This is a genomic window from Rhodopseudomonas palustris (assembly GCF_003226555.1).
GTDB lineage: Bacteria > Pseudomonadota > Alphaproteobacteria > Rhizobiales > Xanthobacteraceae > Rhodopseudomonas > Rhodopseudomonas palustris_I.
Window position 1 is genome coordinate 832436 of record NZ_QKQS01000023.1, and the last position, 56122, is coordinate 888557.

55 protein-coding genes (1 of these 55 only partly in view) are annotated in these 56122 nt (G+C 65.3%); 25 read left to right on the forward strand and 30 right to left on the reverse strand.

Annotated features, from left to right (window positions below; translation table 11 throughout):
* Window positions 1-250: 250 nt before the first annotated feature.
* From DNX69_RS16380 to hemJ, 7 genes are all read right to left on the reverse strand, one after another.
* On the reverse strand, window positions 251-1141 hold the full coding sequence (locus tag DNX69_RS16380) for a ParB/RepB/Spo0J family partition protein (RefSeq protein WP_110787011.1): 891 nt from the start codon (window positions 1139-1141) through the stop codon (window positions 251-253).
* 179 nt (window positions 1142-1320) lie between these two features.
* Complete coding sequence (locus DNX69_RS16385; RefSeq protein ID WP_110787012.1) at window positions 1321-2175, reverse strand: ParA family protein; 855 nt, start codon at window positions 2173-2175, stop codon at window positions 1321-1323.
* 21 nt (window positions 2176-2196) lie between these two features.
* Window positions 2197-2868 (reverse strand): 16S rRNA (guanine(527)-N(7))-methyltransferase RsmG, encoded by a 672-nt coding sequence (gene rsmG, locus DNX69_RS16390; RefSeq protein ID WP_110787013.1) that lies wholly within the window; start codon window positions 2866-2868, stop codon window positions 2197-2199.
* A 177-nt stretch (window positions 2869-3045) separates the two neighbouring features.
* A complete protein-coding gene (gene mnmG, locus DNX69_RS16395; protein ID WP_110787014.1) occupies window positions 3046-4914 on the reverse strand; it encodes a tRNA uridine-5-carboxymethylaminomethyl(34) synthesis enzyme MnmG in 1869 nt (622 codons plus the stop codon).
* A 156-nt stretch (window positions 4915-5070) separates the two neighbouring features.
* Window positions 5071-6399 (reverse strand): tRNA uridine-5-carboxymethylaminomethyl(34) synthesis GTPase MnmE, encoded by a 1329-nt coding sequence (gene mnmE, locus DNX69_RS16400; protein WP_110787656.1) that lies wholly within the window; start codon window positions 6397-6399, stop codon window positions 5071-5073.
* Window positions 6400-6488: 89 nt separating this feature from the next.
* Window positions 6489-7754, reverse strand: coding sequence for a transcription termination factor Rho (gene rho / locus DNX69_RS16405; protein WP_110787015.1), 1266 nt, complete (start codon window positions 7752-7754; stop codon window positions 6489-6491).
* Between the two features lie 261 nt (window positions 7755-8015).
* Window positions 8016-8456 (reverse strand): protoporphyrinogen oxidase HemJ, encoded by a 441-nt coding sequence (gene hemJ / locus DNX69_RS16410; RefSeq protein WP_110787657.1) that lies wholly within the window; start codon window positions 8454-8456, stop codon window positions 8016-8018.
* 454 nt (window positions 8457-8910) lie between these two features.
* Here hemJ and DNX69_RS16415 point away from each other — a divergent pair, with 454 nt between their 5' ends.
* The 4 genes from DNX69_RS16415 (at window position 8911) to dnaQ (ending at window position 11836) form a co-directional block, all read left to right on the forward strand.
* Window positions 8911-9750, forward strand: a complete 840-nt coding sequence (locus DNX69_RS16415) for a pyruvate, water dikinase regulatory protein (RefSeq protein WP_110787016.1) — start codon at window positions 8911-8913, stop codon at window positions 9748-9750.
* Window positions 9747-10355, forward strand: coding sequence for a Maf family protein (locus DNX69_RS16420; protein ID WP_110787017.1), 609 nt, complete (start codon window positions 9747-9749; stop codon window positions 10353-10355). Before DNX69_RS16415 ends, DNX69_RS16420 begins: the two co-directional genes overlap by 4 nt.
* A 97-nt stretch (window positions 10356-10452) precedes the next feature.
* Window positions 10453-11052 carry a dephospho-CoA kinase gene (gene coaE / locus DNX69_RS16425; RefSeq protein WP_110787018.1) on the forward strand — a complete coding sequence of 200 codons (600 nt, stop codon included), beginning with the start codon at window positions 10453-10455 and terminating at the stop codon, window positions 11050-11052.
* 37 nt (window positions 11053-11089) lie between these two features.
* Complete coding sequence (dnaQ, locus tag DNX69_RS16430) at window positions 11090-11836, forward strand: DNA polymerase III subunit epsilon (protein ID WP_110787019.1); 747 nt, start codon at window positions 11090-11092, stop codon at window positions 11834-11836.
* 29 nt (window positions 11837-11865) lie between these two features.
* Here dnaQ and secB read toward each other — a convergent pair whose 3' ends face one another.
* The gene (gene secB, locus DNX69_RS16435) at window positions 11866-12345 is read right to left on the reverse strand and encodes a protein-export chaperone SecB (protein ID WP_110787020.1); all 480 of its coding nucleotides are present in this window, start codon (window positions 12343-12345) and stop codon (window positions 11866-11868) included.
* A gap of 466 nt (window positions 12346-12811) precedes the next feature.
* Here secB and DNX69_RS16440 point away from each other — a divergent pair, with 466 nt between their 5' ends.
* Genes DNX69_RS16440 through DNX69_RS16450 form a run of 3 tightly spaced genes read left to right on the forward strand, consistent with a single transcriptional unit; the run spans window position 12812 to window position 15583 of the window.
* Window positions 12812-13519, forward strand: a complete 708-nt coding sequence (locus DNX69_RS16440) for a Tim44/TimA family putative adaptor protein (protein WP_110787021.1) — start codon at window positions 12812-12814, stop codon at window positions 13517-13519.
* 37 nt (window positions 13520-13556) lie between these two features.
* Window positions 13557-14993, forward strand: coding sequence for a murein transglycosylase A (gene mltA, locus DNX69_RS16445; RefSeq protein ID WP_110787022.1), 1437 nt, complete (start codon window positions 13557-13559; stop codon window positions 14991-14993).
* Window positions 14994-14998: 5 nt separating this feature from the next.
* Entirely contained in the window at window positions 14999-15583 is a 585-nt protein-coding gene (locus tag DNX69_RS16450; RefSeq protein ID WP_110787023.1) for a Smr/MutS family protein, read from the forward strand.
* 658 nt (window positions 15584-16241) lie between these two features.
* On the opposite strand, the gene hslU is transcribed toward DNX69_RS16450, so the two are convergent.
* Both hslU and hslV read right to left on the reverse strand, forming a co-directional pair.
* On the reverse strand, window positions 16242-17543 hold the full coding sequence (gene hslU / locus DNX69_RS16455; RefSeq protein WP_110787658.1) for an ATP-dependent protease ATPase subunit HslU: 1302 nt from the start codon (window positions 17541-17543) through the stop codon (window positions 16242-16244).
* Window positions 17544-17658: 115 nt separating this feature from the next.
* Window positions 17659-18222, reverse strand: coding sequence for an ATP-dependent protease subunit HslV (hslV, locus tag DNX69_RS16460; protein ID WP_110787024.1), 564 nt, complete (start codon window positions 18220-18222; stop codon window positions 17659-17661).
* 187 nt (window positions 18223-18409) lie between these two features.
* On the opposite strand from hslV, the gene hisB reads away from it, so the two are divergent.
* The 7 genes from hisB to coaA all read left to right on the forward strand — a co-directional run bounded on the left by hisB (window position 18410) and on the right by coaA (window position 23116).
* Window positions 18410-19003, forward strand: a complete 594-nt coding sequence (hisB, locus tag DNX69_RS16465) for an imidazoleglycerol-phosphate dehydratase HisB (protein WP_110787025.1) — start codon at window positions 18410-18412, stop codon at window positions 19001-19003.
* Between the two features lie 27 nt (window positions 19004-19030).
* Window positions 19031-19549, forward strand: coding sequence for a DUF2628 domain-containing protein (locus tag DNX69_RS16470; RefSeq protein ID WP_110787026.1), 519 nt, complete (start codon window positions 19031-19033; stop codon window positions 19547-19549).
* Window positions 19546-20196, forward strand: a complete 651-nt coding sequence (gene hisH / locus DNX69_RS16475) for an imidazole glycerol phosphate synthase subunit HisH (protein ID WP_110787027.1) — start codon at window positions 19546-19548, stop codon at window positions 20194-20196. Before DNX69_RS16470 ends, hisH begins: the two co-directional genes overlap by 4 nt.
* Window positions 20193-20930 carry a 1-(5-phosphoribosyl)-5-[(5-phosphoribosylamino)methylideneamino]imidazole-4-carboxamide isomerase gene (hisA, locus tag DNX69_RS16480; RefSeq protein WP_110787659.1) on the forward strand — a complete coding sequence of 246 codons (738 nt, stop codon included), beginning with the start codon at window positions 20193-20195 and terminating at the stop codon, window positions 20928-20930. The genes hisH and hisA overlap by 4 nt, the downstream gene beginning before the upstream one ends.
* Window positions 20931-20940: 10 nt before the next feature.
* On the forward strand, window positions 20941-21708 hold the full coding sequence (gene hisF / locus DNX69_RS16485; RefSeq protein ID WP_110787028.1) for an imidazole glycerol phosphate synthase subunit HisF: 768 nt from the start codon (window positions 20941-20943) through the stop codon (window positions 21706-21708).
* A gap of 53 nt (window positions 21709-21761) precedes the next feature.
* Window positions 21762-22085 carry a phosphoribosyl-ATP diphosphatase gene (locus tag DNX69_RS16490; RefSeq protein WP_110787029.1) on the forward strand — a complete coding sequence of 108 codons (324 nt, stop codon included), beginning with the start codon at window positions 21762-21764 and terminating at the stop codon, window positions 22083-22085.
* 74 nt (window positions 22086-22159) lie between these two features.
* Window positions 22160-23116 (forward strand): type I pantothenate kinase, encoded by a 957-nt coding sequence (coaA, locus tag DNX69_RS16495; protein ID WP_110787030.1) that lies wholly within the window; start codon window positions 22160-22162, stop codon window positions 23114-23116.
* Between the two features lie 188 nt (window positions 23117-23304).
* On the opposite strand, the gene DNX69_RS16500 is transcribed toward coaA, so the two are convergent.
* The 9 genes from DNX69_RS16500 to rsmI form a co-directional block, all read right to left on the reverse strand.
* Window positions 23305-24255, reverse strand: coding sequence for a GNAT family N-acetyltransferase (locus DNX69_RS16500; protein WP_110787660.1), 951 nt, complete (start codon window positions 24253-24255; stop codon window positions 23305-23307).
* Between the two features lie 160 nt (window positions 24256-24415).
* Complete coding sequence (locus DNX69_RS16505; protein ID WP_110787031.1) at window positions 24416-26329, reverse strand: ATP-binding protein; 1914 nt, start codon at window positions 26327-26329, stop codon at window positions 24416-24418.
* 150 nt (window positions 26330-26479) lie between these two features.
* The gene (locus tag DNX69_RS16510; protein ID WP_110787032.1) at window positions 26480-28018 is read right to left on the reverse strand and encodes a YifB family Mg chelatase-like AAA ATPase; all 1539 of its coding nucleotides are present in this window, start codon (window positions 28016-28018) and stop codon (window positions 26480-26482) included.
* Window positions 28019-28111: 93 nt separating this feature from the next.
* Complete coding sequence (locus DNX69_RS16515) at window positions 28112-28345, reverse strand: hypothetical protein (RefSeq protein WP_110787033.1); 234 nt, start codon at window positions 28343-28345, stop codon at window positions 28112-28114.
* On the reverse strand, window positions 28342-28998 hold the full coding sequence (locus tag DNX69_RS16520; protein ID WP_110787034.1) for an acyl-homoserine-lactone synthase: 657 nt from the start codon (window positions 28996-28998) through the stop codon (window positions 28342-28344). Before DNX69_RS16520 ends, DNX69_RS16515 begins: the two co-directional genes overlap by 4 nt.
* An 83-nt stretch (window positions 28999-29081) precedes the next feature.
* On the reverse strand, window positions 29082-29813 hold the full coding sequence (locus DNX69_RS16525) for a LuxR family transcriptional regulator (RefSeq protein ID WP_110787035.1): 732 nt from the start codon (window positions 29811-29813) through the stop codon (window positions 29082-29084).
* Window positions 29814-30059: 246 nt separating this feature from the next.
* Window positions 30060-31001 carry a glutathione synthase gene (gene gshB / locus DNX69_RS16530; protein WP_110787036.1) on the reverse strand — a complete coding sequence of 314 codons (942 nt, stop codon included), beginning with the start codon at window positions 30999-31001 and terminating at the stop codon, window positions 30060-30062.
* A gap of 69 nt (window positions 31002-31070) precedes the next feature.
* On the reverse strand, window positions 31071-31463 hold the full coding sequence (locus tag DNX69_RS16535) for a YraN family protein (protein ID WP_110787037.1): 393 nt from the start codon (window positions 31461-31463) through the stop codon (window positions 31071-31073).
* Window positions 31450-32406, reverse strand: coding sequence for a 16S rRNA (cytidine(1402)-2'-O)-methyltransferase (gene rsmI, locus DNX69_RS16540; protein WP_110787038.1), 957 nt, complete (start codon window positions 32404-32406; stop codon window positions 31450-31452). The genes DNX69_RS16535 and rsmI overlap by 14 nt, the downstream gene beginning before the upstream one ends.
* A gap of 220 nt (window positions 32407-32626) precedes the next feature.
* Between rsmI and DNX69_RS16545 the strand changes: the two genes are divergently transcribed.
* Window positions 32627-33826, forward strand: a complete 1200-nt coding sequence (locus DNX69_RS16545; protein WP_110787039.1) for a penicillin-binding protein activator — start codon at window positions 32627-32629, stop codon at window positions 33824-33826.
* A 67-nt stretch (window positions 33827-33893) separates the two neighbouring features.
* Here DNX69_RS16545 and hemW read toward each other — a convergent pair whose 3' ends face one another.
* Genes hemW through rph form a run of 3 tightly spaced genes read right to left on the reverse strand, consistent with a single transcriptional unit; the run spans window position 33894 to window position 36438 of the window.
* Window positions 33894-35051 (reverse strand): radical SAM family heme chaperone HemW, encoded by a 1158-nt coding sequence (gene hemW, locus DNX69_RS16550; protein ID WP_110787040.1) that lies wholly within the window; start codon window positions 35049-35051, stop codon window positions 33894-33896.
* Complete coding sequence (gene rdgB, locus DNX69_RS16555; protein ID WP_110787041.1) at window positions 35041-35673, reverse strand: RdgB/HAM1 family non-canonical purine NTP pyrophosphatase; 633 nt, start codon at window positions 35671-35673, stop codon at window positions 35041-35043. Before rdgB ends, hemW begins: the two co-directional genes overlap by 11 nt.
* A gap of 51 nt (window positions 35674-35724) precedes the next feature.
* Window positions 35725-36438 (reverse strand): ribonuclease PH, encoded by a 714-nt coding sequence (gene rph, locus DNX69_RS16560; RefSeq protein WP_110787042.1) that lies wholly within the window; start codon window positions 36436-36438, stop codon window positions 35725-35727.
* Window positions 36439-36589: 151 nt separating this feature from the next.
* On the opposite strand from rph, the gene hrcA reads away from it, so the two are divergent.
* Window positions 36590-37678 carry a heat-inducible transcriptional repressor HrcA gene (gene hrcA, locus DNX69_RS16565; RefSeq protein ID WP_110787043.1) on the forward strand — a complete coding sequence of 363 codons (1089 nt, stop codon included), beginning with the start codon at window positions 36590-36592 and terminating at the stop codon, window positions 37676-37678.
* A 90-nt stretch (window positions 37679-37768) separates the two neighbouring features.
* On the forward strand, window positions 37769-38392 hold the full coding sequence (gene grpE, locus DNX69_RS16570) for a nucleotide exchange factor GrpE (RefSeq protein ID WP_110787044.1): 624 nt from the start codon (window positions 37769-37771) through the stop codon (window positions 38390-38392).
* Window positions 38393-38490: 98 nt separating this feature from the next.
* Here the strand turns inward: grpE and DNX69_RS16575 are convergent, their stop codons facing one another.
* Window positions 38491-39435 carry a hypothetical protein gene (locus DNX69_RS16575; protein ID WP_110787045.1) on the reverse strand — a complete coding sequence of 315 codons (945 nt, stop codon included), beginning with the start codon at window positions 39433-39435 and terminating at the stop codon, window positions 38491-38493.
* A 332-nt stretch (window positions 39436-39767) separates the two neighbouring features.
* Here DNX69_RS16575 and dnaK point away from each other — a divergent pair, with 332 nt between their 5' ends.
* The 7 genes from dnaK to dapB all read left to right on the forward strand — a co-directional run bounded on the left by dnaK (window position 39768) and on the right by dapB (window position 46284).
* A complete protein-coding gene (dnaK, locus tag DNX69_RS16580) occupies window positions 39768-41663 on the forward strand; it encodes a molecular chaperone DnaK (RefSeq protein ID WP_110787046.1) in 1896 nt (631 codons plus the stop codon).
* Window positions 41664-41791: 128 nt separating this feature from the next.
* The gene (gene dnaJ / locus DNX69_RS16585; protein ID WP_110787047.1) at window positions 41792-42931 is read left to right on the forward strand and encodes a molecular chaperone DnaJ; all 1140 of its coding nucleotides are present in this window, start codon (window positions 41792-41794) and stop codon (window positions 42929-42931) included.
* A 94-nt stretch (window positions 42932-43025) separates the two neighbouring features.
* The gene (locus tag DNX69_RS16590; protein WP_110787048.1) at window positions 43026-43631 is read left to right on the forward strand and encodes a class I SAM-dependent methyltransferase; all 606 of its coding nucleotides are present in this window, start codon (window positions 43026-43028) and stop codon (window positions 43629-43631) included.
* A gap of 106 nt (window positions 43632-43737) precedes the next feature.
* The gene (locus tag DNX69_RS16595) at window positions 43738-44319 is read left to right on the forward strand and encodes an NADPH-dependent FMN reductase (protein ID WP_110787049.1); all 582 of its coding nucleotides are present in this window, start codon (window positions 43738-43740) and stop codon (window positions 44317-44319) included.
* 7 nt (window positions 44320-44326) lie between these two features.
* Window positions 44327-45040 carry an orotidine-5'-phosphate decarboxylase gene (gene pyrF, locus DNX69_RS16600; protein WP_110787050.1) on the forward strand — a complete coding sequence of 238 codons (714 nt, stop codon included), beginning with the start codon at window positions 44327-44329 and terminating at the stop codon, window positions 45038-45040.
* A gap of 25 nt (window positions 45041-45065) precedes the next feature.
* Entirely contained in the window at window positions 45066-45374 is a 309-nt protein-coding gene (locus tag DNX69_RS16605; RefSeq protein WP_110787051.1) for a DUF1330 domain-containing protein, read from the forward strand.
* A gap of 94 nt (window positions 45375-45468) precedes the next feature.
* On the forward strand, window positions 45469-46284 hold the full coding sequence (gene dapB / locus DNX69_RS16610) for a 4-hydroxy-tetrahydrodipicolinate reductase (protein WP_110787052.1): 816 nt from the start codon (window positions 45469-45471) through the stop codon (window positions 46282-46284).
* A gap of 72 nt (window positions 46285-46356) precedes the next feature.
* Here the strand turns inward: dapB and gpmI are convergent, their stop codons facing one another.
* The 3 genes from gpmI to DNX69_RS16625 form a co-directional block, all read right to left on the reverse strand.
* The gene (gene gpmI / locus DNX69_RS16615; RefSeq protein WP_110787053.1) at window positions 46357-47871 is read right to left on the reverse strand and encodes a 2,3-bisphosphoglycerate-independent phosphoglycerate mutase; all 1515 of its coding nucleotides are present in this window, start codon (window positions 47869-47871) and stop codon (window positions 46357-46359) included.
* A gap of 90 nt (window positions 47872-47961) precedes the next feature.
* Window positions 47962-48858 carry a methylated-DNA--[protein]-cysteine S-methyltransferase gene (locus tag DNX69_RS16620; RefSeq protein ID WP_110787661.1) on the reverse strand — a complete coding sequence of 299 codons (897 nt, stop codon included), beginning with the start codon at window positions 48856-48858 and terminating at the stop codon, window positions 47962-47964.
* A gap of 51 nt (window positions 48859-48909) precedes the next feature.
* On the reverse strand, window positions 48910-49425 hold the full coding sequence (locus tag DNX69_RS16625; protein WP_110787054.1) for a DUF2244 domain-containing protein: 516 nt from the start codon (window positions 49423-49425) through the stop codon (window positions 48910-48912).
* 22 nt (window positions 49426-49447) lie between these two features.
* On the opposite strand from DNX69_RS16625, the gene nth reads away from it, so the two are divergent.
* Entirely contained in the window at window positions 49448-50245 is a 798-nt protein-coding gene (gene nth / locus DNX69_RS16630; protein ID WP_110787055.1) for an endonuclease III, read from the forward strand.
* A 126-nt stretch (window positions 50246-50371) separates the two neighbouring features.
* Here the strand turns inward: nth and DNX69_RS16635 are convergent, their stop codons facing one another.
* From DNX69_RS16635 to aceK, 4 genes are all read right to left on the reverse strand, one after another.
* Window positions 50372-51937 (reverse strand): S10 family peptidase, encoded by a 1566-nt coding sequence (locus DNX69_RS16635; RefSeq protein WP_110787662.1) that lies wholly within the window; start codon window positions 51935-51937, stop codon window positions 50372-50374.
* 128 nt (window positions 51938-52065) lie between these two features.
* The gene (gene bchO / locus DNX69_RS16640; protein ID WP_110787056.1) at window positions 52066-53037 is read right to left on the reverse strand and encodes an alpha/beta fold hydrolase BchO; all 972 of its coding nucleotides are present in this window, start codon (window positions 53035-53037) and stop codon (window positions 52066-52068) included.
* A gap of 568 nt (window positions 53038-53605) precedes the next feature.
* Window positions 53606-54349, reverse strand: coding sequence for a sulfate transporter family protein (locus tag DNX69_RS16645; RefSeq protein WP_110787057.1), 744 nt, complete (start codon window positions 54347-54349; stop codon window positions 53606-53608).
* A 90-nt stretch (window positions 54350-54439) separates the two neighbouring features.
* Window positions 54440-56122, reverse strand: partial view of a bifunctional isocitrate dehydrogenase kinase/phosphatase gene (gene aceK, locus DNX69_RS16650; protein ID WP_110787058.1) — the 3' portion only. The gene runs 150 nt beyond the window's last position; 1683 of the gene's 1833 nt are visible here — the last part of the coding sequence; its start codon lies off the right edge, out of view — the gene reads right to left on this strand; it ends in the stop codon at window positions 54440-54442.

The window sequence follows — 56122 nt, forward strand, 5'->3', positions numbered from 1 at the left end:
CCACAGTGCTGAGCGCAGCGGAGGCCACCCGTCTCGCCAAACGAGACCCCTCTCGTTCGTCATTCCGGGGCGCGCGTAACGCGAGCCCGGAATCCATAATCACTGCCCCCTCAGCTCGGTCACAAAACCAGACTCACCGTGTCTTCACGAGAAGTTTGTGAGTATGGATTCGGGGCTCGCGCAGCTACGCTGCGCGCTCCGGAATGACGAACGAGAGATCGTCGCCTCAAGCCTCAACCCACAACGCGAACTAACCGCCCGCCTCGAGCCGGCGGATGATGTCGTCGAGCTGATCGAGATCGGCATAGCGGATCTGGAGGGCGCCGGCGCCTTCGTGGTCGTCGATCGTCACCTTCATGCCGAGCACGTCGCTGAGGCGCTTCTCGAGCGCCAGCGTATCGGCGTCCTTCACCGGCTTGGCGCCGGCAGCGGCACGCGGCTTCTGCGGCTTGCGCTCCGGCACACCCTCTTCGTGTGCGAGCGCTTCGGTCTGCCGGACGTTGAGACCTTCGGCGACGATCCGCTTGGCGATCGCCGACGGATCGGGCAGACCGATCAGCGCGCGGGCGTGACCGGCGGTGAGCTCGCCCGAGGCGATCAGCGCCTTGACGTCGTCGGGCAGCTTGATCAGCCGCATCATGTTGGCGACGTGGCTGCGGCTCTTGCCGACGATCTTGGCGATCTCTTCCTGGCTACGGTTGAACTCGGCGGCGAGCGCCTGATAGCCCAGCGCCTCTTCGAGCGGATTGAGATCTTCGCGCTGCACGTTCTCGACGATGGCGATTTCGAGCGCCAGCGCGTCCGACACGTCGACCGGCACGATCGGCACTTCGTGCAGACCGGCGCGCTGCGCCGCGCGCCAACGCCGCTCGCCGGCGATGATCTCGTAGCGATCGGCGGTGCCCTTCACCGGACGAACCACGATCGGCTGGATCACGCCGTGCTGCTTGATCGAGTCGGACAATTCGCCGAGCTCGGCATCGGTGAAGGAACGGCGCGGGTTGCGCGGATTGGCCTTGATGAATTCGATCGGCACCTTGCGCTGCGCCCGCGGCCGTTCGGCCTGCGTCGCCTCGCCGCCGACATCGCCGATCAGACTCGCCAGGCCGCGTCCCAGTCGCGAACGGTGCTCATCGGCCATCGCCGGCTCCCTTGGATTCACGTCGCTACTCCGCACTGATAGAATCGAAATTGTTAGCTGTCGTCGTCATTGCGAGGAGGCGAAGCCGACGAAGCAATCCAGTCTTCGTCGCGTATCGCTGGATTGCTTCGCTGCGCTCGTCATGACGGGCTGCAGCGCCGTAGCACGCTGCCCGCCCCTCAATGCGGGGCGCGGAGTTCGCGCTCGCGCTGAATCACTTCGGTGGCAAGCTTCAGATAGGCTTCGCTGCCGACGCATTTCAGATCATAGACCAGCACCGGCTTGCCGTAGCTCGGCGCTTCCGAGATCCGCACGTTGCGCGGGATCATGGTGTCGTAGACTTTCTTGCCCATGAACTGACGAACGTCGGCGACGACCTGGCTCGACAGATTGTTGCGGCTGTCGAACATCGTCAGCACGATGCCGTGGATCGTCAGGCTCGGATTGAGATTGGCGCGAACCTGTTCGACCGTCTGCAGCAATTGCGACAGACCTTCGAGGGCAAAGAACTCGCACTGCAGCGGCACCAGAATCGCATCCGCCGCGGCCATCGCATTCACGGTCAGCAAGTTCAGCGACGGCGGGCAATCGATCAGCACGTAGGTGTAGTCGAGCGGCGGATCGATGTCCTTGTTGAGTACGCCGATCGCGTCGCGCAGCCGAAACGCACGGTCGCCGCGATGGCCGAGCTCCAGCTCGAGGCCGGACAAATCCATGGTCGAAGCGGCGATGTGGAGCCGCGGCACCGCGGTCGCGACGACCGCGTCACGCAGCGGCGCTTCGCCGGCCAGCACATCGTAGGTCGAGGTGTTGCGATCACGACGGTCGATGCCGAGCCCAGTCGAAGCGTTGCCCTGCGGATCGAGATCCACGATGAGCACGCGCTCACCGATCGCAGCCAGCGCCGTCCCGAGATTGATCGCGGTGGTGGTCTTGCCGACGCCGCCCTTCTGGTTGGCAAGCGCGATGATGCGCGGCCGCCCGGGCTCGGTATTCACCCTATCCTCTTGATAAATCTCATCAATCACGGTCATGACAGGTTCTTCGGCTTGCGGTTATGTGCGTCGTTCGATGGATTCGATCTCGACAATCCAGCCTTGGCCACCGGTCACGCTGGCATGCAGCTTGGGCTGAAACTTCCAATATTTAGTAGCTTCCGTCAATTCCGCTTCTACATCTTGACCCTTCAGGAACAAAGCCTTGGTTGTTCCAGGGGTCATCAGAGGTTCCGCGAAACCGATGAGCTGGTGTAGCGGAGCGACCGCGCGTGCGGTGATGCAATCGATCGCCTGTGGGAATCTATCCACGTTATCCCCGATGTCCGCCAGCATCACTGTGCCCGGCGCGCCCGCAACGCGCAGCGCCTCGCGCAAAAATGCCGCCTTCTTGGCGATCCTCTCAACCAACGTGACATGACCGCCGACGTCCGCCATCGCGCAGGCCAGCACCACGCCCGGAAACCCGCCGCCCGATCCGAAGTCGAGCCATCGCCGCGCATTCGGCACCAGACTGACGAGCTGCAGCGAATCGGCAACGTGCCGGGTCCAAAGCTGAGGCAAGGTCGAGGGCGCAACCAGATTGGTCTTAGCCTGCCATTGCTGCAACAGCGCGACATACGCATCGAGCCGCGCTTCGAGCGCCGGCGAAATCTGCACGAGCTTCATCGCCGCCGCTTTGTCGGCGTCGAGGTCTGAAACTGCGGAAAGGCTTTTGGCGGCGCGCTGCATGGAACTGCACTGCAAAGAGAGCGGCCCGAGGGCTTGTTTGATTATATTCTTGCCAACCGATTCCGGCCACTCCTTGCAGCAATGAATCTGCGCTGCCGATGACTTTGGTCACGTTTCACGTGAAACAGCCTGGAACCCAGCCGAAGTGTTTCACGTGAAACGCTGCCCGCGGCGGGTCTAACCTGCCGAAGGACGGCGACGCTGCTCGCGCCTCAAATACGCTGCCAGAATCCCAAGCGCCGCCGGGGTAATGCCGTCAAGCCGACCCGCCTGCCCCACGGTGTGCGGACGATGTCGTTCCAGCCGGGTGCGGGCCTCGTTCGACAGGCCCGGTACCGCGGCATAATCCACCTCCGTCAGGCGCAAACTTTCGTCTCGGCGGAAGGCTTCGACGTCGGCGGTCTGGCGCTCCAGGTAGACATAATATTTCGCATCGATCTCGACATGCACGGCGATCGCCGGGTCGACCTTGCCAAGCTCCGGCCAGATCGCGCGAACTTGAGCCCAGTCGATCTCCGGATAGGACAGCAGGTCGAATACCGATCGACGCTGGCCGTCGCGGTTCAGCGACAGCCCATGCTTGGCGGCTTCATTGGGGGTGATCGACAGCGACTGGGCGAGAGTCTTCGCGTCGGCGAGCGCCGCCATCTTACGCCGATGGAACGCCATCCGTTCGGGGCCGACGCAGCCGAGAGCCGCCCCCTTGTCGGTGAGACGCTGGTCCGCATTGTCGGCCCGCAGCGTCAGGCGATATTCGGCCCGCGAGGTGAACATCCGGTACGGTTCGGTGATGCCGCGGGTCACCAGATCGTCGATCATGACCCCGAGATAGCCGTCGGCGCGATCAAACACCGCGAGGTCCCCGCCCGCAGCGGCCAGCGCCGCGTTGAGGCCAGCGACCAGACCCTGAGCCGCCGCCTCTTCATAACCGGTCGTGCCGTTGATCTGCCCGGCCAAAAATAGCCCGCGCAGCCGCTTGGTCTGCAGCGTCGGCTCCAATTCCCGCGGATCGACGTGATCGTATTCGATCGCATAACCCGGACGGAGCATTTCGGTCCGCTCCAGCCCTGGGATGGTCTTCAGGATGGCGCGCTGCACTTCTTCGGGCAGCGAGGTCGAGATTCCGTTGGGATAAACCGTCGGATCATCGAGCCCTTCCGGCTCCAGAAAGATCTGGTGGCCGTCACGGTCGCCGAATTTAACGATCTTGTCCTCGATCGAGGGGCAATAGCGCGGTCCGGTCGACTGGATCTGCCCAGAATACATCGGCGAGCGATGCACATTGGCGCGGATCACCTCATGAGTGGCGGGCATCGTCCGGGTAATGCCGCATTCGATCTGCGGCGTGGTGATTTCAGGCGTCAGAACGGAAAACGGCTCCGGCGGATCGTCGCCGGGCTGCATTTCGACCGCGCCCCAATCGATGGTCCGACCATCCAGCCGTGGCGGCGTCCCGGTCTTGAGCCGTCCAAGCGTCAGCCCGAGCGCTTCGAACGAGGCCGATAGCCCCAACGCCGGCGCTTCGTCGATCCGGCCAGCCGGCCAGCTTCGCTCGCCGAGGTGGATCAGGCCGCGAAGGAAGGTTCCTGTGGTGATGACGACTGCGCCGGCCGAACATTCGCGGCCGTCGCCGAGGCGAATGCCGGTGACGCGACCATCGCGCCACAACAGAGCATCAGCCTCCCCTTCGATCACCGAGAGGTTCGAAACGGCGCCGATCGCGGTCTGCATCGCGGCCGCATACAGCTTGCGGTCGGCCTGCGTCCTCGGGCCGCGGACTGCCGGCCCCTTTCGGCGATTCAACATCCGGAACTGAATGCCGCCGGCATCGGCGACACGCCCCATCAGCCCGTCCAATGCATCGATTTCACGGACCAGATGGCCTTTTCCCAGGCCCCCAATCGCCGGATTGCAGGACATTGCGCCGACGGTGGCAAAACGATGGGTGACGAGCGCGGTAGTCGCGCCGATCCGGGCCGCGGCCGCAGCCGCTTCGCAGCCGGCATGGCCGCCGCCGATGACAATGACGTCGAAAAAAGTGCGCATGACGGGGTTCTAGCTCAGCTCCGGGGAGCTTTGAAGGCAATCGCTCTGACGATCTCGATACCGGCAAAAGGTCGCCGCATTGTTTCACGTGAAACAGCGAGAAGGACATCGGCCGATCGTGGTTAATCAGACCTTACCGGTCAGGGTTCCGACCCGCTATTTCCCGATGCAGAACCGGCCGAAGATCTCACCGAGGACATCCTCGACGTCGACCCGCCCGAGCAGCCGACCCAGACTGTGCGCAGCCATTCGAAGCTCTTCGGCCACGATCTCTTCGGCGAGCCCCGGCGTCAGACTACGGTTCAGCGCCTCCGCCGCATCGGCGAGCAATACCCGATGACGGTCTCGGGTGATCAGCCCGGCTTCCGCGGAGCCAAAATATTGCGCCGCAAAGCGCGTCATCTCGCGCAGCAAGTCCGAAAACCCCTCCCCCGTGGCCGCTGAAATCCGAAAACCGGGCGCCGGCGAGCCGAAAGTCGAGGATTCCTCCTCTGCCGCGAGGTCGATCTTGTTGCGGACCCGCCAGACTTCCGTCCCGGTGACATCCGGATCGGCTGCGTCGGCGGCCGTACTCAGCCACAGCACCAGATCCGCTGCCGCAGCGCGCGAGCGGGCGCGTTTCATCCCCTCCTGTTCGACCGGATCGTCGCTATCGCGCAATCCCGCGGTGTCGATCACCGTCACCGGATAACCGTCGAGGTCGAGCTGAACCTCAATCACATCCCGGGTCGTGCCGGCATAAGGCGACACGATCGCCACTTCCCGCCGCGCCAGACGATTGATCAGCGTGGACTTGCCGACATTCGGCCGGCCGGCGATGGCCACGACCATTCCGTCGCGGAGTCGTTCGGCGCGGCCCTGCTCGGCCAAAACCTCGGCGATCTCGGACGCCAGCTCGGCGATCTTGGCTCGCGCCGGCGCCATCAGCTCGTCGGCGACGTCACCCTCGTCGGAAAAATCGATCCCAGCTTCGACCAACGCCAGCGCTTCGATAATCTGGTCGCGCCAGTGCCGGGCCCGATCGCCGAGCACACCGCCGAGCTGGCGAAGTGCCTGACGCCGCTGCGCATCGGTATCAGCATGAATCAGATCGTCGAGCCCCTCGGCTTCGGTCAGGTCGAGCTTGCCGTTCTCGAACGCGCGGCGGGTGAACTCGCCTGGTTCAGCCGGCCGGACGCCCTCCAAGGCCGATAATGTCCTGATGAGCGCTGCCGCAACCGCCCGGCTGCCGTGGATGTGCAGCTCGGCGACATCTTCGCCGGTTGCCGACCCCGGTCCAGGAAACCACAGCGCCACCCCGTCATCGATCATCTCGCCGGCGGCGTCCCGGAGATCACAACGTACAGCACGTCGCGGCGCAGGTAGTTTGCCCGCCAGCGCCGTCAGCACGTCGCCAGCCCGCGATCCGGAGACACGTACGATCGCAATCGCGGACGGCAGCGGCCCGGTCGCAAGGGCAAAGATAGTCTGGTCGCTCGGATGCATGGCCGCTGTCTTGCCGAGGCGCCGATGCGAATGCAAACAAAAAGGGCGCCCCGATCGGGACGCCCTCGCTAGCTCTGTCTCCAACTCGCTCAGGTATTCATCGAGTCGAAGAATTCCGAGTTGTTCTTGGTGTTGCGCAGCTTGTCGAGCAGGAACTCGATCGCATCCATGGTGCCCATCGGGTTGAGGATGCGGCGCAGCACGTACATCTTCTTGAGGAGCTGTGGATCGGTGATCAGCTCTTCCTTGCGGGTGCCGGACCGCGAGATGTCGATCGCCGGGAAGGTCCGCTTGTCCGCGACCTTGCGGTCGAGGATCAGCTCCGAGTTGCCGGTGCCCTTGAACTCTTCGAAGATCACTTCGTCCATACGCGAGCCGGTATCGACCAGCGCAGTGGCGATGATGGTGAGCGAGCCGCCCTCTTCGATATTACGCGCGGCGCCGAAGAACCGCTTCGGCCGCTGCAGCGCATTGGCGTCGACACCGCCGGTCAGCACCTTGCCCGACGACGGCACCACGGTGTTGTAGGCGCGGCCGAGGCGGGTGATCGAGTCGAGCAGGATGACGACATCGCGGCCGTGTTCGACCAGGCGCTTGGCCTTTTCGATCACCATCTCGGCGACCTGAACGTGGCGAACCGCCGGCTCGTCGAAGGTCGAGGAGATCACCTCGCCCTTCACCGAGCGCTGCATGTCGGTGACTTCTTCGGGCCGCTCGTCGATCAGCAGCACGATCAGATAGCACTCGGGATGATTCGCTGTGATCGAGTGCGCGATGTTCTGCATCAGCACCGTTTTACCGGTGCGCGGCGGCGCGACGATCAGGGCGCGCTGGCCCTTGCCGATTGGGGCGACGATGTCGATCACCCGTGCCGACAGATCCTTGCGGGTCGGATCGTCAATCTCGAGCCGGAAGCGCTCGTCCGGAAACAGCGGCGTCAGGTTGTCGAAATTGACCTTGTGCCGGGATTTTTCCGGATCTTCGAAATTGAGCGTGTTGACCTTCAGCAGCGCGAAATAGCGTTCGCCTTCCTTCGGGCTGCGGATGTGGCCCTCGATGGTGTCGCCGGTGCGCAAGCCGAAGCGGCGGATCTGCGACGGCGAGACGTAGATATCGTCCGGACCTGGCAGGTAGTTCGCATCGGGCGATCGCAAGAAGCCGAAGCCGTCGGACAGGACCTCGACGACGCCCTCGCCGATGATGTCGGTTTCTTTTGCCGATAGCTGCTTCAGGCAGGCGAACATCAGCTCCTGCTTGCGCATCGTGCTGGCGTTCTCGACCCCGAGTTCTTCCGAAAACGAAACGAGTTCGGCCGGCGTCTTGGCCTTCAAGTCTTGAAGTTTGATTTCCCGCATGGGGGTGGTCCTGTGGAAACGAGACTGGGGGAATCGTCAGCGGAAGAAAGAGCGGAAGGAAATAACCGGAGGTCCGCAGGTCTTCAGGTCGACGGTGTCTTGAGCAAGGAAGGTGCGGGAGGCTTCAGACCCGGTGCGGCGGCCGGTCCAAAAGGAACCAGATCGCAACCACATTCGCCTGCTTTAGGTGGGACGACGCAACTATAGAAAATCCGTTGCATCGACGCAAGACGATCGACGCAACACCGTCGTTTGGTGGTCTCAGAACGGCTTGACGATCACGAAGATCACCGCGGCGACCATCAGAACCGTCGGTATCTCATTGATTACACGATAGAATTTGTGAGATCGCGTGTTGCGGTCGGCGGCGAAGTCGCGGACGTAGCGGCCCAGCATCAGGTGGATCACGGTCATCAGCACGACCGCACCGAGCTTGGCGTGAAACCAGCCGGAGGTGAAATAGCCCTGCTCCCAGGCGATCGCGAGGCCGGCAACCCAGGCCACCATCATGGCCGGATTCATGATCGCCCGGTACAGCCGGCGTTCCATGATCTTGAAAGTCTCGGACTGCTTCGATCCGATCTCGGCGGTGCAGTGGTAGACGAACAGCCGCGGCATATACAGCATGCCGGCCATCCATGAGATCACTGCCACGACGTGCAGGGTCTTCACCCACGGATAGACATAGACCCAATCGATCATCCGATCTTCCATTCGGCTGTGCCGCGAAGCTGCGGTCGGATCCGGAACGCAGGAGCCGCATCGCGCGTTGATCGAATGCTCGAATGCAGAGATTTCCGCAAGCGGCACCCTTCTAATCAATATTTATAGATTCTTAAGGTTTGAGTCTAAGTGGCCGTGGATTTGACTCACCCAACGGCATTCCAGAGTTGTTGTGTCGCCACCCACATCTCAACACTCGTCCCCAGCCGATCGCGTCTTCATCGGGCGCCTGTAAGATCAGGGTGTTGCGCCGGATCGCCGCCGCATTACCAAGAGACAAATCCACATTCACCCGCTAACCTCACTGCGATCCCGACATGCTCTTCTCACCCGACCCCTGTGAAGAAAAAGCCGGGTTATCCCGGCTGCGAGAGCGGACGGTCTGCATTGGTGCGATTCTCGCCCCGTTGTTCACAGGTTACACAGGGCCACGATGCTGACCGACGGCAGCTATTTTCACCTTCATCTGGTGTCCGACTCGACCGGCGAAACTCTGATCACGGTATCGCGTGCGGTGACGGCGCAGTACGCCAACGTTACTCCGGTCGAACATGTCTATCCCTTGGTGCGCAGCCAGAAGCAGCTCGACCGCGTGCTGCAGGAGATCGAGGAAGCGCCCGGCATCGTGCTGTTCACGCTGCTGGAGACCGAACTGGTCAACCGGCTCGAAGCGAAGTGCCAGGAGATCAACAGTCCGAGCCTGTCGATCATCGGCCCGGTGATGCAGCTGTTCGAAGCCTATCTCGGCGCCTCGACGATGGGCCGCGTCGGCGCGCAGCACACGCTGAATGCCGAATATTTCCAGCGCATCGACGCGCTGAATTATTCGATGATGCACGACGACGGCCAGCACGTCGAAGGGCTGGAGGAAGCCGACGTGGTGCTGGTCGGGGTGTCGCGCACTTCGAAGACGCCGACCTCGATTTATCTCGCCAATCGCGGCATCCGCACCGCGAACGTGCCGCTGGTCGCCGGCATTCCGATTCCGCATCAGCTCGAGACGCTGAAGAAGCCGTTGGTCGTCAGCCTGCACGCATCGCCCGAGCGTCTGATTCAGGTCCGGCAGAACCGGCTTCTCAGTCTCGGCGCCGGTACCGGCAACGACTCTTATATCGATCGCCAGGCGGTGACCGACGAGGTGCTGCTGGCGCGCAAGCTCAGCGCCAAATACGGCTGGTCGCTGCTCGACGTCACCCGCCGGTCGATCGAGGAAACCGCGGCGGCGATCATGAAACTGCTCGCCGATCGGCAGCGCCAAAGGGTGCCGGAATGACGCTGTGGCTCGGGCCGCAGCCGCTGGTGCTGGCTTCGCAGAGCACCGCCCGGCGAACCGTGCTGGCCAATGCCGGAATTCCGTTCGATGCGATTCCGGCCGATATCGACGAACGCGGCATCGCGGAGGCGTCGGGCCTCAGTGCACCGGGCGAAATCGCCGCGTTGCTGGCTCAGCAGAAGGCGGCGTTCGTCAGCAATCATCATCCCGGCCGCCTGGTGCTCGGCGCCGATCAGACGCTGGCGCTCGGTGCGCGGGGGTTCAACAAGCCGGCCGATCGCACCGCTGCCGCCAAGCAGCTCCGCGAACTCGCCGGCCGCCGGCATGAATTGCACTCGGCGATCGCCGTGGTGCGTAATGGCATCACGCTGTTCGCCGATGTCGCGATCGCCCGGATGACGATGCGGCCGCTGACCGATGCCGAGATCGACGCCTATCTCGATGTCGTCGGCGACAAAGCCACCTCCAGCGTCGGCGCCTATCAGATCGAGGGTCTGGGGGTGCATCTGTTCGACGGCATCCACGGCGATCATTTCACGATCCTCGGCCTGCCGCTGTTGCCGTTGCTCGGTTTTCTGCGTAGCCAGAACCTGCTGGCGGTCTAGAAAGCCGCCGGCCGCATCGACAACACAAGCGAGCTCGGGGCCGATCATTCTCGGCTCCGAAACGTCTCGCGCCGAAGATGAAGACGGGGGCGACGGAATGCTGGTGCTCGGATTGACCGGTTCGATCGGGATGGGCAAATCGACCACCGCCAAGCTGTTCGCCGAAGCCGGCGTGCCGGTCTACGACGCCGACGCCACCGTGCATAAGATCTACGAGAACGAAGCGGTGCCGGCGATCGAAGCGGCATTTCCCGGCACCACGGTCGGCGGCAAGGTCGATCGCGCGCTGCTGTCGGCGAAGGTCGTGCACGATTCCGCGGCGATGAAGCAGCTCGAACAGATCGTTCATCCGATGCTGCGCGCGCATCATCAGCAGTTTCTCGACGATGCCGAATCGTCCGGCGCCGCGGTCGCGGTGGTCGATGTGCCGCTGCTGTTCGAAACCGGCGGCGAAAAGCGCGTCGATGCGGTGGTGGTGGTGACGACCTCGCCGGAGGTGCAGCGCGAACGGATCCTGGCTCGGGACAACATGACGCCGGAGAAGCTCGACGCGATTCTGGCCCGGCAGCTACCGGATGCCGAGAAGCGCAAGCGCGCGGATTTCGTCGTGGATACCTCGAACGGACTCGACCCGGTGCGGGCCCAGATCCGCGAAATTCTCGAAGCCGCTGCTAAAATGCCGCGTCGGCGCGACTGATTCGCGCGGACGAAGCGAGATGGCCTGATCAGAAGCGATGCGTGAGATCGTCCTCGATACCGAAACCACCGGCCTCGATCCGCTGCGCGGCGACCGGCTGGTCGAGATCGGCTGTGTCGAGATCTTCAACCGGATGCCGACCGGTCGCACCTATCATCGCTATCTCAATCCCGAACGGGACATGCCGGCTGAAGCCTTCGCGGTGCACGGTCTGTCGAGTGAATTTCTCGCCGACAAGCCGCTGTTCGCCGAGGTCGCCGACGAATTCCTCGAATTCATCGGCGACGATCCGCTGGTGATTCACAACGCTTCGTTCGATATCGGCTTCATCAACGCCGAATTGTCACGGCTGTCGCGGGCGCCGGTTCCACGTGAGCGCCTGGTCGACACCCTGCTGCTCGCGCGCCGCAAGCATCCGGGCGTGTCGAACCGGCTCGACGATCTGTGCTCGCGCTACGCGATCGACAATTCGCGCCGCACCAAGCACGGCGCGTTGCTCGATGCCGAGCTGCTGGCCGAGGTCTATATCGATCTGATCGGCGCGCGGCAGTCGCAGCTCATCCTCGCCGATGTGCCGGTCGAGGTGATCGGCGTGGCGAGCGAGTCCCATAGGCGGCAGCGGCCGTCGCCGCTTCCGAGCCGGCTCAGCGACACTGATCTTGAGGAGCATCGCGCCTTCATTGCCAAAATGGGCGACAAGGCGATCTGGGCGGAATACCTCCCGCCGGTGCCCGATTCGTCCGCCCCGGAAACGACAATGCCCGGCGTTGCCGCCGGGCATTGAATCGTTCGTTCTGAAAGACGCTGAGGGGCTCAGCTCGGACGGACCTGCGGCTGCTCGGACTGACGCTCCAGGTTCTGGCGATACAGACCGACGAAATCGACCGGATCGAGCATCAGCGGCGGGAAACCACCGTCGCGCACCGCGCTGGCGATGATCTCGCGGGCGAACGGGAACAGCAGCCGCGGGCATTCGATCATGATCAGCGGATGCAGATTCTCCTGCGGCACGTTGAGCACGCGGAACACGCCCGCATAGGCCAGCTCGAAGCTGAACAGCACGCTGCTGCCGGATTCGGCCTTGCCGTCGATCGACAGCGTCACTTCATATTCGTTCTCGGCGACGTTGTTGGCGCCGACATTGATCTGAATGTTGATCGCCGGCTGCTGCTGCTGCGGGGCGAGCGATGCCGGGGCGTTCGGGTTCTCGAACGACAGATCCTTGGTGTACTGCGCCAGCACATTGAGTTGCGGAGGAGCACCCTCGGGAGGCGTGCCGTTACCGTTGGTCATCGATGGTTCTCCTGGAAGCGGATTTGGACGGCGGCCGCCGGCTTACGGCGGGCGTCGACACAATGGGCAGGTGCTCTGGCGAGTGGCTATCATAGGCCCGCGGCGTTCCACAAGGTAGACGGACGCATCGACCGCGATGACCCAAACGGGTCCTCGATACCGTTCGATCGCTGTCCACACCTGTCCAATCGGCCCGCAACCGTCCGTTAACCCCCGGATGGCCAGGTTCCTCGTTGTCTCCCGGTTTCCGGCGGGGCTCGAAACGCGTAGACTTGCCATAACAAAAGGCTCCAGGCCGGGGGTAGGCCTTGCCAACCCCGGCGACTGTGCCAAAACGCGCCATTGGCGCGGCGCGGTTGATGCTTACATGGTGAAAACCGGCTTCGCCGTCCCGCGTGGGTGCTGCAACGCCGGAAGACGCAAGCCGCGCCGGCACGCCCCGGCCCGATCAGAAAGTGAATGCGACGTGGATATTTACACCATCATCTTCCTGGCGCTCGCGGTGTTCATCTTCCTGCGTCTGCGCAACGTGCTCGGCCAACGCACTGGCAGCGAGCGGCCGCCGTTCGATCGTGCCGCGGCACGCGACATGGTCCCGGGCAAGCAGGACACCAATGTGATCTCGATGCCCGGCACCGTGATCGATCAGGCGCCGATGGGGCCGAATGCCGATGTGGCGCCGCCGTCCGATCGTTGGAAGGGCATCGCCGAGCCGGACTCCGAGCTCGAGCACGGCCTCAATGCGGTCGCCCGAAACGATTCCTCGTTCGATGCGCAGCACTTCATCACGGGTGCCAAGAGCGCCTATGAGATGATCGTAATGGCCTTCGCCAACGGCGATCGTCGCGCGCTGCGCGATCTGCTGTCGAGCGAGGTCTATGACAGCTTCGATGCGGCCATCAAGGACCGCGAGAAGAACGACCTGAAGGTCGAGACCCGCTTCGTCTCAATCGACAAGGCCGAGCTGATCAGCGCCGAGGTGCGGGATCGCACAGCGATGCTGACACTGAAATTCGTGTCGCAAATGATCTCCGCGACCCGCGATAAAACCGGTGCGGTGGTCGACGGCTCACCCGACAAGGTCACCGACATCACCGACGTCTGGACCTTCGCGCGCGACACGAGCTCTCGCGATCCGAACTGGAAGTTGGTTGGGACCGGCAGCGCGACCTGACCGGCGCGGCGCTCGCCGCGCTGCTTTCGCCGGCTGCATGCTCGCAGCCGCGTTGTTGTCTGCGCCGGGCGATGCGGATGCACGTAGCCGGCATCACCAGTCCGGCGCCCGGCCCGTCTCGAAATTTGCCGAGCATCACGCGCGTTACCGGCATCCGCTGTGGCCGCTGGAAGTTCCGAACGGTCAGTATCTGCCGGTCGCTTGGGCGGAGATTTCCGGCTGGGACTCCGACGATCAACTTGCGGCCCTGAAAACCTTCCGCGCCAGTTGTCGTCCGATCCTGGCGGCGGGCCGAGCACCGTCGACCGACAAACCGCTCGGCGGCTCGTTACGGGAGCCGTGTCATGCCGCCCGCTCCGCCCATGTGACGACGGCGGCCGAAGCGCGCGCATTCTTCGAACGCCATTTTGTGCCGCTGCAGATCTCGCGGCTCGGCGAGCCGCAGGGCTTCGTCACAGGATACTATGAGCCGGTAATCGAGGGCTCGCCGGTCAAGACCGACGACTACACGGTGCCGGTGTATCGCCGGCCGTCGAATCTGTTTGTCCGCGGCTACAAACAGGATGCGGCCCTGCCGAATGGCGGACCGGTGTATCGCAAGATCGGCAGGCGCAAGCTGGTGCCGTATTACGATCGCGCCCAGATCGAAGACGGCGCGATCGACGGCCGGGGCCTGGAGATTTGCTGGCTGAAGAGCCAGACCGACCTGCTGTTCGCGCAGATCCAGGGCTCGGCGCGGATCAAGCTGCCGGACGGCCGGGTGGTTCGCATCAATTACGATGCTCACAACGGCTTTCCCTATACGCCGGTGGGGCGCATCCTGATCGAGCGCGGCATCATCCCGCGCGAAGAGATGTCGATGCACCGCATCCGCGAGTGGATGGATGCCAATCCCGACGGCGCCAAGGAGCTGCGGCGGGCCAACCGCTCCTACGTGTTCTTCCGCAAGGTCGAGCTGAAGGACGACGACGAAGCAATCGGCGCCCAAGGCGTGCCGCTGACGCCCGGCCGCTCGATCGCGGTCGACAAGGCGCTGCATGTGTATGGCACGCCGTTCTTCATCACCGGCGAGCTGCCGATCGAGTCGCCGACTGCCAAGACGCCGTTTCGGCGGCTGATGATCGGCCAGGACACCGGATCGGCGATCGTCGGCCCGGCGCGCGCGGACCTCTATTTCGGAGCCGGTGCCGAGGCCGGCGCGATCGCCGGACGGATCCGCCATCCGATCGCGTTCGCCATGCTGGTGCCGAACAGCATCGATCCAGTGGCGCGCGCCCGCAGTCTGCCGCTGCCCGAGCCGCGGCCTCCGGTCAAAACCAACAAACCCTCGGCGACGGCCGCGAAGTCAGGTGGTAAAGACGGAGCCTCCAGCGTCGTCCCGACGCCGGATGCCCGGCCAGCCGCGGCGTCGTCCCGGCCTCCAGGTCAACGGCACCGTGCCCATCGCCACCGGCATCATCGCCACTCGCGCTGACTTCGATGAAACGCATCATCCCGCCGCTCGACCCGCCGATGTCGCGCCGCAAGCGCAGCTTGACCGAAGACGAGCGGGCGCTGTGGGATGGCGTGGCGCGTCAGATCAAGCCGCTGCGTGGCCGCGCGCGGCCGATCAAGGTCGAGATCGCCGATCCGCAGAATGCCGCGCCGGTGATCAAACCGGCGCCTCCGGCTCCGCCGCAACCGCTCAAGCGCGTCGCAAAACTGTCGGTCGCGACTGCACCGCCTCCGCTCGCCACGCTCGGCCGTCGCGAACGGGCGCATCTGTCGCGTGGCCGCAAGGACATCGACGCGCGGATCGATCTACACGGCATGACCCAGGCTCGCGCCCACCACGCGCTATTGTATTTTCTGCAGCGTGCCAGCCATGACGGTCTCGGCTTCGTGCTGGTGATCACCGGCAAGGGCAAGAGCGGCGACACCGAGCGCGGCGTGCTCCGTCGCCAAGTGCCGCAATGGCTCGCCCTCCCCGAATTCCGCGCCTACGTGGTCGGCTTCGACGAAGCTCACATCGGCCACGGCGGCGAAGGCGCGCTGTATGTGCGAGTGCGACGAGCGCGCGGTTAGTTAGCAAAGCACAGGGTGTTCATCGGCCGACGCGCCCCCGTTTCCAAACGTCGTCGCCCGCGCATGCGGGTGACCCAGTATCCCAGAGAGGTTGTTAGTTAGACGCAGACGCTCTGCGATACTGGGTCGCCCGGACAAGCCGGGCGATGACGGGAGTGCGTCGTTGATGAAATTTGGCCCGAATTGATTCCCGAGTCATCGCCGGGCTCGACCCGGCAATCCATCATCTCGCGAAGAACTCGGCCACGGCGGCGAAGGCGCGCTGTATGTGCGGGTGAGACGGGGGCGCGGTTAGTTAGCAAAGCACGGGGTGTTCACCGGCCGACGCGCCCCGTTTCCAAACGTCGTCACCCGCGCATGCGGGTGACCCGGTATCCCAGAGAGGTTGTTAGTTAGACGCAGACGCTCTGCGATACTGGGTCGCCCGGACAAGCCGGGCGATGACGTGGTCGGGTGGGGCGAGGACAGTTGTTACTTGCAGCGTATCGCAACTATATAACCGTCATCGCCGGGCATGACCCGGCGATCCATCATCTCACGAAGAACGATGGATGCGCGGGTCAAGCCCGCGCATCACGTCTGTGTGTGAGAATACGTTCCGTCCTCGGAGGACTTGTCCTTGCGGACGGCTATCAACAGCCACTAACTAAACGGCCGCCTACAAAATGAACCGGCTCAAATCCGTGTTCTTGGCCAGATCCCCGACATTGACCTTCACGTAGTCCGCATCGACCCGGAAGGTCTCGCCGTGGCGGTCCGGGGCGACGAAGGAGATCTCGTCGAGCACGCGCTCCATCACGGTCTGCAGCCGGCGCGCCCCGATGTTCTCGACGGTGGAGTTCACCGCCACCGCGACGTCGGCGAGCGCGTCGATCGCATCGTCTGAGAATTCCAGCGTCACGCCTTCAGTCTTCAGCAGCGCGACGTATTGCTTGATCAGCGACGCTTCCGGCTCGGTCAGGATCCGGCGCATGTCGTCGCGGCTCAGCGCGTTCAGTTCGACGCGGATCGGCAGCCGGCCCTGCAGCTCGGGCAGCAGGTCGGACGGCTTGGCGATGTGGAACGCGCCCGAGGCGATGAACAGGATATGCTCGGTCTTCACCGCGCCGTGCTTGGTGGTGACCGTGGTGCCTTCGATCAGCGGCAGCAGGTCGCGCTGCACGCCTTCGCGCGAGACTTCGCCGCCGCTGCGCCCGTCGCGCACGCAGATCTTGTCGATCTCGTCGAGAAACACGATGCCGTTGTTCTCGACGACGGCGATCGCCTCCTGCACCAGTTGATCATTGTCGAGCAGCTTGTCGGCTTCCTCGTTGACCAGAATCTCGTGCGAGTCGGCGACGCTGAGCCGGCGCGTCTTGGTGCGGCCACCCATCTTGCCGAAGATGTCGCCGAGCGAGACCGCACCGATCTGAGCGCCCGGCATGCCGGGAATCTCGAACATCGGCGTGCCCGAGCCGGCCTGGGTCTCGATCTCGATTTCCTTGTCGTTGAGCTCGCCGGCCCGCAGCTTCTTGCGGAACGAGTCTCGCGTCGCCGGGCCCGAACCGGGGCCAACCAGGGCATCGAGCACGCGCTCTTCGGCGGCGATCTGGGCACGCGCCTGGACGTCCTTGCGCTTCTTCTCGCGGACCTGCGCGATCGCGACCTCGACCAGGTCGCGGATGATCTGTTCGACGTCGCGGCCGACATAGCCGACCTCGGTGAACTTGGTGGCCTCGACCTTGAGGAACGGCGCGCCGGCGAGTTTGGCCAGCCGCCGCGCGATCTCGGTTTTGCCGACGCCGGTGGGGCCGATCATCAGGATGTTCTTCGGCAGCACTTCTTCGCGCAACGCGCCTTCGAGCTGCAATCGCCGCCAGCGGTTGCGCAGCGCGATCGCGACCGCGCGCTTGGCGTCGGCCTGGCCGACGATGAAGCGGTCGAGTTCGGAGACGATTTCACGGGGGGAGAAGTCGGTCATGGTTCTCTTTTCGGCGTTGGCTGCCGTCATTGCGAGGCGTGAAGCGATAAAGCAGTCCGGACTTGGGTAGGCGGTGTGCCCGGATCGTCTCGCTTCGCTCGCGACGACGAGCCGTTCACAGCGTTTCGATCGTCAGATTGCCGTTGGTGTAGACACAGATCTCGGCGGCAATGCCGAGCGATTTGCGGACGATCGCTTCGGCGTCCTGGTCGGTGTCGATCAGCGCGCGGGCGGCGGCCAGCGCGTAATTGCCGCCGGAGCCGATCGCCATCACGCCGGCTTCCGGTTCGAGCACGTCGCCGGTGCCGGTCAGCACCAGCGACACGTCCTTGTCGGCGACGATCATCATGGCTTCGAGCCGGCGCAGATAGCGGTCGGTGCGCCAATCCTTGGCGAGTTCAACGGCGGCGCGGGTGAGCTGGCCGGGATACTGCTCGAGCTTCGCCTCCAGCCGCTCGAACAGCGTGAAGGCGTCGGCGGTGGCGCCGGCGAAGCCGCCGATCACGTCGCCCTTGCCGAGTTTGCGGACCTTCTTGGCGTTGGCCTTGATCACGGTCTGGCCGATCGAGACCTGGCCGTCGCCGCCGATCACGACCTTGCCGCCCTTGCGCACGGTCAGAATGGTGGTGCCGTGCCAGACTGGGGGGCCGGCGTCTGCCGAAGAGCTATGAAGTGCCATGGAGTTCCTTTCGCGAGCGCTGATCTAGGCACGCCCGGGCGGTGATGCAATCGCCCCGCGGATCGCCGCCTGAGCGGCCAATCCGCTCACCATAGGACGAAGATCGGCCCCGCTCCGCAGCTGGCGCAGTAGCGAAGGTGTCACCAGCCTGTTAAAAGACCGGCGTTTTTACCGGAGAGCCCGCTTCATGCGCACGGCGACGATCAAGCGCAAGACCAAGGAGACCGACGTCGAGGTGACGGTCGACCTCGACGGCACCGGCGTGGCCAAGGCCGCGACCGGGATCGGCTTCTTCGACCATATGCTCGATCTGCTCGCCAAGCATTCGCGCATCGACATCACCGCCAAAGCGGTGGGCGACCTCCATGTCGACTTCCATCACACGACGGAGGACGTCGGCATCGCGCTCGGCCAGGCGGTGAAGCAGGCGCTCGGCAACATGGCGGGCATCACCCGCTATGCCAGCGTGCTGATGCCGATGGACGAGACCCTGACCCGGGTGGTGATCGACGTCTCCGGCCGGCCGTTCCTGGTGTTCAAGGCGGATTTCCCGCGCGACAAGATCGGCGAGTTCGACACCGAGCTGGTGCGGGAGTGGTTTCAGGCCTTCGCCATCAATGCGGGCGTGACTCTGCACGTCGAAACCCTATATGGCGAGAACAGCCACCACATCGCCGAATCCTGCTTCAAGGGATTGGCCCGGGCGCTGCGTGCGGCGGTCGCGATCGATCCGAAGACGGCCGGCGAAATGCCCTCGACCAAGGGTCAGCTCGGCGGCTAACGGCCGGCGGGCGGCGGAGACAAGTCCATGCCGGTGTTCACTGTTCATGCCCCGCGGGCGGACGACGACGAGCTGCAGCAGGCTGCGCCCGACCAGTTCCGCTTCGTCCGCGACGGATTTTATGTCTGGGCGTTCGTATTCGGCCCGTTCTGGCTGCTGTACCGCCGGCTGTGGCTGGCGTTGCTCGGCTATCTGGTGGTGATCGCCGCCTCCGCGGTGGCGCTGACTGCGCTGCATGCCGGCAGTGGCACCCGGTTCGTGGTGGCGTTGCTGCTGGCGAGCCTGCTCGGGCTCGAAGCCGGCAGCTTGTGGCGCTGGACTCTGGCGCGGCGCGGCTGGCAGTCGGTCGGCGTCGCGATCGGCGAGGACCGTGAGATCGCCGAACAACGGTTCTTCGATCGCTGGGTCGCCGGCCAGCCGCAGCCGATCGGCTTTACCCTGCCGATCGATCGCGGCGCGCCACCGGCGCGCAGCATTCCGCTGCCGGCGTCGTCGATCCACGGCGACATCTTCGGCTCGTTCCCGAACCCCGGAGGTTCGCGATGAGCGTTGCGATCATCGACTACGGCTCCGGCAATCTGCATTCGGCGGCGAAAGCATTCGAGCGCGCCGCGCGGAGCATGGAAAATCCCGAACCGATCCTGGTCACCCGCGATCCGGATCAGGTGTTTCGGGCCGACCGGGTGGTGCTGCCCGGCGTCGGCGCCTTTGCGGACTGCCGCAAGGGACTGGATTCGATCGACGGCATGGTCGAGGCCCTGAACGAAACCGTGCGGGTCAAGGCGCGGCCGTTCTTCGGCATCTGCGTCGGCATGCAGTTGATGGCGACCCGCGGCAAGGAGCACGTCACCAGCGACGGGCTGAACTGGATCGCCGGCGACGTCGTCAAGATCGCGCCCGATCGCGAGGATCTGAAGATCCCGCATATGGGCTGGAATACGCTCGATCAGATCCGCGAGCACCCGGTGCTCGACCGGTTGCCACTCGGGGCGAAGGGTCTGCACGCCTACTTCGTGCACTCCTTCCACCTCGCCGCCGAACATGAAGGCGATGTGCTGGCGCGCGCCGATTACGGCGGGCCGGTTACCGCCGTGGTCGGCAAGGACACCGCGATCGGGACTCAGTTTCACCCCGAGAAAAGCCAGCGCTTCGGCCTGGCGCTGATCTCGAACTTTTTGAAGTGGAAGCCGTGATTCTCTTCCCCGCGATCGATCTCAAGAACGGCCAGTGCGTGCGGCTCGAACAGGGCGACATGGCGCGCGCCACGGTGTTCAACCTCGATCCCGCCGCGCAGGCGCAGAGCTTTGCGGCGCAGGGCTTTCAGTACCTGCATGTGGTCGACCTCGACGGCGCCTTCGCCGGCAAGCCGATGAACGCGCAGGCGGTCGAGGCGATGCTGAAGGTGGTCAAGATGCCGGTGCAGCTCGGCGGCGGCATCCGCGACCTCAAGACGATTGAAGCCTGGCTGTCCAAGGGCATCGCCCGGGTCATCATCGGCACCGCCGCGGTGCGCGACCCGGCGCTGGTGAAGGAAGCCGCCAAGGCCTTTCCGGGCCGTGTCGCCGTCGGCCTCGACGCCCGCGACGGTAACGTCGCGGTCGAGGGCTGGGCCGAGAGCTCGCAGGTCACCGCGCTCGACATCGCGCGGCGCTTCGAGGACGCCGGTGTCGCCGCGATCATCTTCACCGACATCGCCCGCGACGGCCTGCTCAAGGGTATCAACTGGGACGCGACCATCGCGCTCGCCGATGCGATTTCGATTCCGGTGATCGCCTCCGGCGGCCTCGCCTCAATCGAGGACGTCAAGACGCTGCTTAGCCCCCGCGCCAGGAAGCTCGAAGGCGCGATTGCCGGGCGGGCGCTGTACGACGGCCGGCTCGATCCGGCGGAAGCGCTGGCGCTGATCGGCGCCGCCAAGGCCGCGTAAGGACGCCCCGATGTTCAAGGTCCGCGTCATTCCCTGCCTCGACGTCAAGGACGGCCGTGTCGTCAAGGGCGTCAACTTCGTCGATCTGCGCGACGCCGGCGATCCGGTCGAGGCGGCGATCGCCTATGACGCCGCCGGCGCGGACGAACTGTGCTTCCTCGACATCACCGCCACCCACGAGAACCGCGGCATCATGCTCGACGTGGTGCGGCGGACGGCGGAGGCCTGCTTCATGCCGGTCACCGTCGGCGGCGGGGTGCGCACCGTCGACGACATCAAGACGCTGCTGCGCTCCGGCGCCGACAAGGTCTCGATCAATTCCGCCGCGGTGGCGCGGCGCGAATTCGTCAAGGAAGCCGCCGAGAAATTCGGCGACCAGTGCATCGTGGTGGCGATCGACGCCAAGCGGGTGCCGGGCCGCGACCGCTGGGAGATCTTCACCCATGGCGGCCGCAAGGGCACCGGCATCGACGCCATCGAGTTCGCCCAGGAAGTGGTGGCGCTCGGCGCCGGCGAGATCCTGCTGACCTCGATGGACCGCGACGGCACCAAATCCGGCTTCGATATCCCGCTGACCCGGGCGATCGCCGACAGCGTCGGCGTCCCGGTGATCGCCTCGGGCGGCGTCGGTCATCTGGACCATCTGGTCGACGGCATCCGCGAGGGTCATGCCACCGCGGTGCTGGCGGCCTCGATCTTCCATTTCGGCGAGTACACCATTCGTCAGGCCAAGGATCATATGGTCCAGGCCGGGCTACCGATGCGGCTCGATCCCTAGCGTCACGCGGCGAGGGGCGGTACTCTCGCACCACAGACTGGCAGAGTTAGCGTATGGCCCGTTTCACCCTCCACGATCTTGCCGCGACGGTCGATACCCGCGCGGCCTCCGGCGGCGACAGCTCCTACACCCGGAAGCTGCTCGACAAGGGCGCCGAGCACTGCGCCAAGAAATTCGGCGAAGAGGCGGTCGAACTGGTGATCGCCACGGTCGAGAACGATCGCACGCATCTGATCGCCGAGGCCGCCGACGTGCTGTTTCACATGCTGGTGCTGCTGAAGTCGCGCGGCGTGAAGCTCGAGGAGGTCGAGGCCGCGCTGGGGCAGCGCACCTCGATGTCGGGCTTGGAGGAAAAGGCGTCGCGCAAGCACAACTGACGGCATCGGCCGCATCGAGCGGCCGCAACAACAATAAATCCCGCCATTCAAAACCAAGGCGAAGGACCCGCGAGATGGACGCAAGGTCGGATCTGCACCCCTACAACCCGTACCGGGTGTTCTCGCGGTCGGAATGGGCGAGCATGCGTGAAGACACGCCGATGACGCTCGATGCCGCCGAAGTCGCGGCGCTCCGTTCGATGCACGACCGGCTCGATCTCACCGAAGTCGAAGAAATCTATCTGCCGATGTCGCGGCTGTTGTCGATCCACGTCGCGGCGATGCAGCAGCTGTATTACGCGCAGCGTCGCTTCCTCGGCGTGGTCGAGCGCAAGATGCCGTTCATCATCGGCGTCGCCGGCTCGGTCGCGGTCGGCAAGTCGACCACCGCCCGCGTGCTGCAGGCGCTGCTGGCGCGCTGGTCGCCGCGCCCGTCGGTCGATCTCGTCACCACCGACGGCTTCCTGCATCCGAACGCGGTGCTGGAGCGCGCCGGCATCCTGCAGAAGAAGGGCTTTCCGGAGAGCTACGACCTGCCGGCGCTGCTCGGCTTTCTGTCCGACATCAAGTCGGGCCGCCGCAAGGTCAAGGCGCCGATCTACTCGCACCTCACCTACGACATCGTGCCGAACAAGTTCACGGTGATCGATCGGCCCGACATCCTGATCGTCGAGGGCGTCAACGTGCTGCAGACCGGCCGGCTGCCGCGCGACGGCAAGGCGGTGCCGGTGGTGTCGGACTTCTTCGATTTCTCGGTGTATCTCGACGCCGACGAGCCGGTGCTGCGCGACTGGTACGTCCGGCGCTTTCTGGCGCTGCGCGACACCGCGTTCCACGATCCGCGGTCGTATTTCCATCGCTACGCGGTGCTGTCCGACGAAGAGGCGACCGCGACCGCGATCGCGATCTGGGAACGCACCAACCTCGCCAACCTCGAAGACAACATCCTGCCGACCCGCCCGCGCGCGACGCTGATCCTGAAGAAGGGCGCCGATCACGTGGTGGAAACCGTCGCGCTGCGAAGGTTGTAAGCGTCAGACACGCCCTCGGCGTTGTTGGTCAGCGCATCACGATAAAAAGACGTCAGCGTCCGGCTTGACCGGGCGACCCAGTATCCAAGTACGATCGTTGTTAGCATTCAGCATGAGAGCAAACGCACTGGAATACTGGGTCACCCGCATTCGCGGGTGATGACGGTGAGTTGGGTGGAAGTGCCCGACTACGCCGCGTGCCGCGACGCATCCGCGCCGAAATGTTCGATGTAGCGGGCGCTGATCGCCGACACCGGCAGGATGATCAGCACGTCGGTGGTGCCGAACTGATAGTCGATCACCGCGCCCTCGCCGATCGTCGCGCCGAGCCGCAGATAGCCTTTGATCAGCGGCGGCAATTCGCGCAGCGCGGCCTTCTGGTCGACCTGCTCCTTCGGCAGCCGGTTCATCTCGACATAGCGCGACGGATGCGCGCGCGCCCGCCAGGCTTCCGGCGCCGGCGCGTAGTGATGCAGGAACGACAGCGGCAGCGCGAGGCGATCCGGATCGGTGCCGTCGAAGCTGGCGCAGCCGAGCATCACGTCGACGCCGTGCTGGCGGACGTAGGTCCAGATGCCGTGCCACAGCAACTCGACTGTGCGCTTGTTCCGATATGGCGGCAGCACGCAGGAGCGTCCGAGTTCGAGAAAGCGCAGCTCCGGATGCTGAGCGATCAGTCCGCCGATATTGAACTCGCTCTCGGTGTAGAAGCCGCCGTTGCGATTGGCGACGTCCTGACGGAGCAGCCGATAGGTGCCGACCACAGGCTGCTTGCCGCTCAGCGACGGTTTGGCGGCGTGATCGACCACCAACAGATGATCGCAGATCGGATCGAACGCGTCCTTGTCGCGCCGCGCCAGCATCGTCGGCGCGTCGGCGATCGCGGTGCCGTCCTTGTAAAACACCCGATAGCGCAGCTTCTGGGCGCGCTTGACGTCCTGCTTGGTCTGCGCGAGCCGCACTTCGAGCGGACCGAGGCGGCCCAGCGTCGTCGGTGAAGCGCCGATCGGCTTGCCGGTCTCGGCCAGTTTCGCCGCGGGCTTGAACCAAGTAATTGCGGTTTGCGCGGCGGCTCCGGCGGTCTCCGGGCGCAGCAGCTTAATGAACTTCTTTGAACGGGCGAGATGATCGGTGTGCATGGCGTCCTCGCGACCGCACCCGTCCCGAAACGGAATCGCCGCGGCCTGATCGCACCAACAATCATGGCCGTTCAACAGCGATGTGACGCGATGATTGCCGATCGATGACATCGCCGCCGACGTTGTTGTTAGCAGCGATAGTCGGTATTTGCCTGCCGTATCAGGCGGGCTGCCGCGTCGCCACGATGGTCGCCAGGAGCTCGGCGAGCTTGTCGGGATCGACCGGCTTGATCAGGAAGCCGTCCATTCCGGCCGCCAGGCAGGCGTCGCGATCCTCCGCCAGCGTATTCGCCGTGAGCGCCAGGATCGGCACACGCGGTCCCGGGCGCTCAGCTTCAGCCGCTCGGATCTGCCGGGCGGCTTCGAGCCCGTCGAGAATCGGCATCTGCACGTCCATCAGCACCAGATCGAATGGGGTCCCCGACCGCTGCGCATCGTGCCACGCGTCGACGGCCCGGCGGCCGTCGCCGACGACCTCAGGCCGATGGCCGAGCCGGCTCAGCAGCGCGCGAATCAGCAGCGCATTGATGTCGTTGTCTTCGGCGACCAGAATCGCGAGCGGCGCCGGCACGACGACCGGCCGTGCGTGGGTCGGCTCTGGAGGCTCGCCATCGGCGATACTCGGCGCCGATACCTCGGCCGGTGCGCCGAGCCGAGCCGCAAGCGAAGCGGCGCGCAGCGGCTTCACCAGATAGCCGGTGAACGCGGCCGGCAGATCCGGCAGCAGCTCGTGCCGGGCTGCCGGCGTCAGCATCACCACACGGTGCGTCGCATGGGACGTGGCGCTTTGCGCCAACGTCTCGATCGCCTCCGAGCCGAACCCGTGGTCGATCAGCACCGCGTGCCAGCGTCGCTCGGGCAATCGGGCGGCCGCGACCGCGATATCGTCACAAAGCCGAGTCTCGGCGCCCCAGCGCGCTAAGCGCCGAGCGATCAACGCCGCTTCGATCGGGTGCGGGGCGACAATCATGACCGAAGCGCCGCGCAGGTCCGGTGGCACGAATGCCTCGGCCGCGTCACAGCCATCGGCCGCGACGAGCGGCAGCGTGATGGTGAAGGTCGAGCCTTGGCCCGGCGTGCTGTCGAGCGTGATCCGGCCGCCCATCGCCGCGACGATGCGGTCGGTGATACTGAGGCCGAGACCGGTGCCGCCGAAATGGCGGGCGATACCGACATCGGCCTGTTCGAACTCGCGGAAGATCCGCGCCTGCGCCTCCGCGGCGATGCCGATCCCGGTGTCGCGGACGATGAGACGGAGCTCGCCGTCATGCTCGCCCGGCTCCGCGATCAGCGTCACGCCGCCGGATGTCGTGAACTTGATGGCGTTGCCGCACAGATTGAGCAGCACCTGCCGCAGCCGGGCGGCATCACCGATCAGGCGCGTTGGCAACCGTTCGTCGACGTCGGCGGCGATCTCCAATCCGCGCGCTTGCGCCCGCGGCGCCAGCAGCTCGATGATGTCTTCGATCAGGCCGCTCAACACGTAGGGACGGTCATCAAGTTCGATCTTGCCGGCCTGGACCCGGGCGTAGTCGAGGAGATCGTCAGTCAGAGCCAGCAGCGCCTCGCCGGAGGTCTTCACGGCCTTGGCGTAGGTCGTCTGTTCGGGGCTGAGCGGGGTTTCAAGCAACAGCCGGCTCATGCCGATGATGCCGTTCAGCGGCGTGCGGATTTCGTGCGACGCCATCGCCAGCAGCCGCGACTTCGCGCGGCCCGTTTCGTCGGCAAGATCGCGCGCTGCCGTCTGGATATCCTGTTCGGTCTCGCCCACGGTCTCGCGGTGATCAGCCGGCGCTTCGGAGCGGCGCGCGAGGGCCAGGAAGCGACGTCGGATCCGGCGCAGCCGCAGCGTCTGGATCGCGAGGCCGAAGCACGCAATCGCGAACAGGAAGCTCGCTCCGATTGCGAATGTGTGTGGATCGTACCCCGAAATCTCCGGTCGGCTGCTATATGCCAAGCCAACGGCGATACCGAGCGCAGCAGAAAGTGCGAGGCCGACGCGAAGTGCTGTGCCGAGGAAGGACCAGCGGTCAGATTCGCTCCGCTTCGATCTGGTCCGCAGCACCCCTGACATCGCTCTTTCCGCCTCGCCGTCCGCGCATCCGACGATCGCTGAGCGATGCTGCCAACAGGTTGAAGGTCGCGGGATGTCCGCAAAAGCGCTGTGGGCAGGGTTGACGATTCGTTAACGAACCGGCGTGGCGAGCGGAGAGCTGCCGGATCCTCACGCCGCGCGCACGGAATCGTCCGCCAGTGCGCGATACGACAGCGCTTCGGCAAGATGGATTCTGCAAACCGGGTCGCTGCCTTCGAGATCGGCGAGCGTCCGGGCGACCCGGATCACGCGGTGAAAGGCGCGTGCGGACAATCGCATGGTCTCCGCGGCATCATGCAGAAGCTTCAGCCCGGCGGCGTCGGACTGCGCTGTCTTTTCCAACACCGACGCCGGCGCTTCCGCATTGGTTCGGATCTCCGGCAGTCCGGCAGCGGTGTAGCGCGCTCGCTGGATCTCGCGGGCTCGGGCGACACGGGCTGCGACTTCGGCAGAGCCTTCGCTCGGCGGCGGCAGGATCAGGTCGGCGGCACTCACTGGTGGGACTTCGATCCGCAGATCGATCCGGTCCATCAAAGGGCCGGAGATCCGGGATTGATAATCGGCCACGCAGCGCGCGACCCGACCGCGCTTGCAGGCGAAGCCGGGTTCGAACGCCTGGCCGCAGCGGCATGGATTCATCGCTGCGACCAGCATCACCCGGGCCGGGTAGGTCACCCGGTGGTTGGCACGCGACACGGCGACCTCGCCCGTCTCCAGCGGCGCGCGCAGCGAATCCAGCACCCGTGGATCGAACTCCGGCAATTCGTCGAGAAACAGCACGCCGTGATGCGCCAGCGAGATCTCGCCGGGGCGCGCCTTGATGCCGCCGCCGGTCAGCGCCGCCATGCTGGCGGAGTGATGCGGCGCGCGGAACGGCCGCCGCGACGTCAGTGCGCCGTCGCGGATTTCGCCTGCGACCGACGCGATCATCGACACTTCGAGGAGCTCCGCCGGCGACAGAGGTGGCAGGATCGACGGTAGCCGCGCTGCCAGCATCGATTTGCCGGCGCCGGGCGAGCCGATCATCAGCAGGTGATGACCACCGGCCGCAGCGATCTCGAGTGCGCGCTTGGCGCTCTCTTGGCCCTTGATGTCACGCAGGTCGAAACGTGAGGGTTCAGCGTCGCGGACCCGTGGCTGCGGCCGGCCGAGGAGTTGCGTTCCCTTGAAGTGATTAGCGATCTGAATCAGTGAACCGGCCGCGATGATCTGGATGTCGGGGCTGGCCCAGGCCGCCTCCGAGCCGCATGCGTCAGGACAGATCAGGCCATGGTCCCGGCCGTTGGCAGCAATCGCCGCCGGCAGCACGCCGGCCACCGCCGCGATCGAGCCATCGAGCCCGAGCTCGCCGAGCACCGTGAAGCCCTCCAGCGCGTCGGCCGGAATGGCCCCGATGGCGGCCATCAGGCCGAGCGCGATCGGCAAATCGTAGTGGCTGCCCTCCTTGGGAAGGTCGGCGGGCGCGAGATTGACGGTGATCCGCCGCGCTGGCAGCGCCAGACCGGATGCGATCAGCGCCGAGCGCACCCGTTCGCGGGCTTCCGACACCGCTTTGTCGGCGAGTCCGACCACCGCGAACGCCGGTAGCCCGGGCGACACCTGGACCTGAACGTCGACGGTGCGCGCCTCGATGCCCTCGAAAGCCACGGTGGAGACATGCTGGACCATGACGCCCTCTCCCGGACCCGAAGCTAACGCCGGGTCCGGACACGCGCAAGAACATTTAGGGAACAAAAATGAAGCGAACTCCTGTCCCTAGCGTCACGCCCTGTTCTTCTGACGACTTTCCAAGGCGATTTCCGTGAGGTCGACTTCCAGCCGCGCCATCATCAACAGCTGCACGGCAGACGGAATGCCGAGGTCTTCGGCCTGCTCGATCGCGCGGTTGATGGTCGAGGCCAGCGTGTCGATGGTGACCGCCTGCTGTTTGATCGGCGCATTGGCCGCATTGAGGACCACCGGTCGCGCTGCGCGGGGCTTGGACGAGGCATTCATGTGACCACCTGGAATTCCGGAAGCGATTGACGACGAATGGCTTCGAGCCCGTGCCATTCCAGCGTGGGTCCGGGCACCGACCGTCGATTGCAGATCCCGACCCAGGCCTCGTCGTCGATGTCGACGATCACCGCGGTGGTCGAGAAGCCGTTGATGTCCTGAGGCAGGCCGAGCGGCTTGGCTTTCCAGCCCTGGTCGAGCAGTCGCGGCAGCCACCAGGTCTCCAGCACGATGGTGAAGGCCGATAGCCCGATCGACAGCCCGTATTCCATCGCCGCGGCCTGGATCACGGCCTCGGCGCGAGGGCCGCCGTGCTCGCCGCGCTTTCGCGGCACCACGAAAATCCGCGACAGTTCATAGGCGTCCGATCGCCGGACCGGTCCGGCGAATGCGAGCTGCGGAAAAACATCGCTGAGCAGCGTCGGCGAGGTGGTCGGGACCATCCGCATGCCGGCGACGATCTCGTCTCGGTCGATGCCGATCAGATACACCGCGTCCTCGGTGTCGAACTGATCGATCTCGCGGCCATCCGGCCGCTCCAGCTCCTTCCAGCCCCGCTCGACGACGTAGATCTGGTGGCGGATCTGAAAATAGGCGTCGAGCATGCCGGCGTAGAGCGCACGGTTCTCCCGACGGATGACATGAACCTGCATGGCGATTCCCCTGTTGCAGTGGGCCTGCGGAGGGGAACTGTGCCGGTCTAAGCTGGAACCTAACTACTGTCCGATCGGACAGGTCACAACCGGATCAATCCGAGCGTCAATGCTTTGGCCACGGCCGCAGTGCGGTTGGCCGCGTCGAGCTTGCGTGCTGCTTCGATCAGGTGGAACTTCACCGTGCGTTCGGCGATCGCCAGGATCATCGAAATTTCCCAGGCGGTCTTGCCTTGGGCGGCCCATTTCAGGATCTCGCACTCGCGGGCGGTCAGCTTGTTGCGGCGTGGCGATTTCGGCCGGCTGATCCCGCGCAGCCGGCTATGCGCATAGATGCTGACTAATTGGATCGCGCCGCGGGCGGCCGGGCTCAGGTCGGGTTCCTTGCCCGCCATGCTGATTGCGGCACTGCCGTCGTCGTAATGCAGCGGAATGCAGTATCCCTCGACCAGCCCGAACTCGGCGGCACGGGTCATCACCCGATGAGCCGCGGGATCCCTGTCACGGTCGTAGGGAGCGTCCGACCAGACGAACGGGTGAACCGTGGTGGCGCCGTGACGAGGCACCGGGTCTACCGCGCTGAAGTTTTCGCGGACATACATCTCGAACCAGTCGCGCGGCCAGCCATTGGCCAGCGTCAGTTCCGGTAGGCCGGCGCTGTGGGAGGGCAGGCCGGCCATGATGTAGGCGGTGAAGCCGCAGCTTGCGATCAGCGCTTCGAACCGGGTGATCAGCGCCGGACCGTCGAGCCTTTCGACCGCGTCGACGAACTCCAATGCTCGCCGTCCCCAAAGCTGGTCTTCGCCGACGATCATGCTGCCGGAACCTCCGATCCCATTACTTATGGCACTTATGGCCGCGTCAACCGTCTTCGCAACCGCTGCACGGGCGGCTGTCTTCCTAATCCATCATTGCTGATTAACCCCGCCGCTGGCCTTCTTCCGGAAGCCTTACGGATACCCGAATAACGCACGGAGCCTGGTAGTTGTGCGGCTCTCGGCGTCCGCTGGCAAGGGGGCGCCGGCTGCCTCGACCGTGAAAATCTTCGGATGGCCTGGATCTTAAGCTCGTTTTGCCTCGATCACGTCCCAGATCTTCGCCGCGATGTCCGGGCCGCCGAGCCGTGCAACGGCCCGGATTCCGGTCGGCGACGTGACGTTGATCTCGGTCAGGTAACCGTCGATTACGTCGATACCGACAAACAACAGGCCGCGCTCACGGAGTTTCGGGCCGAGCGTCGCGCAGATTTCGCGCTCGCGCGGCGACAATTCGGTCGCCGCCGCGGCGCCGCCACGGACCATGTTGGAGCGCAGATCGTCTTCGGCAGGAACGCGATTGACGGCCCCGGCGAACTCACCGTCGACCAGGATGATGCGTTTGTCGCCGTGCTTCACTTCCGGCAGAAAACGCTGAATCACCCATGGCTCGCGGAAGGTGACCGCGAACATGTCGTACAGCGAGCCGAAATTGATGTCCTGCGGCAGCACCCGGAACACCGCGGCGCCGCCGTGGCCATGCAGCGGCTTCATCACCACCGCACCATGCTCGGCCCGGAACGCGTTGATCTCGTCCTTGTCGCGGCTGATCAGCGTCGGCGGCATGAGGTCGGCGAAATCCATCACGAACAACTTCTCCGGCGCATTGCGCACGCTGGCCGGATTGTTGACCACCAGGGTCGACGGATGAATGCGCTCGAGCAGATGCGTCGAGGTGATGTAGGCGAGATCGAACGGCGGATCCTGCCGCAGCAACACCACGTCGTAACTAAGCATATCGACGCGGGTCGGTTCACCGAGCGAGAAGTGGTCGCCCTCCTGATCGCGTACCTTCAGGCTCTGCACCGACGCGACAACGTCGTTGCCGCGCAGTGATAGCTTGTCCGGCGTGAAGTAGGAGATGGCGTGGCCGCGGGCCTGCGCTTCGAGCAGCAGCGCGAACGTCGAATCGCCGCGGATGTTGATCCGCGCGATGGGGTCCATCTGGACGGCGACCTTCAATGTCATGTCGTGGGTTCCGGAGTTGGCAGGACGGCGACGATGCGGCGCGGCGGCGGCGCGGTCAAGCAGCGGGGGTCATGGCGTGGCGTCGAATGCGCCGGGCAGATGCCGTGGCGGGGTGTTGGGGACAATCAGGATGGCGTCGAAGCGCAGCTCGCTCGTCGCGTGCTCAGGATGCCGGCTCAGCCATGCTTCGGCGGCGGCGGCGATGCGGCTCTGCTGCCGAGGCGTCACCGCATAGGCGGCATCGTCGACATTGCCGCGTGCCTTCACCTCGACGAACGCCACAAGCGCGCCGCGTTGGGCGATGAGATCGATTTCCCCGCAGCGGGCTTTGAAACGCCGCGCCAGAATTCGATAGCCTTGGCGCTCGAGATAGTCGGCCGCGCTGGCCTCCGCCGATAACCCGGTGCGGAACGCCGCAATCCGCGCCAGGACCGAAGGCTGCGACCGATCAGTCTTCGCCATCGCCGGTCTCACGCTGGCGCGACAGCTCCAACGCGCGGGCGTAGATTTCGCGCTTGTGCCGTCCGGAATGTTCGACGGCCTGCGCGACCGCGTCCTTGACGCTGTGCTTGGTCAACGCCTCGGTCAACCAGCGGTCGAGCGCCTCGTCGCTCATCACCTTTGCGGCCGGATCCGGCGGAGCGATCACCACGACGAATTCGCCGCGCGTCTCCATGGTATCGGCCTGCGCGGCGAGTTGGTGGAGCGGCGCGCGTCGCACGTCCTGATGCAGCTTGGTGAGCTCGCGGCAGATCGCCGCCTCGCGGGTCGCGCCGAGCAGCTCGGAGAGGTCGCGGACCGTGTTCTGAATACGGCTCCCGGCTTCGAACAACACCAATGTGGCATCGATCGCTGCAAGTTCGGCGAGCCGTGTCCGGCGTGCGCCCTGCTTCGACGGCAGAAAGCCGTCGAAGAAAAATCGATCGGTCGGCAATCCTGCGAGCGATAGCGCGACCAGCACGGCGGACGGACCCGGCAGGCTGATTACTTGATGTCCGGCGGCGTACACATCGCGCACCAGCTTGTAGCCCGGATCGGAGATCAGCGGCGTGCCGGCATCGGACACCAGAGCGACGGAACCGCCTCGATCGAGCGTTTCGAGTAGCTTGGGCCGCGCCTGCGCGGCATTATGCTCGTGATAGGGTTTCAGCCGCGCCGAGATTCCGTATCGTTCGAGCAGGCGATGCGTGATTCGTGTATCTTCACACGCGATCAGATCGGCGCCGGCCAGTGTTTCCAGCGCACGCAAAGTAATGTCGCCGAGATGCCCGATCGGGGTTGCGACAAGGTGCAGTCCCGGAACTATGCGCGGTGCGATCACGCGCTGCCCGGCGATCAGAAATGTCCGTGCGTCAGGGGAGGACACTTCCGAGGATGGTGCAGAGCTTTGTGGTGTGGCGCGCATCGTTACGGATTTGGTCGTCGTCTTGAGGGGCGGATCAGAACGGGAATTTCGAAACCGACGGCACAGTGATTTGTCCGACGCCGCCAATCAGCATAAACCTATTGGCCCGGTTAATCATTGGCCGACATTGTGATGAAATCTCCGGTGAAAGGCCGAAAGGTCGATCGCACGGAGGACGACACGGAATCCGGCATGACGCCGGATCGCCGCAAGAGATGGCATGGGAAGCTTGCACGATCCACACACGAAACCGTTGCGAACCACGCGCCGCAGTGCTCTCGGGCTGATCCTCGGCGCGCCGCTCCTGAGCGCATGCTCCGGCGCCCAACAGACTCTGAGCGATCAATTCGGCCAGCAACCGCCTGCGGCCGGCCCGGCCCAGCAGCCGGCGGCGATCGGCAACGGCCGGGTCAAGGTCGGGTTGGTGTTGCCGCTCTCGGCGCCCGGCAATGCCGGCGTTGCGGCGCAGTCGATGAAGAACGCCGCCGAAATGGCGCTCGCCGAATTCCACAATCCGGACATTCAACTGCTGGTCAAAGACGACGCCGGCAATCCGCTCGGCGCGCAGACAGCGACCCAGCAGGCACTGGACGAAGGCGCCGAAGTCATTCTCGGGCCGCTGTTCGCTCAGTCCGTTCCGGCCGCAGCCCAGGCGGCGCGGGCGCGGGGCGTCTCGGTGATCGCGTTCTCGACCGATTCCAGCGTGGCCGGCCGTGGCGTGTTCCTGCTGAGCTTCCTGCCGGAATCCGACGTCAACCGCATCATCGGCTATGCCGGCAGCCTCGGAAAGCGCTCCTATGCGGCGCTGCTGCCGGAGAACGCCTATGGGTCTGTGGTCGAGGTGGCTTTCAAGCAGTACACCAGCCAGAAAGGCGGCCGCATCGTCGCTTTCGAAAAATACGGGGCCGATCGGTCGGGCCCGGCGCGGACCATCGCGGCGGCGCTGGCCGGTGCCGATGCGCTGCTGCTCGCCGACGACGGTGACGCCCTGGCCGGCGTGGCTGATGCGCTCACAGCCGCCGGCGCGGATCTGAAGCGCGTGCAGCTGCTCGGCACCGGACTGTGGGACAATCCGCGGGTGTTCGCTACGGCGGCCTTGCAGGGCGGATTATACGCCGCCCCCGATCCGGCCGGCTTCCGCGCATTCTCGGGGCGGTATCGCGCCCGTTACGGCCAGGACCCGGTTCGCACCGCGACGCTGGCCTATGACGGGGTGGCCCTGGTCGCAGCGCTGTCCCGCACCCAAGGGACCCGACGGTTCTCGACCGAAGTCCTGACCAATCCGTCGGGATTCGCCGGAATCGACGGCTTGTTTCGCTTCCGCGTCGACGGCACCAACGAGCGCGGTCTGGCAGTGATGAAGGTCGCCAGCGGCGGTCCGCAGACGGTCGCCGGTTCGCCGAAGAGCTTTGGCGCGTAAGTGGGGTCTCACCGGCATTCCGGGGCGCCGTGCAGCGGCGCTCCTTGGAATGACGACTGGGCGAGGACTACGCCGCCAGATCGGCCACCACGGCGTCCAGCACCGGAAAGCCCTCTTGCGTCACGCGCAAACGCCCGTCGGCGTCGACCGCGATCGCGCCTTCTTCGCGCAGCAGCGCGATCCGCGACGGATCGAGCGGGCGGCCGGACAATAGCTGATAGCGCTGCGGATCGATGCCCTCGGCGAGCCGCAGGCCCATCAGCAGGAATTCGTCGGCCCGTTCCTCGCTGGTGAGGCGTTCGTCGGCGATCAGGCCGTGGCCGGCGGCTTCCACCCGCATCAGCCAGCTCTCGGGGCGCTTTTCGGTCGCGGTGGCGTAGCGCGCATTGCCGATGTCGAGCCGGCCGTGGGCGCCGGGGCCGATCCCGGCATATTCGTGGCCGCGCCAATACACCAGATTGTGCCGGCATTCCGCGCCCGGGCGGGCGTGGTTGGAAATCTCATAGGCCGGCAGGCCGAGGTCGGCGCAGACCGATTGGGTGACATCGTACAGCGCCCGCGCCTCGGCCTCGTCCGGCGTCGGCAGCTTGCCGGCCTTGTGCAAGGCGTAGAACGGCGTGTCCGGTTCGATGGTGAGTTGATACAGCGACAGGTGCTCGGCGGCTTCGCCGATCGCGTAGCGCAATTCGGCTTCCCACATCGCCGCGCTCTGTCCGGGCCGCGCGTAGATCAGGTCGAAGGAGTAGCGGTCGAACGCCGACTTGGCGATCGCCACCGCGTTCAACGCCTCTTCGGCCGAATGCAGCCGGCCCAGCGCCCTCAGCGAGGCGTCGTCCAGCGCCTGCACGCCGAGCGAGACGCGGTTGACGCCGGCGGCACGGTAGCCGCGAAACCGCGTCGCCTCGACGCTGGTCGGATTGGCTTCGAGCGAGACCTCGGCGTCCGGCGCGACGCGCCAAAATTTGCCGATCGCGTCGAGGATCGCGCCCACCGTCTGCGGCTGCATCAGCGACGGGGTCCCGCCGCCGAGAAAGATCGACGTCACCTCGCGCGGGCCGATGCGGGCGGCGGTGGTTTCGATCTCGCGCGCAAACGCCCGGGCGAACCGTTCCTCGTCGATCGCGGCGTGGCGGACATGGCTGTTGAAGTCGCAATACGGGCACTTCGACAGGCAGAACGGCCAGTGCACGTACACGCCGAAAGCTGGGTCGGAGCTAGCCCGCAAGGCAGATCTCCGCCAGTTTGACGAATGCCTTGGCGCGGTGCGACAGGCCGAGGCCGAGCGGCGGCAGTCCGTGCTTTTCGATGCTGGTCATCTCGCCGAAGGTGCGGTCGTGCCCCTCGGGCAGGAACACCGGATCGTAGCCGAAGCCGGCGGTGCCGCGCGGCGGCCATACCAGGGTGCCGTCGGCGCGGGCCTCGACCTCCTCGACGTGCCCATCGGGCCAGGCGATGCACAGCGCCGAGACGAAATGCGCAGCGCGCCGCTCCGGCGCCCTCGCCCCGCGCTCCTGCAACAGCCGCTCGATCCGCCCCATCGCCCCCGCAAAATCCTTCGAATCTCCGGCCCAGCGCGCCGAATAGATTCCGGGCGCGCCATCCAGCGCATCGACCGCAAGGCCGGAATCGTCAGCAAATGCTGGCAGTTGCGCAGCCTTGGCGGCGGCTTCGGCCTTGATTCGGGCGTTGGCCTGGAAGCTGTCGCCGGTCTCGTCCGGCTCGGCCAGACCGAGTTCGCCGGCGGAAATCGCTGCGATGCCGTAAGGAGCCAAGAGCTCGCGCATCTCGGCCAGCTTGCCGGGATTGTGGGTGGCGATCACGAGCTTGCCGGTGATTCGACGATGCATGGCGGTGTCAGCCTAGCTCAGCTCGCGTTGCAAAGAGGTGGCAGGAATGACTCACCCAACCGCCATTTTCTGCAGGTCGACCAGCCGCGTGACGCCCTTCTGCGCCAGCGCCATCAGCTTGAGGAATTCATCTTGCGAGAACGGCGTCTTTTCGGCCGTGCCCTGCACCTCGACGATCCGGCCGTCGCCGGTCATGACGAAATTGGCGTCGGTTTCGGCCTCGGAATCCTCGGCATAGTCGAGATCAAGCACCGGGGTCCCGTTGTAGATGCCGCAGGAGATCGCCGCGACGTTATCGCGCAGCACCTGACCCTTGATCATGTTGCGGGCCTTCATCCAGTTCAGGCAGTCCGCCAGCGCCACCCAGGCGCCGGTGATCGACGCGGTGCGGGTGCCGCCATCGGCCTGCAGCACGTCGCAGTCGACTGTGATCTGGCGCTCGCCGAGCGCTTCGAGGTCGACGATGGTGCGCAGCGAGCGGCCGATCAGGCGCTGAATTTCAACGGTCCGGCCGTTCTGCTTGCCGGCCGAAGCTTCGCGGCGGGTGCGCTCCAGGGTGGCGCGCGGCAGCATGCCGTATTCGGCCGTCACCCAGCCGCGACCCTGCCCCTTGAGCCACGGCGGCAGGCGCTCTTCCAGCGTCGCGGTCACCAGCACATGGGTGTCGCCGAACTTCACCAGGCAGGAGCCCTCGGCATATTTGACCACGCCGCGTTCCAGCGACACGGCGCGCAATTCGTCGGGCGCACGGCGGCTCGGCCGCATGGGGACCTCCATCGATTGGGGGGAAATCAAACGTTGCGGTGCTTTTAGGGGGCCACAGCCGCAGCGGCAAGGGTTGTGGCCGGTAACCCTGCGCTCGCCGCTTGTAACCGGGCCCCAGCGACGACAGATTAATGAGACAACGGAGGAGAATTTGGTTCAGCACGACCCGATCGGCCTGATTGCGCCCAATGCCGGGCTCGCCCAGCTCAACGAGCGCTCGCGGGAAATCTTTCGTCAGATCGTCGAAAGCTACCTCGCGACCGGGGAGCCGGTGGGCTCACGCAATATCTCCCGTCTGATTTCCGTCCCGCTGTCGCCGGCCTCGGTGCGCAATGTGATGGCCGATCTCGAACAGCTCGGCCTGATCTACGCGCCGCACACCTCGGCCGGACGGCTGCCGACCGAGCTCGGCCTGCGCTTCTTCGTGGACGCTCTGATGCAGGTCGGTGATCTGACAGAGCCGGAGCGGCAGTCGATTCAGGCGCAACTTTCCTCGGTCGGCCGCGCGCAATCGGTCGAAGCCGCGCTCGGCGAGGCGCTGACTCGGCTGTCCGGTCTGACGCGGGCTGCCGCGGTGGTGCTGACCGCGAAGGCCAATGTCCGGCTCAAGCACATCGAATTCGTTCGGTTGGAGCCGGAGCGCGCGCTGGTGATCCTGGTGGCCGAAGACGGCCAGGTCGAGAACCGGGTGCTGACGCTGCCGCCCGGCGTTCCGTCCTCGGCGCTGATCGAGGCCGCCAACTATCTCAACGCCCGGATTCGCGGCCGAACGCTGGCCGAGGCGCGGCTCGAGCTCGAATCGCTGATGGTCCAGAACAAGGCCGAGCTCGATCAGCTCACCCAGAAAATCGTCGCGGCCGGGATCGCGAGCTGGTCCGGCGGCGACGGCGAGGATAGGCAGCTGATCGTGCGCGGCCACGCCAATCTGCTCGAGGACTTGCACGCGCTCGACGATCTGGAGCGGGTGCGGCTGCTGTTCGATGATCTCGAGACCAAGCGTGGAGTGATTGATCTGCTCGGCCGCGCCGAAAGCGCCGACGGCGTGCGAATCTTCATCGGCTCAGAAAACAAGCTGTTCTCGCTGTCGGGCTCGTCCACCATCATCGCGCCCTATAGCGACGGCGCAGGCCACATCGTCGGCGTGCTCGGCGTGATCGGGCCGACTCGGTTGAACTATGCGCGAGTGATCCCGATGGTCGATTACACCGCGCGGATCGTCAGCCGGATGCTCGGCGGTTGAGTTCGGAAACTTGATTTTCGCGTCGCAAACCACGATATCCCGGCCGACCCCTCCGTAACGATCCAGACGATTTTTCAAGAAGGTAGCGTGATGACCGAGACTGACGGACAGAAGGACAACAACCAGGACACGGCGCAGGCCGCCGCCGATCCGGTTGTTTCCAAGCCGTACATCATGCCGGACGACCCGGAAGAAGGATCGAACGAGGCCCTGGTGCGCGAGGCTGCGGATGCGCGCGACAAGATGCTGCGCACGCTGGCCGAGATGGAGAACCTGCGCAAGCGGACCCAGAAGGAAGTCGCCGACGCCCGCACCTATGGGGTAACCTCGTTCGCCCGCGACGTGCTGGACATCGCCGATAATCTGCAGCGCGCACTGGACGCTGTACCGGCTGAAGCGCGTGCCAATGCCGAGGCCGGCCTCAAGGCGCTGATCGAGGGCGTCGAGCTGACCGAGCGGTCGCTGCTCAACGCGCTGGAGAAGAACGGCGTCAAGAAGTTCGATCCGAAGGGCCAGAAGTTCGATCCGAACTTCCAGCAGGCGATGTACGAAGTGCCGGATCCGTCGGTTCCGCCCGGCACCGTGGTGCAGGTGGTTCAGGCCGGCTTTACCATCGGCGAACGCGTGCTGCGTCCGGCTCTGGTCGGTGTCGCCAAGGGCGGCGCTAAGGCTGCGCCGAGCGACGGCGGCAGCGAGACCGGCAACGCCGGCTGACGCGATCTGCGGTTTCGGTGCCAGCCGGAGCCGCGCCCGTTTCGATAATTGTTCTGAGAGAAAAACGGCGCGCGGTTTCGCGCGTCGTTTGGCGTTGATCAGCGCGGCTGCAGTCCGTCGCGGACTTTGCGGAAGCGCGGAAACGCCGTCTCCCACTGGTCCTTCGGCGACGAGCCGATCACCCGCATCGCCACATTGGCGCCGCCGAAGCGCAGCCACTGCACCACGGTGACCGGGGTGTTGTCCTTGCCGCTGACGCCGTTAACCCTGGTCTCGAATCCGGGCGAACCGTCGATCCGGATCGGCTCGGACATCGTGATCTTGCTGTCGCGCAGCCCGGGGATCGCTTCGGCCGCCTGCTGGGCGAAGCGGGCGCGATCGTCGGTCTTCTCCGGCACCGAGCCGATCAACCCGAGCACCATGAATGGACCGGTTTCGACCGCTTCCTCGTTGCCGTCGGTCAGCAGCAGTGCCGCGCCGGGCGCCAGCGTCCGCACCGTCTTGAAGTCGGCGAGCTCACGGATCTTGAACGGCATCTGCGCCACCTGCTCGTCGACCGGCACCTGCTGCCGGACCGATACCGACGACAGCATCTTTTTGACGGCGTCGTCCGAATAGGTCTTGGCCTCAACCGCCGGCACCTGGACGGCGACATAGCCGGAAAACAGCTTACCGCCGGGCACGATCAGCGAGTAGCGGCGGACCTTGTCCGGCCCCACCATGGCGTCTTCGGCGGTGAAATAGCCGTTGCCGGCGGCAGTCTCGATCTTCTCCGGCTTGACGTTGCCGAGCGACCCTTCGGGCGCGGCCTTGAAGGCGGCATCGACCTGACCGAACGCCGGACCCGGCAGCTCGGACACCAGCACCTTGACGCCGTGATCGGCCGTCTCGAAGCCGAGGAAGGCCGTCGACTGTTGCAGCCCCGGCATCGGCACGATGCCGACCCGAATGCCGCGTGGATAAATCGTGTCGGCAGCGGCGGCCGCGTTGGTCGCGGCGGCCGACAGCAGGGCAATCGCAAACCAGCGCGCTATCTGTCTCATGGCGAGTTGTCCTGGGGGTGCATTGAGGCCGTTGTTTGGTCGGGAGTCGATTGGATCGCGGTCCGGATCGTGCGGTTGGCTATGCGATGATGCGCCGCGCGCGCCGCCCCAGCAAGCTGCGTTGCAGCGGGCTTTGCCGGCGTTTCGTAACGATTCGTAAAGCCCGTGTTTTCGTAGTCGAAACGCTGTCGCGGTCCTTGCGGACCCGACCCCCTCTCCTATATCAGGCTCACCGCCGCCAAATCGCGAGCAATTGAATTTTCTTAGGGGGTTTGGACCGGTGCGCCGTCAGGGCCCGTCCAACTCGCCGCAAAAAGAAGGAAGTGAGCACCATGGGAAAGGTCATTGGTATCGACCTCGGCACCACGAATTCGTGCGTCGCCGTAATGGACGGTAAGTCTGCCAAGGTCATCGAGAACGCCGAGGGCATGCGCACGACCCCGTCGATCGTCGCGATCACCGACGACGGCGAGCGTCTGGTCGGCCAGCCGGCGAAGCGCCAGGCCGTCACCAATCCCGAGCGCACCTTCTTCGCAGTGAAGCGCCTGATCGGCCGCCGCTACGACGACCCAATGGTCGAGAAGGACAAGGGCCTCGTTCCCTACAAGATCGTCAAGGCTTCCAACGGCGACGCCTGGGTCGAAGCCGACGGCAAGACCTATTCGCCCTCGCAGGTCTCGGCCTTCATTCTGCAGAAGATGAAGGAGACGGCGGAGGCGCATCTCGGCCAGAAAGTCGACCAAGCCGTCATCACCGTTCCGGCGTACTTCAACGACGCTCAACGCCAGGCCACCAAGGACGCCGGCAAGATCGCCGGCCTCGAGGTGCTGCGAATCATCAACGAGCCGACCGCGGCCGCGCTGGCCTACGGCCTCGACAAGGCCAAGACCGGCACCATCGCGGTGTACGACCTCGGCGGCGGCACCTTCGACGTCTCGATCCTGGAGATCGGCGACGGCGTGTTCGAGGTTAAGTCGACCAACGGCGACACCTTCCTCGGCGGTGAAGACTTCGACATGCGTCTGGTCAACTACCTCGCCGACGAATTCCAGAAGGAGCAGGGCATCGACCTGCGCAAGGACAAGCTCGCGCTGCAGCGGCTGAAGGAAGCCGCCGAAAAGGCCAAGATTGAGCTGTCGTCGACCACGCAGACCGAGATCAACCTGCCGTTCATCACCGCGGACCAGTCCGGTCCGAAGCATCTGACCATGAAGCTGACCCGCGCCAAGTTCGAAGCGTTGGTCGACGATCTGGTGCAACGGACCATTGAGCCGTGCCGCAAGGCGCTGAAGGATGCCGGCCTCACCGCCGGCGAGATCAGTGAAGTGGTGCTGGTCGGCGGCATGACCCGCATGCCGAAGGTCCAGGAAGTGGTGAAGCAGCTGTTCGGCAAGGAGCCGCACAAGGGCGTCAACCCGGACGAAGTCGTGGCGATCGGCGCGGCGATCCAGGCCGGCGTGCTGCAGGGCGACGTCAAGGACGTGCTGCTCCTCGACGTCACCCCACTGTCGCTGGGTATCGAGACGCTGGGTGGCGTATTCACCCGCATCATCGATCGCAACACCACGATCCCGACCAAGAAGAGCCAGGTGTTCTCGACCGCCGAGGACAATCAGAACGCGGTCACCATCCGGGTCTTCCAGGGCGAGCGCGAAATGGCGAGCGACAACAAGATGCTCGGTCAGTTCGATCTGATGGGCATTCCGCCAGCACCGCGCGGCATGCCGCAGATCGAAGTGACATTCGACATCGACGCCAACGGCATCGTCAATGTCTCGGCCAAGGACAAGGCGACCGGCAAGGAGCAGCAGATCCGCATCCAGGCATCTGGCGGTCTGTCCGACTCTGAGATCGACAAGATGGTCAAGGACGCCGAAGCCAACGCGGCCGAAGACAAGAAGCGCCGCGAAGCGGTCGACGCCAAGAACCATGCCGACGCGCTGGTGCACTCTACCGAGAAGGCGCTGGCCGAGCACGGTTCGAAGGTCGACGAAGGCGAACGCCGCAGTATCGAGGACGCGCTGAGCGATCTGCGCGAAGCGCTGAAGGGCGACGACGCCGAGGCGATCAAGGCCAAGACCAACACGCTGGCGCAGGCTTCGATGAAGCTCGGCGAAGCGATGTACAAGCAGGCGGAGGGCGGCGCAGCGCCGCAGCAGCCTGGTCAGGACGACGTGGTCGACGCCGAGTTCACCGAAGTCGACGACGACAAGAAGAAGTCCGCGTAACGGCGAACGCTCGGCCATGCCGATCGCATCATGCAACACCGTCACCGCCGGACTTGATCCGGCGGTCCATCTTTCCGAAATGATGGATGGCCGGGTCGAGCCCGGCCATGACAATTGAGAGCGTTGCTATGTCCACCACCAAGCGTTGCTACTACGAAACCCTTGAAGTCGAGCGCAACGCCGACGACTCGACGCTGAAAAGCGCCTTCCGCAAGCTCGCGATGAAATGGCACCCGGATCGCAATCCGGGCGATCCACAGTGCGAGATGAAGTTCAAAGAGATCAACGAAGCCTACGAGGTCCTCAAGGACGGCGATAAGCGCGCCGCCTACGACCGCTACGGCCATGCTGCCTTCGAACAGGGCGGCTTCGGCGGAGGCGCCGGGTTCGGCGCAGGCTTTGCGTCGTCGTTCTCTGACATCTTCGAAGATCTGTTCGGCATGGCGTCGCAGCGCGGCCGCGGCACCGGCCGCGAGCGCGGCGCGGACCTTCGCTACAATATGGAAATCACCCTGGAGGACGCCTTCAAGGGGAAGACCGCGCAGATCGAAATTCCAGTCTCGGTCACCTGCGAAGCCTGCTCCGGCACTGGCGCCAAGGCCGGCACCAAGCCGAAGACCTGTTCGACCTGCGGCGGCGCTGGCCGCGTTCGTCAGGCTCAGGGCTTCTTCACGCTGGAGCGCACCTGCCCGACTTGCCAGGGCCGCGGCCAGACCATCGAAGACCCCTGCCCGTCCTGCAGCGGCTCCGGCCGCGTCATCAAGGAACGGACGCTGTCGGTCAATATCCCGCAAGGCGTCGAGGACGGCACCAGGATCCGGCTCGCCGGCGAAGGCGAAGCGGGCCTGCGCGGCGGCCCGCCCGGTGACCTCTACATCTTCCTGTCGCTCGCCAACCACGAGATCTTCCAGCGCGATGGCGCCGATCTGCATTGCCGTGTGCCGATCTCGATGGTCACCGCGGCGCTCGGCGGCGAATTCGAAGTGCCGACCATCGATCGTGGCAAGACCAAGGTCAAAGTCCCGTCGGGCACCCAGACCGGCAGGCGGTTCCGCATCGCAGCCAAGGGCATGCCAGTGCTGCGTTCGCGGCAGGTCGGCGACATGTATGTGCAGGTGGTCGTTGAAACCCCACAGAACCTGACCAAAAAGCAGCAGGAGCTACTGGCGGAGTTTGAAAAATTGTCTTCCGGTGAAACTCAGCCTGAAGCTGTGGGTTTCTTCTCCAAGGTCAAAGAGTTCTTTGGCTCCCGCGCGAGTGCTCCCTGACGCTCGTCTAACTTGACCGGCCTGGGTGCGGCCTATACTTGTTGATGTAACAAAAATTTGACACTGGGCCGCGTTTTCCCCGGTTGGTAGCTGAATGGCTTTGCAGTCGTCCGTTCGCGCGTTCAAGAAGCCTCCCCGTCCGCTGGACGACGAGGTGCGCTTTCTACGCTCTTGGATCGAAAAGCCGCTGCACATGGGCGCTGTGATGCCCTCGGGCCGGCTTCTGGCGCGCACCATGGCGCGCTACGTCGATATTCAATCTGATGGGCCGGTCGTCGAACTTGGGCCTGGTACCGGCGCGATTACCAACGCGCTGGTGGAGCACGGCGTCGATCAGAAACGTCTGGTGCTGCTCGAATTTGATCCCGGGTTCTGCGCGCTGCTGCGCGAGCGCTTTCCGCTCGCCAAAGTCGTGCAAGGCGATGCCTACCGGTTGCGCGATTCGTTGTGGGAAGCGCTTGAAGTGCCGGCGACCGCCGTCGTGTCCGGCCTGCCGCTGGTCACCAAGCCGATGCTGACGCGGATGAAGCTGATCCGCGATGCCTTTACGCTGCTCGAACCCGGTGCGCCGTTCGTGCAATTCACCTACTCGGTCGCGCCACCGATCCCGAAATCATTGCCCGGCGTTTCCGCCGAAGGCTCCGAGCGGATCTGGATGAACGTCCCTCCCGCCAGGGTCTGGGTCTACCGCAAGCGCTGACGCGCCGCAGGTTCAGGCGCCCTCTCCTCCAATTCCCTGACAGGATCTGGTCCGAGATCATCCGATGCGGCCTTGATCGCGGCGGCACGCTGGGGGATACCGAACCATGTCCGCGGTCAAGATCCTGATCATTCCCGGCTCGTTGCGCACCGGCTCGCACAATGTGCGGCTGGCGGCCGCAGCTGCGCACGAGTTCGCCCGCGCCGATATCGACACCACTTGGCTGTCGCTCGCCGACTATGTGCTGCCGATCTACGACGCCGACTTCGAAGCCAAGTCTGGCGTGCCGAAGAACGCCGTCGGCCTGAAGCGGATGATCGGCGCCCATCATGGCGTGCTGATCGTCAGCCCCGAATACAATTCGGCCCCGCCGCCGCTGCTCAAGAATGCCATCGACTGGGTGTCGCGGGTCGAAGATCCGCACGAGACCCAGGGCCAGGTGTTTCGCGACCGCGCTTTTGCGCTGGCCGCGGCGTCCGAAGGCAAGCTCGGCGGTACGCGCTGCCTCGCCTCGCTGCGCCTGATCCTGAGCGGCTGCCGCGCGCCCGTGACTCCCAATCAGGTCGCCCTGTCGTTCGCTCACGAGGCCTATGACGATAACGACCGGCTCAAGCATCCCGCCGACATCGCCGCCCTGCAGGCGATGGTGCGGCAACTGATCGATTTCGCCCAGCAGATGATGAGGTAACGACTTCATGGCGACCGCCGACACCCCTGACCGCGACCGGTTGATCGTCGCGCTCGATCTGCCAGATCTCCGTGTCGCAGAAGCGATGGTCGACCGGCTCGGCGACAGCGTCGGTTTCTACAAGATCGGCTATCAGCTTGCCTATGCGGGTGGCCTGCCGCTGGCCCGCGCTTTGGTCGGCGCCGGCAAGAAGGTGTTCGTCGATCTCAAGCTGCACGACATCGGCAACACCGTCGCCCGCGGCGTCGAAAGCCTGAGCCATCTCGGCGCCAGCTTCCTCACTGTTCACGCCTATCCGCAGACCATGAAAGCCGCGGTCGAGGCGCGCCGCTCCTCCAAGGTGAAGATCCTCGCCGTCACCGTGCTGACCTCGTACGACGATCGCGATCTTGCGGACGCTGGCTATCGCTTCGGCGTGCGCGACCTGGTCGAGGCACGCGCCCGGCAGGCGCAGGCGATCGGCGTCGATGGGCTGGTGTGTTCGCCGGAGGAAGCGGTGCATCTGCGCGGCATCGTCGGGCCCGAAATGGATCTGGTAACGCCGGGCATTCGCCCCGCCGGTGCTGCGGCCGGCGATCAGAAGCGGATCATGACGCCCGCCAAGGCGATCACCGCCGGCGCCAGCTATCTGGTGGTCGGCCGGCCGGTGCTGGAGGCACCCGATCCGAAGGCCGCTGCGGATGCGATCGTTGCCGAGATCACCGCCGCGCGCGGCTCATAACAAACAACAAAGGGAGAGCTTAGAGATGCCCAAAGGCTACTGGGTGGCGCGGATGGACGTGCACGACCTCGATGGCTACAAGCGCGACTACGTCGCCCATAATGGCGCGGTGTTCGCCAAATACGGTGCCAAGTTCCTGGTGCGCGGCGGCACTTTCGAGGCCAATGAAGGGCCGGCGCGGTCGCGCAACGTGGTGATCGAGTTCAAGGACTACGACACCGCGCTCGCCTGCTATCACTCGCCGGAGTATCAGGCGTTGATCAAGGCGCGGTCACCATTCGCGCAGGGCGAACTGGTGATTATCGAGGGTTATGACGGGCCGCAGCCGTCCTGATTTTTGGACGAAACGCCACCACCGGAGCACTCGGTAAGTTGCTGGACGCGGGGCCGGCGGCTATACCGCGGCATTGAACAAGGATGCTCAGCCGATGTCCGATATGCGCTTGATTGTTGCTGGAGCCGGCGGCCGCATGGGCCGGGCGCTGACCCGCGCCATCAGCGAGACCGAAGGCTTGGTGCTGGCTGGCGCCCTGGAATCGCCGAACTCCGAGCTGCTCGGTCAGGATGCCGGCACCCTCGCCGGCCTGCCGGCCAACGGCGTTCTGCTGTCGGCCGATCTGTGGTCACTGTCGGCCAATGCCGATGGCATCGTCGATTTCACCGTTCCGCAGGCCACCATCGCCAATGTGGCGATTGCAGCGCAACGCGGCATTGCCCACATCATCGGCACCACCGGGCTGTCGGCCTCCGACAACGCCGTGATCCAAAGCGTCACCAATCGCGCGGTGGTGGTGAAGTCCGGGAATATGAGCCTCGGCGTCAATCTGCTGGCCGCGATCGCCAAGCGCGTGGCCCAGTCACTCGACGACAGCTTTGACATCGAGATCGTCGAGATGCATCACCGCGCCAAGGTCGATGCGCCGTCCGGCACCGCGCTGCTGCTCGGCGAAGCGGTGGCGGCCGGCCGCAAGGTCGATCTCGCCACCCATTCGGCGCGGGGCCGCGACGGTTTCACCGGCGCTCGCAAGCCAGGCGATATCGGCTTTGCGTCGCTGCGCGGCGGTACCGTCACCGGCGATCACACCGTGATCTTCGCCGGCGCCTCGGAGCGGATCGAACTCACCCACAAGGCCGAGGATCGCATGATCTTCGCCCACGGCGCGCTGACCGCAGCACGCTGGGCCAAGGGCCAGAAGCCCGGCCTGTACTCGATGGCCGACGTCCTCGGCCTCGGCGATATCTGACGCTCGGGTCGATCAGCTTGTGGGCGTTGCCGGGGGTGCTGGCCCCGGCAACCTGACTCGATTGAAAGCGCTTTAACCAATCAGCGATTTGCCGGTCATCTCGGCCGGCTGTGGCAGCTCCATCAGCTTGAGCAGCGATGGGGCGAGATCGGACAGCTGTCCGTCGGACAGCGGGCCGTCGTCGCCGACCAACAGCACCGGCACCGGATTGGTGGTGTGCGCAGTGTGCGGGCCGCCGGTCTCCGGATCGCGCATCATCTCGCAATTGCCGTGGTCGGCCGTGACCAGCAGCGCGCCGCCGGCCTTGCGGATCGCCGCGACGATGCGGCCGAGCTGGGTGTCGACCGTCTCCACCGCCTTGATCGCAGCCGGCAGGCTGCCGGTATGGCCGACCATGTCCGGATTGGCGAAGTTGAGCACGATCAGGTCGTACTTGCCGGATTCGATCGCCGCGACGGCTTTGTCGCCGAGCTCGGGCGCCGACATTTCCGGCTGCAGATCGTATGTCGCCACCTTCGGCGACGGCACCATGATGCGGTCTTCGCCCGGATAAGGCACTTCCTCGCCGCCATTCAGGAAGTAAGTGACGTGCGGATATTTCTCCGTCTCTGCCATCCGGAGCTGATGCAGGCCGGCGTCGGCGACCACCTGGCCGAGGCCGTTCACCAGGCTTTGCGGCGGGAAGATCGTGCCCATCAGCGCGTCGAGCGCGGTCGAGTACTGCGTCATGCCGGCGGCGGCCGCGATCTGCTTCACCTGTTTGCGCGGAAAGCCTGCGAACGCGGGATCAAGCAAGGCGGCAAGGATCTCACGCACCCGGTCGGCGCGGAAGTTGAAGCACAGCACGCCATCGCCGTCGCGCATACCCTGATAGTCGCCGACCACCGCGGGCACGATGAATTCGTCGTTCACCCCGCCCGCATAGCCGTCGGCAATCACCGCGCCCGCGTCCGCAAAACGCGGTCCGTCAGCATCGGCGATCACCCCATAGGCCTTGGACACGCGCTCCCAGCGGTTGTCGCGGTCCATCGCATAATAGCGGCCACTGACGGTGGCGATCGGCACATTCACCGGCAGGTCGGCGCGGAGCCGCACGATGTCGTCGACCGCGGATTTCGGCGGCGTATCCCGGCCGTCGGTGAAGGCGTGCAACACCGTAGGCACGCCGGCCTTGGTCAGGATTCTGGCCAGCGCGCAGGCGTGGTCCTGGTGCGAATGCACGCCGCCGGGCGACACCAGGCCCATCAGGTGGCAGGTGCCGCCGCTGGCCTTCAATTTCTCAATGAATGCCATCAGGCCCGGCGCCCGCTCGATCTCGCCGTTGGCGATGGCGTCGCTGATTCGCGGCAGATCCTGCATCACCACGCGGCCGGCACCGATGTTGAGATGGCCGACCTCGGAGTTGCCCATCTGGCCGTTCGGCAGCCCGACCGATTTGCCGGAGGTGCGCAGGAAAGCGTGCGGCCCCTTGCTCCACAGCGCGTCGAAGGTCGGCGTTTTGGCCTGCAGCACGGCATTGTCGGCCGGGTCCTCGCGCCACCCCCAACCATCGAGAATCACGAGCATAACGGGGCGACGGGACTGCATGGCAACGACTTTCCTGGATGTGGGGGCGCCTGAGCGCACCTCACACCTATGGTCGCGACCCGCCCCCGTCAATCGGGTTCGGCCTGCGGCTCACTCGGCCCCGAGGCGTCCGGCTTCCCAGCCGATCATCGCCTGCTTGCGCGTCAGGCCCCAGTGATAGCCGGTGAGTGCGCCTCCTTTGCCGAGCGCGCGGTGGCACGGGACCACGAACGAGATCGGGTTCTTGCCGACCGCAGCGCCGACCGCGCGTGATGCTTTCGGCAGGCTGATTTTGGCGGCGATGTCCGAGTAGCATACGGCCTTGCCGAGCGGGATCTTCAGCAGCGTTTCCCAGACGCGGACTTCGAAATCGGTGCCTATTAGCACCACTCGCAGCGGCTGTTCTGGGCACCAGTGCGCCGGATCGAAGATCCGCTGCGCCAGCGGTGCGGTGGTGTCCTGATCCGGCACGCAAACCGCGCGCGGCCAGCGCTGTTGCAGGTCGACCAGCGCCGCCTGCTCCTCGCCGGGATCGGCGAAGGCGAGACCGGCGAGGCCGCGGTCGGACGCGATGATCACCGCGGTGCCGAACGGCGACGGATGGAAGCCGTAGCGCAGGCCGAGCCCGGCGCCGCCGCTTTTCCATTCACCCGGTGACATCGCCTCGTGGGTCACGAACAGATCGTGCAGCCGGCCCGGCCCGGACAGTCCGGATGCCAGCGCGGCGTCGAGCACGCTGGCGGAATCGCGCAGCAGCGATTTGGCGTGGTCGAGCGTCAGCGCCTGCATGAACGCCTTCGGCGTCAGCCCGGCCCACCGCCGGAACAGATGGTGCAGCTCGTCGGGCGTCAGGCCGGCGGCGTCGGCGATCGCCTCGATGGTCGGCTGCGCCTTCCATTTCTGCGAGATGAAGGCGATGGCGCGCCGCACGCAGTCGTAATCCGCCAGCGCGGAATCGCGGGCGCCGGGTTTGACGAGGTGATGGTCGGCAAGGGCGAGGTTCATCATACCGCCGATGTTACCCGTCGCCAGGCGCGACGCCACCCGATTTCCTGGCTCTCAGGGCTGGTACAGCGGCCCCCGCCGCGCGGTATCGAGCGCCGCCAGCAGTGCATTGGCGAAGCTCGCCTTTTCTTCCGCACCGAGGAAGCTGGCGATCGCCAGCCGGCGGCCGGAGGAGACCAGATACAGCCGCTCGATGCCGGCCTCGTGGTGGACTTTCTTCTCCAACCGCACCCACAGCGGGTTCGCCACCCATTCGGCCACCTCGCCCCGCGCCGAGGTCCGCCGGACCCTCAGTTGGCTGCAGGTCATCGAGATCTCTTCGCTTTCCCGGGCGCGGGCGAAGCTCACCTTGAACGCGACCGCGAGCGCCAGCACGTCCAGCCCGAAGAACCCGAACACCGGCCAGGCCCCCATCATCCAGAACGCCAGACCGGCCGCGAAGCTGGCCGAGCCGACCAACCCGATCAGGATCAGAAATCCGTTGTGACTCAAGGCACGATGCGGCCTCAGCCGTGCCGAAAACAGTTTCGGCTCGGTCGAATCCGGACCAAGATCGGGCTCTGTCGCCATTGCGGAATATTATACCTCGCCCATGCCGAAAACCACCCGCCGCCCAGCCAAGCCGGCCGCCAAATCGCCTGCCAGGTTGCCTGCGACGCCCCCTGCCAAACCTGCCAAGCGCTCCACCACCGCCAAGCCGAAATCAGCGTCGGCCAAGCTGGCGCCGCCGCGCCGCGTCAAATCCCCGCGGCGCTGGAGCGAGGCGGAAGTCCGCGAAGCTTTCAGTCGTTTGGCCAAGGCGAACCCGGAGCCGAAAGGCGAGCTTGAACACCTCAATCCGTTCACACTGCTGGTTGCGGTGGTGCTGTCGGCGCAGGCGACCGACGCCGGCGTCAACAAGGCGACGCGGCCGCTATTCGCGGTCGCCGACACGCCGCAGAAAATGTTGGCGCTCGGCGAGGAGCGCGTGCGTGAGTACATCAAGACCATCGGCCTTTTTCGCACCAAGGCCAAGAACGTGATTGCGCTGTCGCAAAAGCTGATCACCGACTTTGGCGGTGAGGTGCCGAACACCCGCGAGGCACTCGAGACACTGCCCGGCGCCGGGCGAAAGACCGCCAACGTCGTGCTGAACATGGCGTTCGGCCAGCCGACCATGGCGGTCGACACCCATGTATTCCGGGTTGGTAATCGCACCGGTCTGGCGCCGGGCGAGACGCCGCTCGCGGTCGAGCTCGAACTTGAACGGGTGATCCCGGCCGAGTTCATGCAGCACGCCCACCATTGGCTGATCCTGCACGGCCGCTACACGTGTCTCGCCCGCAAGCCGCGCTGCGAGGTCTGCCTGATCAACGATCTGTGCCGCTGGCCGGAGAAGACGGTGAGTTAGTTCGGACTGTCCTTCGTCCGAAACCCGTCCGTCATTGCGAGCGAAGCGAAGCAATCCAGAGGCCGCGAAGCGTGACATGGATTGCTTCGTCGCTTTGCTCCTCGCAATGACGCGGCTAATGTCGAACTACTTCATCATCGCCTTCACTTCGTCGCGCAGCGCTTGTCGCGATGCGTCGTCGGCGTAGAACATGTGGCCGCCGGGATAGACGACGAACTTCACCCGCTTGTCCGTCAGGGTCGGCGGCAACTGATCGAGCACGATCTGGGTGCCGTAATACGGCGCGGCGAGGTCGAACAACCCGCCGGAGACCAGCACCTGCAGGGTCGGATCGACGCTGAGAATCTCGCGCAGCTGGGTGGTCGATTCCAGCGGGTGCCGGCCGCGGCCGAAATCCCATTGTTCGGCGACCGATCCGTTCAGCAGCTCATACGAACCGTCGGGTTTCCAATTCAGCTTCGAGCGGGTCAGCTGCACGGCGGCACTGGTCAGCGGTGCGATCAGCGAATCCGCCGACGGGTCGCCGAAATGCGAGGAGCTGGAATCCGGGAACGGATCGAGACCCAGCTTGGCGCCGTCGAACCGACCGGTGACGCGGCCATGTTCGCGATCGAATTCGCGCTGGAATTCGCGGGTGTCGAACCGCCCAGCCAGTCGCCTACTCACGGTCTTGTCGATCCCGGTCAGCGCGGCGACGCGGTCGGAGAGCCGCGTGGTCGCCTCCTTGTCGTTTTCGCCTTTGACCAGATCGGTGAGAAATTCGCTGCGCGCGTAGCTTTCGACGTCGGCGAGATCGGCGCGGGTCACCTTGCCCTTCTGCTGCCGTGCGACCGCGGCCATTGACGGCAGTCGCGCCGCATACTGCAGCAGGCTGGAGCCGGACAGGTCGTGAAAATCGAGCACCGGCGAGACCAGGATCAGGCCGTTGACGCCAATGCCCTGCTTGGTCTGCAGATTGTCCGCGACCTTCGGCCCGCGGATGCCGCCATAGCTTTCACCCGCGAGATACTTTGGCGAGGTGAGGCGGTCGTTCTTTTCAAGCCAGCGCCGGATCACCACCGCCATCGCCGAGACGTCACCGTCGACCGAATAGAAATGCTTGCGCACCTCGTCGCCACTGGCGGCGAAACGGCTGTAGCCGGTGCCGACCGGATCGATGAACACCAGGTCGGTGAAGTCGAGCCAGGTCTCGGCATTGGCCTGCAGCACCGGCGGTGAAGACGCCACCACGCTGTCGCCGATCGGCAGCCGCCACGGCCCGGCGGCGCCAAGCTGCAGCCAGGCTGAGGATGCCCCCGGGCCGCCGTTGAACAGGAACGTTACCGGCCGGGTGCGCGGATCGGCGCCGTCGAGCTTGTAGGCGGTTACGGCAATGTCGGCCTGCGGCTCGCCCTTGCCATTGTAGAGCCGGATCGAGCCGGCGGTGGCGGTGAATGCCAGAGTGCGGCCGGGCAGGGCCAGACTGTGATGGGTGGTGACGTCGGCTGGCAGGCTGTTGAGCTCGGCGCGAGCCGGCGAAGCGTCGACCTTGTTCGCGGCCTTGTCGTGCTCAGCACCTGATTTGACATGATCGGCATGCGGGGCCGTGGGTCGCGCCTCTTGGGCAATAGCGCCGGGCGTTCCGAGCTGCGGCAGCGCCAGCGCTGCGATCAACATACAGGCGGTCACGGCGGACCGGGGTGACAGCGGCATCGACATCTCCTGTGGCAACGCCGCGGCTTCACCGCGGCGTTGGGCATGGGGCTTGAAATGGTCGGAATCGACTCTGAGCGCAGGACTGCGTCAGTTTGGCGACGCTGCGGCGGCTGTGGCCGTCGGCGTCACTCTGCCGCGGCGAGTGCCGGCGGCAGCACGCCGCGCTCGCGGGCGAACTCGACGATCAGGCCGGCGACGTCCTCAGGGCGTTCCTCGTGGGCGAGATGGCCGAGCCCGGGCATGATCACGGTGCGGGAGCCGGGGACCATTGTCTGAACCCGCTCGGCATCGGTCGATGCGATCGTCTTGTCGTTGCTGCCGGCGATCAGCAGCAGGCGCGGCCCGAGCTGCGGAAGCTCGGCGGCGAGCCGCTCCAGCTGCCAGCCCGCCATCATGGTCAGCGCTGCTGCAACATGGCCCGGACTGCATACCAGCCGGCGATACAGCTCGATGCCATGCGGATCGAGCGACGATCCGGTGTCGACGATCATCCGCTCCACCATCGCCGGCGTGCGGGCGAATCGCGCCATCAGCCGCGGCACCATTTTGCTGCCCGCTAGAAGGCGCGCCAGCGGCAGCATCCAACGCCCGGCACGTCCGCCGATCGGCAGCAGCGCGCCGTTGAGGCTGACGATGCCGGCGGGCGTGATGCCGCCGTCGAGACACATCCGCACCAGCACGGCGGCTCCGGCCGAATGCCCGCTCACCAGCACCGGATGGTGCCCCAGCGTGTGTAGCAGTGCGGCGAGATCCGAAGCCATCCCATCGAGCGACATCCGCGCGCGCTCGGGCGTTGCGGTGAAGCCGTGGCCGGGCAGGTCGGGTGCGACCACCGTGAAGTGCTCGGCGAGCAGTGGCGCCAGGTCGCGCCACGAATGCGTCGCCGCGCCGGTGCCGTGAAGTAGTAGCACGACGGGGCCGCGGCCCATCTGCTGGACATGCCAGCGCAAGCCGGCTGCCTCTACGAAGCGGCTGCTCGCCCGGTGCGGCCAGTCATGGCCGTCGCGCTCCCAGTCAGGCTTGGGATGTGACGGCGGTGTCGCGGTCGCCGTGGTTGACGAGGCGTGAAGTGGATGGTGCGCCGGATGAGGGACCAAAGCTGATCGTCTCCATGGCGCCGGGAAAATCGCGGCGCATCCTGACAAATGCCGACTCTCCGGAGAGTTCCTTCGGCGAATCACTTTCACGCTTTATAGCCGCAGAAAGGTAATTAGTGCAGATGTGTCGCGTATTTTCGGGGTGCCGCAACTAATAACTCCACCGCCAGCGCCGCGCGGTTGACAGTGCATTCGTCAAGGCTGCACGACAGTCGGCAACTATTCACGCAGGCGTCGTGCAACATTGACGCGGTGTGTCAGGTGCAGCCGACGTCGATTCGATGGATGCCGTAACTCGGGTTCTTTCGTGTATCCGTCGCACGCAAACTAATTGATACTTCATCGCAGCTTGGAACGTCGCGATCTGGTGCGGGTTCAGCCGTTAGGACGTTCGGTGACCCGCACGACGTCGTGGTCCCACAGGAGTGCTCAGCGATGAAGATGTCTCACCTTGCGAATTTTCTGATGATGATCGTCGGCGGCGCGGTGCAAGAGGTGTCGTCCGCGGTTCGCCGCAAGCTCGGGAACGCGCCACGCAGCGAATAAGGCCGACGCGTCTGCGCGCAGCTCAGCGCAGCATGCTGCGTCGGTCCGGCGCCAGCACTTCCGGCCGCGATCCGGACAGCCGCTTGTGCAGATGCACCATGAAGGCCATGCCGAACAGCGGCGTCGCCAGATTGACGATCGGGATCGACACGAAGGCGGCGATGATCAGACCGCCGATGAACACCGTGGTGGCGTTATCGCGCCGCATCGCCTTGGCTTCCGGCGCGGGCCGGAAGCGCATCGCGGCGAGCTCGAAATATTCCCGGCCGAGCAGCCAGGCGGTGGCGACGAAGAACACGATCGCGCCGGCACCGGCGACGAACAGGAACGGCAGCGCCACCAGATACACCAGGATGGTCAGCAGCGCGGTCTTCACCGTTTCCCAGGTGGCAAGCCCGATCGGCAGCGCGACACCGGGCTCCTCATGCGGGTAATATTCGCGTTCGACGTGCCCGGCGGCATCGTCGACAAAAATGCCGGCGACCAGCGAGGTGACCGCCGGCATCAGGAACACCGCGCCGACCACGATACCGAGCCCGGCAGCGATCGAGATGACCCAGGACAGAATGTTCAGCGGGGTGTGGAATCCGCCGAGCGTGGCTTCGGCCCAGAGTTCGCTGGAGCTCGCCAGCCAGCTCAGCAGTCGCTGCAATCCGATTGCTGCCACGGCGATCAACGCCAGCGCGAAGCCGACTGAGCGCCACAGGATCGAGCGCATCGGCGGCGACAGAATCTGGGTCAGCGCCTTGATGGCGGCATCGAGCATGGCGGCGTCCTCGTCCCGGAAAAACAGCCTCGAACAGGTAGAGACCGCGCCGATGTTCGGCAAGGGCCGGGACGGCCTCGGCGCGCGCGCTTACCGCCGCAGCCGCCGCGACGCCGGATAATTCATCACCTTCGGCACTTTGCCGTCGCGCAGCGCGCGCTGCATGCCTTCCCAATAGTCGGCCTGCATCAATTCGGGATGCGCGTCGCAGAAGGCGCGTCGCAGGCCAGGGTCGTCGATCCTCAGTCCCTCCAGCATCTCCGGCGGCCGGAACACCATGCCATTGTCGAACTCGCCGGGAACGGCGCCGTCGCGGCGCACGGTGACCGCGGTCAGCGGCTCCACCGCGTCGTAGTCGAACAGATACACTTTGCGGATGCGGCTGACGCCGTAATTGCGGCCGTCGAGATCCTTGTTGAAGATGTCGGCCGCGGCATTGTTCTTGATGCAGTCGCCGAGATTGACCACCGCGGCGCGGGCTTCGGCCGCGGAGGCGTTGGCCAGATACAGCGGCAGCGGCGTCAGCTTGATCTGGACGATCAGATGCCGAAACACCAACGCGCCGCGATCCAGCGTCACTGTGCCGATCCCGGCTTCCAGCAGTTCGTCGAGCAGCTCCGGTGCGAACATCGCGCGGTCGAGCTTGACGTTCGAGTAGATGATGTTGTCGAGCATCGAGCCGGCGCGGTCGATCTCGTGCACCAGATTGTATTTGCGCAGCACCTCGTCGAGGCCGTCGAAATAATCGAACTTGTAGTCGTCGGTCGGGTGGTCGCGGATGATCTTCAGCACATAGGCCGACGACGGCATCGTGAAGGCGATCGCCACCGTGCCCTTGAAACCCGGCGCGGTAACGAGCTTCTCCTTGGTCTTGCGATGCTCGGCCAGGATCTCGGTCATCACCGCGACCTTGCCGAGGTGATGGAAGCCGATGCAGGAATATTGCGTGCCGAGCGGTCGCTTCGGCATCAATTCGTACAGCAGCCGGGCGAGCTCGTGATAGCGCGGATTGGTGGCGTGGTAGTTCGCCAGCGTCGATGAGAACGCATATTGCAGCTCGTCGCTGTCGGTCAGCACCGCATCGACGACCAGCCCGTCCTTCTCGTTCAGCAGCGCGATCAGCAGCGGCAGGCTGCGCATCGGCATGTCGCCGCGATCGCGCAATTTGATCCGGCCGACCAGGCAGGCGCCGCGATTGCGGAAGAAGCCGGAGTCGGCGATCTCGATTTTCACCGGCTCGCCCGGCCGCGGGCCGAGCGGCTCCAGTGCCGTCTCGATCGCCTGCGCGGCGAGGGCCGCGTCGCCTGCGCGGTCGCGCCACGGCGCCGCGAAGCCGGCATCGCCGAGAATCTGCGCGATCACCTCTGCGCCGATCGGCAGCGTGGTGGTGGTCGTCTTCAGCACCGCGGCGGGCGAAGTGATGCGCCGCGTGGTCGTGCCGGTGTCGTAGGACACCGGCCGCCATTCGTCGCTGACCAGCTTGCGGCGCAGCGACTGCCAGAACGCAAACGCGAAATCGGCCTCGTAGCGGCCTTCGATTGCCGCGAGCAGTTCGGCCTCGGCGGCGGGCCAGAGTTGTTCGTCGGTGGTCAGTTCCGGTAGCCCGGCTTTGAGCAGCGGCACGAGCTGGTCGATGCAGGCGGTGTACAGCCCGATCCGGATCTTCGACAGCCGCACCGTCACCGGCCAGTCGCGTGCCTCGAACGCCGCCTGTGCCAGCGCCGGAATCCGCCGCGACACCGCGTAGTAATTGTCGAACGCCGACAGCACCAC

Coding starts and splice junctions, on each gene's coding strand:
- secB (WP_110787020.1), bottom strand. CDS start 12,345: ATGACCAACGGTAACGGCACGCCTCCCGAGGGTGCTCCTCCGCAACTC.
- dnaK (WP_110787046.1), top strand. CDS start 39,768: ATGGGAAAGGTCATTGGTATCGACCTCGGCACCACGAATTCGTGCGTC.
- DNX69_RS16620 (WP_110787661.1), bottom strand. CDS start 48,858: ATGATGAACCTCGCCCTTGCCGACCATCACCTCGTCAAACCCGGCGCC.
- gpmI (WP_110787053.1), bottom strand. CDS start 47,871: ATGCAGTCCCGTCGCCCCGTTATGCTCGTGATTCTCGATGGTTGGGGG.
- DNX69_RS16645 (WP_110787057.1), bottom strand. CDS start 54,349: ATGCTCGATGCCGCCATCAAGGCGCTGACCCAGATTCTGTCGCCGCCG.
- rph (WP_110787042.1), bottom strand. CDS start 36,438: ATGCGGCCGAGCCGCCGTGCGCCCGACGAATTGCGCGCCGTGTCGCTG.
- DNX69_RS16590 (WP_110787048.1), top strand. CDS start 43,026: ATGGCTTTGCAGTCGTCCGTTCGCGCGTTCAAGAAGCCTCCCCGTCCG.
- rsmG (WP_110787013.1), bottom strand. CDS start 2,868: ATGCAGCGCGCCGCCAAAAGCCTTTCCGCAGTTTCAGACCTCGACGCC.
- rho (WP_110787015.1), bottom strand. CDS start 7,754: ATGCGGGAAATCAAACTTCAAGACTTGAAGGCCAAGACGCCGGCCGAA.
- DNX69_RS16500 (WP_110787660.1), bottom strand. CDS start 24,255: ATGCACACCGATCATCTCGCCCGTTCAAAGAAGTTCATTAAGCTGCTG.
- hisB (WP_110787025.1), top strand. CDS start 18,410: ATGCGCACGGCGACGATCAAGCGCAAGACCAAGGAGACCGACGTCGAG.
- DNX69_RS16605 (WP_110787051.1), top strand. CDS start 45,066: ATGCCCAAAGGCTACTGGGTGGCGCGGATGGACGTGCACGACCTCGAT.
- DNX69_RS16535 (WP_110787037.1), bottom strand. CDS start 31,463: ATGGCGAAGACTGATCGGTCGCAGCCTTCGGTCCTGGCGCGGATTGCG.
- mnmG (WP_110787014.1), bottom strand. CDS start 4,914: ATGCGCACTTTTTTCGACGTCATTGTCATCGGCGGCGGCCATGCCGGC.
- dapB (WP_110787052.1), top strand. CDS start 45,469: ATGTCCGATATGCGCTTGATTGTTGCTGGAGCCGGCGGCCGCATGGGC.
- DNX69_RS16625 (WP_110787054.1), bottom strand. CDS start 49,425: ATGGCGACAGAGCCCGATCTTGGTCCGGATTCGACCGAGCCGAAACTG.
- rsmI (WP_110787038.1), bottom strand. CDS start 32,406: ATGCGCGCCACACCACAAAGCTCTGCACCATCCTCGGAAGTGTCCTCC.
- grpE (WP_110787044.1), top strand. CDS start 37,769: ATGACCGAGACTGACGGACAGAAGGACAACAACCAGGACACGGCGCAG.
- DNX69_RS16635 (WP_110787662.1), bottom strand. CDS start 51,937: ATGCCGCTGTCACCCCGGTCCGCCGTGACCGCCTGTATGTTGATCGCA.
- DNX69_RS16415 (WP_110787016.1), top strand. CDS start 8,911: ATGCTGACCGACGGCAGCTATTTTCACCTTCATCTGGTGTCCGACTCG.
- DNX69_RS16510 (WP_110787032.1), bottom strand. CDS start 28,018: ATGGTCCAGCATGTCTCCACCGTGGCTTTCGAGGGCATCGAGGCGCGC.
- dnaJ (WP_110787047.1), top strand. CDS start 41,792: ATGTCCACCACCAAGCGTTGCTACTACGAAACCCTTGAAGTCGAGCGC.
- DNX69_RS16450 (WP_110787023.1), top strand. CDS start 14,999: ATGAAACGCATCATCCCGCCGCTCGACCCGCCGATGTCGCGCCGCAAG.
- DNX69_RS16470 (WP_110787026.1), top strand. CDS start 19,031: ATGCCGGTGTTCACTGTTCATGCCCCGCGGGCGGACGACGACGAGCTG.
- gshB (WP_110787036.1), bottom strand. CDS start 31,001: ATGACATTGAAGGTCGCCGTCCAGATGGACCCCATCGCGCGGATCAAC.
- coaE (WP_110787018.1), top strand. CDS start 10,453: ATGCTGGTGCTCGGATTGACCGGTTCGATCGGGATGGGCAAATCGACC.
- DNX69_RS16490 (WP_110787029.1), top strand. CDS start 21,762: ATGGCCCGTTTCACCCTCCACGATCTTGCCGCGACGGTCGATACCCGC.
- hslV (WP_110787024.1), bottom strand. CDS start 18,222: ATGGCACTTCATAGCTCTTCGGCAGACGCCGGCCCCCCAGTCTGGCAC.
- DNX69_RS16520 (WP_110787034.1), bottom strand. CDS start 28,998: ATGCAGGTTCATGTCATCCGTCGGGAGAACCGTGCGCTCTACGCCGGC.
- DNX69_RS16505 (WP_110787031.1), bottom strand. CDS start 26,329: ATGTCAGGGGTGCTGCGGACCAGATCGAAGCGGAGCGAATCTGACCGC.
- DNX69_RS16575 (WP_110787045.1), bottom strand. CDS start 39,435: ATGAGACAGATAGCGCGCTGGTTTGCGATTGCCCTGCTGTCGGCCGCC.
- mltA (WP_110787022.1), top strand. CDS start 13,557: ATGCTCGCAGCCGCGTTGTTGTCTGCGCCGGGCGATGCGGATGCACGT.
- DNX69_RS16385 (WP_110787012.1), bottom strand. CDS start 2,175: ATGACCGTGATTGATGAGATTTATCAAGAGGATAGGGTGAATACCGAG.
- DNX69_RS16380 (WP_110787011.1), bottom strand. CDS start 1,141: ATGGCCGATGAGCACCGTTCGCGACTGGGACGCGGCCTGGCGAGTCTG.
- hisF (WP_110787028.1), top strand. CDS start 20,941: ATGTTCAAGGTCCGCGTCATTCCCTGCCTCGACGTCAAGGACGGCCGT.
- DNX69_RS16545 (WP_110787039.1), top strand. CDS start 32,627: ATGGGAAGCTTGCACGATCCACACACGAAACCGTTGCGAACCACGCGC.
- coaA (WP_110787030.1), top strand. CDS start 22,160: ATGGACGCAAGGTCGGATCTGCACCCCTACAACCCGTACCGGGTGTTC.
- mnmE (WP_110787656.1), bottom strand. CDS start 6,399: ATGCATCCGAGCGACCAGACTATCTTTGCCCTTGCGACCGGGCCGCTG.
- DNX69_RS16420 (WP_110787017.1), top strand. CDS start 9,747: ATGACGCTGTGGCTCGGGCCGCAGCCGCTGGTGCTGGCTTCGCAGAGC.
- DNX69_RS16525 (WP_110787035.1), bottom strand. CDS start 29,813: ATGATCGTCGGCGAAGACCAGCTTTGGGGACGGCGAGCATTGGAGTTC.
- hisH (WP_110787027.1), top strand. CDS start 19,546: ATGAGCGTTGCGATCATCGACTACGGCTCCGGCAATCTGCATTCGGCG.
- hslU (WP_110787658.1), bottom strand. CDS start 17,543: ATGACCGACTTCTCCCCCCGTGAAATCGTCTCCGAACTCGACCGCTTC.
- dnaQ (WP_110787019.1), top strand. CDS start 11,090: ATGCGTGAGATCGTCCTCGATACCGAAACCACCGGCCTCGATCCGCTG.
- DNX69_RS16515 (WP_110787033.1), bottom strand. CDS start 28,345: ATGAATGCCTCGTCCAAGCCCCGCGCAGCGCGACCGGTGGTCCTCAAT.
- pyrF (WP_110787050.1), top strand. CDS start 44,327: ATGGCGACCGCCGACACCCCTGACCGCGACCGGTTGATCGTCGCGCTC.
- hemJ (WP_110787657.1), bottom strand. CDS start 8,456: ATGATCGATTGGGTCTATGTCTATCCGTGGGTGAAGACCCTGCACGTC.
- nth (WP_110787055.1), top strand. CDS start 49,448: ATGCCGAAAACCACCCGCCGCCCAGCCAAGCCGGCCGCCAAATCGCCT.
- rdgB (WP_110787041.1), bottom strand. CDS start 35,673: ATGCATCGTCGAATCACCGGCAAGCTCGTGATCGCCACCCACAATCCC.
- DNX69_RS16595 (WP_110787049.1), top strand. CDS start 43,738: ATGTCCGCGGTCAAGATCCTGATCATTCCCGGCTCGTTGCGCACCGGC.